Source organism: Micrococcus sp. TA1 (assembly GCF_014199555.1).
GTDB lineage: Bacteria > Actinomycetota > Actinomycetes > Actinomycetales > Micrococcaceae > Citricoccus.
This window is the reverse complement of record NZ_JACHNW010000001.1, coordinates 1,839,791-1,897,461: the sequence shown is the minus strand read 5'-3', so window position 1 is coordinate 1,897,461 and position 57,671 is coordinate 1,839,791. Positions and strand designations below refer to the sequence as shown.

The 57,671-nt window shown below is 73.2% G+C and carries 42 protein-coding genes and 1 tRNA gene (2 of these 43 running past the window's edge); 25 read left to right on the top strand and 18 right to left on the bottom strand.

Annotation, left to right across the window (positions count from 1 at the left end):
* Positions 1-361, bottom strand: the start of a protein-coding gene (locus GGQ69_RS08210; RefSeq protein WP_370577131.1) for a 3'-5' exonuclease. The gene continues 362 nt to the left of window position 1, outside the view; the window shows 361 of its 723 coding nt (coding positions 1-361); it begins with the start codon at positions 359-361; its stop codon lies beyond the left edge, outside the window.
* 71 nt (positions 362-432) lie between these two features.
* Between GGQ69_RS08210 and GGQ69_RS08205 the strand changes: the two genes are divergently transcribed.
* Genes GGQ69_RS08205 through GGQ69_RS08195 form a run of 3 tightly spaced genes read left to right on the top strand, consistent with a single transcriptional unit; the run spans position 433 to position 7,643 of the window.
* A complete protein-coding gene (locus GGQ69_RS08205) occupies positions 433-840 on the top strand; it encodes an MGMT family protein (protein WP_221243367.1) in 408 nt (135 codons plus the stop codon).
* A 30-nt stretch (positions 841-870) separates the two neighbouring features.
* The gene (locus GGQ69_RS08200) at positions 871-4,209 is read left to right on the top strand and encodes an ATP-dependent DNA helicase (protein WP_183526938.1); all 3,339 of its coding nucleotides are present in this window, start codon (positions 871-873) and stop codon (positions 4,207-4,209) included.
* On the top strand, positions 4,206-7,643 hold the full coding sequence (locus GGQ69_RS08195) for an ATP-dependent DNA helicase (RefSeq protein WP_370577130.1): 3,438 nt from the start codon (positions 4,206-4,208) through the stop codon (positions 7,641-7,643). Before GGQ69_RS08200 ends, GGQ69_RS08195 begins: the two co-directional genes overlap by 4 nt.
* A gap of 93 nt (positions 7,644-7,736) precedes the next feature.
* On the opposite strand, the gene GGQ69_RS08190 is transcribed toward GGQ69_RS08195, so the two are convergent.
* Positions 7,737-9,140 carry a phosphotransferase gene (locus GGQ69_RS08190; protein ID WP_255459451.1) on the bottom strand — a complete coding sequence of 468 codons (1,404 nt, stop codon included), beginning with the start codon at positions 9,138-9,140 and terminating at the stop codon, positions 7,737-7,739.
* Positions 9,141-9,334: 194 nt separating this feature from the next.
* Between GGQ69_RS08190 and nudC the strand changes: the two genes are divergently transcribed.
* Positions 9,335-10,345 (top strand): NAD(+) diphosphatase, encoded by a 1,011-nt coding sequence (nudC, locus tag GGQ69_RS08185; protein WP_183526932.1) that lies wholly within the window; start codon positions 9,335-9,337, stop codon positions 10,343-10,345.
* Between the two features lie 23 nt (positions 10,346-10,368).
* Positions 10,369-12,549 carry an ATP-dependent DNA helicase UvrD2 gene (locus tag GGQ69_RS08180; RefSeq protein WP_183526929.1) on the top strand — a complete coding sequence of 727 codons (2,181 nt, stop codon included), beginning with the start codon at positions 10,369-10,371 and terminating at the stop codon, positions 12,547-12,549.
* Here the strand turns inward: GGQ69_RS08180 and GGQ69_RS08175 are convergent, their stop codons facing one another.
* Positions 12,550-13,593: a hypothetical protein gene (locus GGQ69_RS08175; protein ID WP_183526926.1), complete on the bottom strand. Its 1,044-nt coding sequence runs from the start codon at positions 13,591-13,593 to the stop codon at positions 12,550-12,552.
* A 135-nt stretch (positions 13,594-13,728) separates the two neighbouring features.
* Between GGQ69_RS08175 and GGQ69_RS08170 the strand changes: the two genes are divergently transcribed.
* Positions 13,729-14,355 carry a M48 family metallopeptidase gene (locus GGQ69_RS08170; protein WP_183526923.1) on the top strand — a complete coding sequence of 209 codons (627 nt, stop codon included), beginning with the start codon at positions 13,729-13,731 and terminating at the stop codon, positions 14,353-14,355.
* On the opposite strand, the gene GGQ69_RS08165 is transcribed toward GGQ69_RS08170, so the two are convergent.
* Entirely contained in the window at positions 14,352-15,845 is a 1,494-nt protein-coding gene (locus tag GGQ69_RS08165) for a zinc-dependent metalloprotease (protein WP_183526920.1), read from the bottom strand. The two genes, GGQ69_RS08170 and GGQ69_RS08165, sit on opposite strands and share 4 nt — an antisense overlap.
* Positions 15,846-16,046: 201 nt before the next feature.
* Between GGQ69_RS08165 and GGQ69_RS16845 the strand changes: the two genes are divergently transcribed.
* The 3 genes from GGQ69_RS16845 to GGQ69_RS08150 all read left to right on the top strand — a co-directional run bounded on the left by GGQ69_RS16845 (position 16,047) and on the right by GGQ69_RS08150 (position 20,647).
* Positions 16,047-17,183, top strand: a complete 1,137-nt coding sequence (locus tag GGQ69_RS16845; RefSeq protein WP_183526917.1) for a PDZ domain-containing protein — start codon at positions 16,047-16,049, stop codon at positions 17,181-17,183.
* A 288-nt stretch (positions 17,184-17,471) separates the two neighbouring features.
* On the top strand, positions 17,472-20,447 hold the full coding sequence (locus GGQ69_RS08155) for a UPF0182 family protein (RefSeq protein WP_183526914.1): 2,976 nt from the start codon (positions 17,472-17,474) through the stop codon (positions 20,445-20,447).
* Positions 20,448-20,570: 123 nt separating this feature from the next.
* Positions 20,571-20,647 (top strand) — tRNA-Met (locus GGQ69_RS08150).
* A gap of 160 nt (positions 20,648-20,807) precedes the next feature.
* Here GGQ69_RS08150 and GGQ69_RS08145 read toward each other — a convergent pair.
* Positions 20,808-21,599 (bottom strand): PspA/IM30 family protein, encoded by a 792-nt coding sequence (locus GGQ69_RS08145; protein ID WP_183526911.1) that lies wholly within the window; start codon positions 21,597-21,599, stop codon positions 20,808-20,810.
* A gap of 140 nt (positions 21,600-21,739) precedes the next feature.
* Entirely contained in the window at positions 21,740-23,866 is a 2,127-nt protein-coding gene (locus tag GGQ69_RS08140; protein ID WP_183526909.1) for a TPM domain-containing protein, read from the bottom strand.
* Between the two features lie 312 nt (positions 23,867-24,178).
* Here GGQ69_RS08140 and GGQ69_RS08135 point away from each other — a divergent pair, with 312 nt between their 5' ends.
* Both GGQ69_RS08135 and GGQ69_RS08130 read left to right on the top strand, forming a co-directional pair.
* Positions 24,179-25,744 carry a S1C family serine protease gene (locus GGQ69_RS08135; RefSeq protein ID WP_183526906.1) on the top strand — a complete coding sequence of 522 codons (1,566 nt, stop codon included), beginning with the start codon at positions 24,179-24,181 and terminating at the stop codon, positions 25,742-25,744.
* Between the two features lie 11 nt (positions 25,745-25,755).
* Entirely contained in the window at positions 25,756-26,556 is an 801-nt protein-coding gene (locus GGQ69_RS08130) for a PIG-L deacetylase family protein (RefSeq protein ID WP_183526902.1), read from the top strand.
* 9 nt (positions 26,557-26,565) lie between these two features.
* Here the strand turns inward: GGQ69_RS08130 and GGQ69_RS08125 are convergent, their stop codons facing one another.
* The 3 genes from GGQ69_RS08125 to GGQ69_RS16715 form a co-directional block, all read right to left on the bottom strand.
* A complete protein-coding gene (locus tag GGQ69_RS08125) occupies positions 26,566-28,164 on the bottom strand; it encodes an anti-sigma factor domain-containing protein (RefSeq protein ID WP_183526899.1) in 1,599 nt (532 codons plus the stop codon).
* Between the two features lie 79 nt (positions 28,165-28,243).
* A complete protein-coding gene (locus GGQ69_RS08120; protein WP_298045318.1) occupies positions 28,244-28,699 on the bottom strand; it encodes a tRNA (cytidine(34)-2'-O)-methyltransferase in 456 nt (151 codons plus the stop codon).
* A gap of 155 nt (positions 28,700-28,854) precedes the next feature.
* On the bottom strand, positions 28,855-29,850 hold the full coding sequence (locus GGQ69_RS16715; RefSeq protein WP_183526895.1) for a DnaJ domain-containing protein: 996 nt from the start codon (positions 29,848-29,850) through the stop codon (positions 28,855-28,857).
* Positions 29,851-30,117: 267 nt separating this feature from the next.
* On the opposite strand from GGQ69_RS16715, the gene GGQ69_RS08110 reads away from it, so the two are divergent.
* The 4 genes from GGQ69_RS08110 to GGQ69_RS08095 are packed head-to-tail and all read left to right on the top strand — an operon-like array spanning position 30,118 to position 34,169.
* The gene (locus GGQ69_RS08110) at positions 30,118-31,392 is read left to right on the top strand and encodes a cysteine desulfurase family protein (RefSeq protein ID WP_183526893.1); all 1,275 of its coding nucleotides are present in this window, start codon (positions 30,118-30,120) and stop codon (positions 31,390-31,392) included.
* Positions 31,393-31,441: 49 nt separating this feature from the next.
* A complete protein-coding gene (gene mnmA, locus GGQ69_RS08105; RefSeq protein ID WP_183526891.1) occupies positions 31,442-32,563 on the top strand; it encodes a tRNA 2-thiouridine(34) synthase MnmA in 1,122 nt (373 codons plus the stop codon).
* 46 nt (positions 32,564-32,609) lie between these two features.
* Positions 32,610-32,981, top strand: coding sequence for a chorismate mutase (locus GGQ69_RS08100; RefSeq protein ID WP_010144493.1), 372 nt, complete (start codon positions 32,610-32,612; stop codon positions 32,979-32,981).
* A gap of 12 nt (positions 32,982-32,993) precedes the next feature.
* Positions 32,994-34,169, top strand: coding sequence for a hypothetical protein (locus GGQ69_RS08095; protein WP_183526889.1), 1,176 nt, complete (start codon positions 32,994-32,996; stop codon positions 34,167-34,169).
* Position 34,170: 1 nt separating this feature from the next.
* Here GGQ69_RS08095 and GGQ69_RS08090 read toward each other — a convergent pair whose 3' ends face one another.
* Genes GGQ69_RS08090 through GGQ69_RS08065 form a run of 6 tightly spaced genes read right to left on the bottom strand, consistent with a single transcriptional unit; the run spans position 34,171 to position 42,327 of the window.
* A complete protein-coding gene (locus GGQ69_RS08090) occupies positions 34,171-36,555 on the bottom strand; it encodes a glycoside hydrolase family 65 protein (protein ID WP_183526887.1) in 2,385 nt (794 codons plus the stop codon).
* 36 nt (positions 36,556-36,591) lie between these two features.
* Entirely contained in the window at positions 36,592-37,902 is a 1,311-nt protein-coding gene (locus tag GGQ69_RS08085) for a DUF58 domain-containing protein (protein ID WP_183526885.1), read from the bottom strand.
* Positions 37,903-37,914: 12 nt separating this feature from the next.
* On the bottom strand, positions 37,915-38,952 hold the full coding sequence (locus GGQ69_RS08080) for a MoxR family ATPase (protein ID WP_183526883.1): 1,038 nt from the start codon (positions 38,950-38,952) through the stop codon (positions 37,915-37,917).
* Positions 38,949-40,274 carry a DUF4350 domain-containing protein gene (locus GGQ69_RS08075; RefSeq protein WP_183526881.1) on the bottom strand — a complete coding sequence of 442 codons (1,326 nt, stop codon included), beginning with the start codon at positions 40,272-40,274 and terminating at the stop codon, positions 38,949-38,951. The genes GGQ69_RS08080 and GGQ69_RS08075 overlap by 4 nt, the downstream gene beginning before the upstream one ends.
* On the bottom strand, positions 40,271-40,996 hold the full coding sequence (locus tag GGQ69_RS08070; RefSeq protein WP_183526873.1) for a DUF4129 domain-containing protein: 726 nt from the start codon (positions 40,994-40,996) through the stop codon (positions 40,271-40,273). The genes GGQ69_RS08075 and GGQ69_RS08070 overlap by 4 nt, the downstream gene beginning before the upstream one ends.
* A gap of 20 nt (positions 40,997-41,016) precedes the next feature.
* Positions 41,017-42,327 (bottom strand): hypothetical protein, encoded by a 1,311-nt coding sequence (locus GGQ69_RS08065; protein ID WP_183526870.1) that lies wholly within the window; start codon positions 42,325-42,327, stop codon positions 41,017-41,019.
* Between the two features lie 234 nt (positions 42,328-42,561).
* Between GGQ69_RS08065 and mtrA the strand changes: the two genes are divergently transcribed.
* The 7 genes from mtrA (at position 42,562) to secA (ending at position 52,864) form a co-directional block, all read left to right on the top strand.
* The gene (gene mtrA / locus GGQ69_RS08060) at positions 42,562-43,239 is read left to right on the top strand and encodes an MtrAB system response regulator MtrA (protein WP_010144502.1); all 678 of its coding nucleotides are present in this window, start codon (positions 42,562-42,564) and stop codon (positions 43,237-43,239) included.
* A gap of 1 nt (position 43,240) precedes the next feature.
* Positions 43,241-45,013, top strand: coding sequence for an MtrAB system histidine kinase MtrB (mtrB, locus tag GGQ69_RS08055; RefSeq protein ID WP_255459450.1), 1,773 nt, complete (start codon positions 43,241-43,243; stop codon positions 45,011-45,013).
* The gene (locus GGQ69_RS08050) at positions 45,010-46,761 is read left to right on the top strand and encodes an LpqB family beta-propeller domain-containing protein (RefSeq protein WP_183526867.1); all 1,752 of its coding nucleotides are present in this window, start codon (positions 45,010-45,012) and stop codon (positions 46,759-46,761) included. The genes mtrB and GGQ69_RS08050 overlap by 4 nt, the downstream gene beginning before the upstream one ends.
* 109 nt (positions 46,762-46,870) lie before the next feature.
* On the top strand, positions 46,871-47,746 hold the full coding sequence (locus GGQ69_RS08045; protein WP_183526864.1) for a ComF family protein: 876 nt from the start codon (positions 46,871-46,873) through the stop codon (positions 47,744-47,746).
* A gap of 163 nt (positions 47,747-47,909) precedes the next feature.
* Complete coding sequence (hpf, locus tag GGQ69_RS08040) at positions 47,910-48,590, top strand: ribosome hibernation-promoting factor, HPF/YfiA family (RefSeq protein ID WP_183526861.1); 681 nt, start codon at positions 47,910-47,912, stop codon at positions 48,588-48,590.
* Between the two features lie 91 nt (positions 48,591-48,681).
* The gene (locus tag GGQ69_RS08035) at positions 48,682-49,995 is read left to right on the top strand and encodes a winged helix-turn-helix domain-containing protein (protein WP_183526858.1); all 1,314 of its coding nucleotides are present in this window, start codon (positions 48,682-48,684) and stop codon (positions 49,993-49,995) included.
* Between the two features lie 109 nt (positions 49,996-50,104).
* Complete coding sequence (secA, locus tag GGQ69_RS08030; RefSeq protein WP_183526855.1) at positions 50,105-52,864, top strand: preprotein translocase subunit SecA; 2,760 nt, start codon at positions 50,105-50,107, stop codon at positions 52,862-52,864.
* A 40-nt stretch (positions 52,865-52,904) separates the two neighbouring features.
* Here the strand turns inward: secA and GGQ69_RS08025 are convergent, their stop codons facing one another.
* Both GGQ69_RS08025 and GGQ69_RS08020 read right to left on the bottom strand, forming a co-directional pair.
* The gene (locus GGQ69_RS08025; protein WP_183526852.1) at positions 52,905-53,453 is read right to left on the bottom strand and encodes an Rv3235 family protein; all 549 of its coding nucleotides are present in this window, start codon (positions 53,451-53,453) and stop codon (positions 52,905-52,907) included.
* Positions 53,454-53,555: 102 nt separating this feature from the next.
* Complete coding sequence (locus tag GGQ69_RS08020; protein WP_183526849.1) at positions 53,556-54,344, bottom strand: LysM peptidoglycan-binding domain-containing protein; 789 nt, start codon at positions 54,342-54,344, stop codon at positions 53,556-53,558.
* Between the two features lie 259 nt (positions 54,345-54,603).
* On the opposite strand from GGQ69_RS08020, the gene GGQ69_RS08015 reads away from it, so the two are divergent.
* A complete protein-coding gene (locus GGQ69_RS08015; RefSeq protein WP_183526846.1) occupies positions 54,604-55,167 on the top strand; it encodes a hypothetical protein in 564 nt (187 codons plus the stop codon).
* Here the strand turns inward: GGQ69_RS08015 and GGQ69_RS08010 are convergent.
* Positions 55,149-55,379 (bottom strand): helix-turn-helix domain-containing protein, encoded by a 231-nt coding sequence (locus GGQ69_RS08010; RefSeq protein WP_010144513.1) that lies wholly within the window; start codon positions 55,377-55,379, stop codon positions 55,149-55,151. The genes GGQ69_RS08015 and GGQ69_RS08010 overlap by 19 nt on opposite strands.
* Before the next feature lie 207 nt (positions 55,380-55,586).
* Here GGQ69_RS08010 and GGQ69_RS08005 point away from each other — a divergent pair, with 207 nt between their 5' ends.
* The gene (locus GGQ69_RS08005; RefSeq protein ID WP_183526843.1) at positions 55,587-56,225 is read left to right on the top strand and encodes a flagellar biosynthesis protein FlgA; all 639 of its coding nucleotides are present in this window, start codon (positions 55,587-55,589) and stop codon (positions 56,223-56,225) included.
* Positions 56,226-56,234: 9 nt separating this feature from the next.
* Positions 56,235-57,671 carry the 5' portion of an ATPase gene (locus GGQ69_RS08000; RefSeq protein ID WP_183526840.1) on the top strand. 126 nt of this gene lie beyond the right edge of the window, so the window shows 1,437 of its 1,563 coding nt (coding positions 1-1,437); it begins with the start codon at positions 56,235-56,237; its stop codon lies off the right edge, out of view.

Sequence of the window (57,671 nt, the reverse complement as noted above, 5' to 3'; positions counted from 1 at the left end):
TGACGGTGAAGTCATAGCAGGCGTTGAAGGCGATGACCGGGATCCCGGCGTCGAAGAAGTCCCGCAGGGTCTCGGCGATCTCCACGATGCCGACGTCCGCCGGCAGGCCCTCGGCCCGCGCGCGCTCGGTGGTGACACCGTGCACCGCCGCGGCCTCCGGGGGGATCGGTATCCCCGGGTCCACGAGCCATTCGTAGTTCGCGGCCAGGTTGCCGTGCGGGTCCACCACCACCAGCGAAGCGGTGACCACCAGGGCGGTCTCCGGGTCCCGTCCCGTGGTCTCCAGGTCGAAGCCGACCCGGATCTGCTCGTGCCACGGCGTGGGCTGGGCTGCGGGGGCGTTGGCTGGGACGTCGCTCACCCCCTCACCGTACCGTCCGGGGCGGACGCGCAGCACCGCGGGACCGGGCGCCGTGCGGTGCGGATGGCACCATGTCACCTGTGGAGCACACCGCCGGTCCCGGCTGGCCCGAGGGACCCTACGAACTGTCCGAGGCGCTCGTGCTGGCCGCCGGGCTGGTCCCGCCCGGCCGGGCGATCAGCTACGGGGAACTGGCGCGGCTGCTGGGCGCCGGCGGGCCGCGGCAGGCCGGCCGGGCGATGTCGATGGCCCCGGACGGCACCCCCTGGTGGCGGATCGTGCGCGCGGACGGGACGCTGCCGGCGTCGCTGTCCGCCCGGGCCGCCCCGCGGTACCGCACCGAGGGAACCCCGCTGAAGGGCACCGGCGGGCCCGCCGACGGCGCCGGCCCGCGCGTGGACCTCGCGGCCGCGCGGTGGGTCCCGGACACGGCGGCGCTCGCACTGCTGGCCCGGTTGCGGGCCGGGCTGGGTCCCTAACCCGTCCGGAACGGCTGATTGAATACACCCATGCCTGCCGAAACCCCTCCCGCCGCGTCCTCCGGAACACCGACGTCGTCCGGGGCACCGACCCAGGGCCTGCGCCTGACCGGTCCGGCGCAGGTCCGCGCCGAGGCGTTCGTCCCGGACCGGGACCAGCAGCGGGTGCTGGACCTCGCGCCCGGGCACGGTCCAGTCCTGGTCCTCGGCGGACCGGGCACCGGACGCAGCTCCGTGGCCGTGGAGTATGCCGCGCGCCGGATCGAGGGTGGCCTGGACCCCTCGGCGTTGCTGGTGCTCGCCCCCACCCGCCAGTCCGCGGCGAGGCTCCGGGACGCCCTGTCCGTCCGGCTGGACCGGGGCGGGCGGGGGACCCGCTCCGCCACGCCGGTCCGGACCTGGGCGGCCTATGCCTTCGACCTGATCCGGCGGGCCAGGGTCGGCGGATACCTGCCGACCGTCCAGCGCACCCCGCGGCTGCTGTCGGGCGCGGAACAGGACACCGTCATCGCCGAGCTCCTGGAGAGCTACGCCTCCGAGGCCCGCTCCGGCCCGGACTGGCCCGGGGACCTGTCCGAGGCGGTCACCACCCGGGGGTTCCGGCGTGAGGTCCGGGAGCTGATCGACCGCACCAGTGAGTACGGCGTGGAGCCCGGGCGCCTGGAGGAACTGGGGGAGCAGTACCGGCGGCCGGAGTGGAGCGCGGCGGCCGTGCTCTTGCAGGACTACCGGGACCGCCTCGACCTGGGCATGGCCGAGGCCTTCGACCCGGCCGGCCTCCTGACCACGGCGAGCAGGCTGCTCGAGGAGAACCCGGACCTGCTGGACGCCGAGCGGGCCGGACTGCCGGTGCTGGTCATCGACGACCTGCAGGAGGCCACCCCCTCGGTGCACCGGCTCATCCGCCTGCTGGGAGGGGGACAGGACGTGGTGGCGACCGCCAGCCCGGACACGGTGGTCCAGGGCTTCCGCGGCGCCCGGCCCGACCTGGTCCACGACTACCCGGACTGCCTGGTGACCCGCCGGCCACCCGTGGGCCCGACCGGTGCACCCGAGGGCCTGACCCTGACGCTGACCGTGGGCCACCGGATGGGTCCGGAGGCGCTCACCGCCTGGCAGCGGGTGGCCCGGCGCATCCCCGCCCAGCCCGGGATGCTGGAGGTCCGCCAGGACCTGGCGCCCCGGGAAGACGCCGCGGCGGGAGACGTCGCCGTGCACCTGGTGGCCTCCCCGGCCCATGAGCAGCACCTCGTGCTGCAGCAGCTGCTGCACCTGCACCACCGGGAGGGCATCGCCCTGGACCGGTTGGCGGTCATGGCCCGCTCGGGACCCCTGGTGGCGGAACTGGGGCGGTTCCTGGAGTCCGAGGGCATCCCCGTGAACCACTCCCTGTCGGACACGGTGCTCAAGACCGAGCCGGCCGTGACGCCGTTGCTGTACCTGCTCCGGACGGTGTCCGCACCGCCGGGCAGCCCCGAGTCCGCCCCGAACATCGATCGGGCGCTGTGGCTGGCCGGAGGCCGCTACGGCGGGGCCACCGCCCTGCACCTGCGCCAGCTGCGCCAGCGACTGCTCCGGGACGAGCGCGCCCGGGGAGGCACCCGCGCCAGCACCGAGCTGATGCTGGCCGCCCTCGAGGACCCCGGCTCCCTCGACCACTACCGGCTCTCCGGAGCCGGGCTCCAGCGCATCGCCCGCATGGTGGCCGCCGGACGCGCGGCGGCACAGGATCCCGCCGCCACCGCGGAGACCGTCCTGTGGGCCCTGTGGGAGGCCTCCGACCGTCCTGGCCGCTGGGAACGGGAGGCGGTGGCCGGGACCGGAGCGGACGCCCGGCGTGCCGACCGGGACCTGGACGCCGTCGTCGGGCTCTTCCAGGCCGCCGAACGCTACGTGGACCAGTTCCCGGGAGCCTCGGCGCTGTCCTTCGCCGACTACATGGAGGCCCAGGACCTGCCGATGGACTTCCTGGCCTCCACCGCCCGGCACGAGGGGTCCGTCTCCGTGCTGACCCCGGCCACGGCCGCGGGGCAGGAATGGGATGCGGTCATCATCGCGGGGCTGCAGGACGGCATCTGGCCGAACACCCGGTTGCGTGGACAGCTGCTGGGGGCCGGTGACCTCGCGGACATCGCCTCCGGGCGCGGCACGATCGCCGACCGGCGGTCCCGCACCGCCGAGGTCCGCCAGGACGAACTGCGCAGTTTCTCCACCGCGGTGTCGCGGGCCCGCCGGACCGTGATCGGCGTGGCGGTCGCCTCCGAGGACGCCCAGCCCAGCGACTTCCTGGACGTCCTGTCACCGTGGCGTGAGGTGGAGACCACCCGTCCGCTGACCGATGTCCCGCCACCCATCACCGCCACGGCGCTGGTGGCCGGGTTGCGGCGACGGCTGGAGGAGGCCGCCGCCCAGCCGGTCGGGGACGGTACGACGGCGCCGGAGCCGCTCGAGGCCGGGCTCGCCGAGGCGGCCTCTGCCCTGGCCCTGCTGGCGGCGCAGGGCATCCGGGGCGCGGATCCGGCCGACTGGTGGGGACTGCTGCCGCTGTCCACGCGGGAACCCCTCGTGGACGTGGCCACCACCGCGATCCCCGTCTCGCCCTCGAGGGTGGAGACCGCCCTGAAGTCCCCGTTGAACTGGTTCCTGTACCAGGCCGGCGCCCAGCCGGGCAGCACGCAGGCGCAGTCGATCGGCACGCTCATCCACGCCGTCGCCGAGGCCCACCCGGACGGCCCGGCCGAGGCGCTGGCCGCGGAACTGGAGCGGCGCCTGCCGGACCTCGGCCTGGAACCGGGCTGGGAGTCTGAGCGCATCGAGGCCGAGGCCCGCCGGATGCTCGAGTACTTCGTGTCCTACCTGCGCCAGATGGCCAAGGACGGCCGGTCACTGGTCGACGTGGAGCACCGGTTCCACCAGGAACTCGAGCGCGGGGGGCTGAGGGTACGCATCAACGGCAGCATTGACCGGCTGGAGCGGGACGCCCAGGGCCGTCCCGTCGTCATCGACCTCAAGACCGGCCGGCACGAACCCTCCAAGGCCGACTTGCTCCAGCTGCCCCAGCTCGGGGTCTACCAGGCGGCGATCGCCGCCGGGGCGGTGGACGGGCAGGACTTCGACCGGCCCCAGGAACCGGGCGGGGCGGCGCTCGTGCAACTGCGCACCAAGAACAAGTCGGTCAAGGTCCAGGACCAACCGGCACTGGCCCCGGACGACCAGTGGGCACTCGACGAGGTCTTCACGGCAGCAGCCAGCATGGTCGGCCCGGAGTTCCTCGCGGTCCACGGCGGGCCGGACAACCCCGGGTGTGCGCTGCCCGCCGTGTGCCCCATCCACAGCGACGGAAGGCAGGCCACCGAATGGCACCGATGACCCAGGAGACCACCGTGGCGCAGTACACGCCCGAGGACCTCGCCGAGCGGCTGGGCCAGTACGCCCCGACCCCGGAGCAGTCCGTGGTGATCAGCTCCCCGCTCGAACCGCGGCTCGTGGTGGCCGGCGCCGGCTCGGGCAAGACGGCCACCATGTCGGACCGCGTGGTGTGGCTGGTCGCCAACGGCCTCGTGGCCCCGGACCAGGTGCTCGGGGTGACGTTCACGCGCAAGGCCGCCGGCGAGCTGGCCCACCGGATCAACCGCAAGCTCGACCTGCTGGCCGAGACCGGCATCGAGGTCGAGGGGGCCGAGGAGGCGCCCGCCCGGGCCAGCGTCTCCACCTACCACTCCTACGCCCACACCCTGGTGCGCGACCACGGCATGCGGATCGGGCTGGAACCGGACACCGGGATGATCGGCGAGGCCCAGTCCTACCAGATGGTCGCCCGGCTGGTCCGTGCCTACGAGGGGGACCTGGGCTTCGCCGACGCGGCGTCCTCCACCATCGTGCGGGGCGTCATCAAGCTGGCGGCGGACTGCGCCGAGCACCTGGTGGAGCCGGAGGCCGTGGAGGAGTTCCTCACCCGGATCCACGACGCCGGGGCCGCCCTGCCCTACAGCGAGAAGCAGGTCGAGGGCAGCCACGCCAAGGTCACCTCCCTCCTCGGCATGCTGCGCCTGCGCCGGGTGATGTCCCACCTGGTGGCGGACTACCGGGCCGCGAAGGACGAGGCCGGGGTCATGGACTACGGGGACCTGGTGCGGTACGCGGCACGCATCGCGAGCGAGGTCGAGGCCGTGGGGGAGATCGAGCGCTCGCGCTACCGGGTGGTGCTGCTGGACGAGTTCCAGGACACCTCTCACGCCCAGCTGGAGCTGTTCCGTGGGCTGTACGGCCGCACCGGCCACCCGGTCACGGCCGTGGGCGATCCCAACCAGTCCATCTACGGCTTCCGGGGGGCCTCCGCGGGGCAGCTGTTCGCCTTCCCCGGCCAGTTCCCCGTGCCGGATCCCCGGGGTGGCGCCCGGCCCGCCCCGGTCAGCTACCTGACCACGGCGTGGCGCAATTCGCTCAACGTCCTGGCCGCTGCCAACACGGTGGCCGGCCCGCTGCGCAGCGAACCGGTGAACGGGATCGAGGTGAGGCCGCTCGCCCCGTCACCGGTCGCGGGGGACGGTGAGGTCCGGGTGTCCTGGCTGCCGGACTCCGAGCAGGAGGCGGCGGCCGTCGTGGAGGCCCTCAAGGACGCCGCGGACGAGGACCTGCCGGTGGCCGACCGGCGGACGCGCGCCGTGCTGTGCCGCACCCGCCGGCAGTTCGAACCGCTCATGGAGGCCCTGGACACCGCGGGGGTGCCCTACGAGGTGCTGGGTCTGTCCGGGCTGCTGTCGATCCCCGAGGTCGCGGACGTCATCGCCGTTCTGCAGGTGATCTCGGATCCGCGCCGTTCCGACCACCTGATGCGGATCCTCACCGGACCCCGCTGGCGTATCGGCACCGCCGACCTCATGGTCCTGCAGGAACGGGCCTCGGCCCTGGCCCGGAACCGGCGGCGCGCCGAGCCGGACACCGGGGTCGAGGCCGCCGGGGACGAGGACGCGGCGAACCAGGACACCTCGCCGGAGGAGGAGTCCGAGGCCGCCTCCCTCGTGGAGGCACTGGACTGGCTGCCCGAACCGGGCTGGACCTCCGGGTCCGGCCGGGCGTTCAGTGCCGAGGGCCGACGCCGGCTGGAACGGCTGGCGGGCGAGCTGAGGGCGCTGTCGGGACAGACCGGCCTCGAACTGCCGGCCCTGATCCGGCTGGTGGAGAAGACCCTGGGCCTGGACATCGAGGTGCTCGCCCGCCCGGGCGTCACGGGTGTGGCCGCACGCCGGCACCTGGATGCCTTCCTGGATGCGGCGCGGGACTTCTCCCACGGCGCGGAGGAGGGGTCCAGCACGGACCTCACCGCCTTCCTGGCCTGGCTGGAGGCGGCCGAGGAACGGGAGAACGGGCTGGGGATCACCGGGGTCGAACCCCGCCACGATGCCGTCCAGCTGCTGACCGCACACGCGTCAAAGGGACTGGAGTGGGACGTCGTCGCCGTGCCGGGCATGGTGGACGGCCAGTTCCCCGGCACGACGTTCGACACGTGGACCGCGCACGGCAGCGGGCACCTGCCGTGGGACCTGCGCGGTGACCGGGAGAGCCTGCCGCACTGGTCCAGGGACTGGGCCACGCAACAGGACTGGGCCGGCCACGCGGCCGGCTGGTGGCTCAAGCACCAGGAGGCCTACCCGGATTCCTACCGGGACCTGGCCGCCGCCCACCACCTGCAGGAGGAACGCCGGCTGGCCTACGTGGCCTTCACCCGCGCCCGGACCCTGCTGCTGGTCAGCGGCAGTCACTGGCGCGGGTCGAACAAGACCCCGGCGGAACCGTCGGTGTTCCTGGCCGAACTGGCCGAGCGGGCCGGCACGCCGGAGGTCGCACGCGGGACGTGGACGGCACCGGAGGAGGCGGGGGAGATCAACCCGTTCGCCGGACGGAAGCTCACGGCGTGGTGGCCGTTCGACCCGCTGGACGGGCCGGTGGTGCGGGTCATGGACCCGGAGGCACCCGATGACGAGGACCGCGCCAGCCTCCTGCCGCCCCGGGCCCGGCCCCGCCGGGCCGCCCTGGAGACGGCGGCGGACTGGGTTCGGCAGGCGGACCCGCTGGTAGTGGTGGACGGGGGAGCGACCGACCTGACACGCCAGGCCCAGTGGGTCCTGGACCGGGCCACGCCGGTGAACCACCGCGGGGTGACCGTGGAGCTGCCCAGCCACATCAGTGCCTCGACCTTCGTGGAGATGGCCGGCGATCCCGAGGCCCTGGCCCGCCAGCTGCGGCGGCCCATGCCCCGGCCGCCGGCGCACGCCGCACGCCGCGGGACGGCGTTCCACAGCTGGGTGGAGGACCACTTCGGCAGCACCGGGATGCTCGACTTCGAGGATGCGGAGGACTCGGCGGACCATTGGGTGGAGGATGCCCTGGACCTGGAGCCGATGAAGCAGAGCTTCCTGGCCAGCCGCTGGGCGGACCGGGTGCCCGTCGTCGTGGAGCCCCCCGTGGAGACCACGGTCGGGGGCGTGACCCTGCGTGGACGGATCGACGCCGTCTTCCGGGAGGGTGGTACCAGCGATGCCTTCGACGACCCCCAGGCGCGCTGGGAACTCGTGGACTGGAAGACCGGTGCCGTGCCGCGCGGCCGGGACCTCGAGGTCAAGTCCCTCCAGCTGGCCGTCTACCGGCTCGCCTGGTCACGCCTGCACGGCATCCCCCTGCAGAACATCAGCGCGAGCTTCGTCTACGTTGCCCACGGGGTCGAGAAGTCGATGCACGACCTCGCCGGCGAGGAGGACCTCGAGCGGATCCTGGCGGACGCCATCCGGCCGGCCGGGAGCTGAGCCGGCCGGGAGCTGAACCGGCCGGGAGCTGGATCGGCCCGGCCGCGCCGGGCCGGTTCAGGACCGCAAGCCGGTTCAGGAGGGCGAGCCGGTTCAGGAGGGCGAGCCGGTGTCCCGCTCGATCCGCAGCTGCCGGACCTCGTCGAGATCCAGGGTGGTCGTGGGCGGTTCCTCGGCGCGGTGCGATCCCGAGAACCCGGTGTCACCTCCGGGCTGGTCCACGGCCTCGTCGGGCGCGTGCCCGGTGGCGCCGCCCTCGTTCTCGGACCCCACCTCGGATCCCGCCTCGGGCGCGTGCTCGGTTGCGCCGTCCTCGTCCCCGGTTCCTGCCTCGGGGGTGTCCACCGGGTCGTGGTCGGTGATGACGGCGTCGTCCTCATCGTCCTCGCCGTCCACGAGGTCCTCGTCGTCCATGTCACGCGCCTCCGGCGCAGGGGGCCCGGCCGCGTGCGAGCCCGTCCCCTCGGCGACCGGGGACGCCGGCGCGCTCGCGCCCAGGTCGGATGCCGTGTCCGCGGCCGCCACCACGGCGGCGGCGGCCGGCGTCGTCACCGGGCGCGGGCCGGGCCGGGCCAGGCTGATCTCCTGGCCACCGTGGTCCTCCACGTCGTCCCGCAGCTCCAGGAGCATGGCCTCGGCCTCGGCCGCCATGTCCTCGTCGTCGTTGGCGACGCCCCGGACGAGCCACTGGGCGAGCGCGAACTCGGCGGCCAGCGCCGCGCGGCGCATCAGGTGCTCGTCCGCCACGGTCCCGCCCGTGCGGTGCTGCCAGTAGGACCTCACGACGGCGTCGGTGAACTGCTGGTCACCGGAGGAGGCCAGCCAGGAGAAGTCGTCGGCCGGGTCCCCGATGTGCAGGTCGGTCCAGCCGGTCACGGACACCACGCGGCCGCGGTCCACCAGCAGGTTGTCCTCGTGCAGGTCCCCGTGGGCCACGACCGGGGTGAAGTCCCAGAGTTCCATCTCCTCGAGCGCGTTCTCCCAGCGGCGCAGCAGCACGGCGGGGATCCGTCCGGTCGTGGCGGCCTGGTCCAGCTCGTTGAGCCGGCGCTGGCGGAACTGGTCGGCGGTGTACACCGGCAGGTCGGCGTTCTCCACCACCTCGGCCGGCAGGGCGTGCACGGCGGCGATGACCCGGCCGATGTCGTCGATGCCGCGGGGTCCCAGCCCCGCCAGCTCCTCGATCTCCAGCTCGCGGCCGGGCATGTCGTGGTAGACGAAGGTGCGCAGCCCGTCGATCCGGACGGCACCGGCCACGGAGGGGGCGCGGAAGGGCAGCGCGGCGCGGACGGCGGGGGTGAACCCGGAGAGGACCTGGAGCTCGGTCTCCAGCCGCATGGCGGCCTCCTCGTGGCGGGGGGAGCGCACGCGCCACCGGTTCCCCTGCCGGTCGAGCACGACGGCGGCGGAGAAGTCGCGGGGATCGTCCGGCGAGCCGACCACGCCGGTCGGAGCCAGGTCCGGGATCGCGGCGCTGGCCAAGGCAGCAAGTTCCATGGGCGTACGGTTCACGTACCCAACCGTACTTTCCCGCCGCCCGTGCGCGGCTCGTGCGGGGCGGCGAGTCGCCCGAATGACACCTCGAGGTGCGGTGTGCACCGGGCGGGCCCCGTCCGCCGCCGCCGTGTGGGATCGTCCACAACCGGGCGGGCGGCCCCTGGACCGTCCCCGCCGGACGGTACCTTGGAGGCATGCGAATTCCGGATGAGACCCTGCCTGCCCTGGGCCGGCTGCCCCTGGCCCGGGAGGACGTGGACCGCGGTTGCGAGGTGCGCGCCCACGAGGGGTGGCTGCAGGAGGCCTGGACCCGTCCGGAGGCCAGGGTGCTGTGGCTCAGCGGCAGGCGCGCCCCCGTCCTGGGCGGTCAGCTCGTGCTGGCCCGTCCGGAGGGGGACCTGCCGGACGGCGCCGTCTACCTCGGCCGGTCCGCGGCCGCCCTCGTGAGCCCGGACCCGGCCACGGGCGGGACCGGTGCCGTGCGCGCCGAACTGATCCTGCTGACCGCGGACGAGCACCCCCGGCTGGCGGGTCCCGAGGCCGGCGGGGTGCCCGTGGACCGTCCGGAGGACGTGAACTGGGTCGGGCTGCGGGACGTGGCCGCGGCCCTGGCCGACCGGGACGCCGGGGTGTTCGTCGAGGCCCAGGCCATCGCCAACTGGCACGCCACCCACACGCACTGCCCCCGCTGCGGGACGCCGACCACCCCGGCCCAGTCCGGCTGGGTCCGGGTCTGTCCCGCCGACGGCTCCGAGCACTTCCCGCGCACCGACCCGGCGATCATCGTGGCCATCACGGACCGGGACGACCGGATCCTGCTCGGCAACAACACCGCGTGGGGGCCGGGCAGGTTCTCCACGCTGGCCGGCTTCGTGGAACCGGGGGAGTCCCTGGAGGCCGCCGTGGTGCGGGAGATCCACGAGGAGTCCCAGCTCGTCGTGCACTCACCGCAATACCTGGGCTCCCAGCCCTGGCCCTTCCCGCAGTCGCTCATGCTCGGCTTCTCGGCCGTCACGGACGAGCCCGATGCCGCCGCGGCCGACGGCGAGGAGCTCGCCGAGGTGCGCTGGTTCACGCGGGAGCAGCTCCGGGACCAGGTGGCCGCCGGGGACATCACCATCCCGGGGGCCACGTCCATCTCCCGGGCACTGATCGAGCACTGGTTCGGCGGGGACCTGCCCGAACCCCGCACCCTGCAGAACTGACCGAGAGCACCTACCGGAGAACCGTGACCGAACACCCCGAGGAACCCCGCGACATCCTGGCGGGCCTGGACGCCGAGCAGCGCCAGGCCGTCACCACCCTGAACGGACCCCTGTGCATCCTGGCCGGGGCCGGCACCGGCAAGACCCGCGCCGTCACCCACCGGATCGCCTACGGGGTGCAGACCGGCGTGTTCGACCCGCACCGCACCCTGGCGGTCACCTTCACCGCCCGGGCCGCCGCCGAGATGCGCACCCGGCTGCGGGACCTCGGCACGCACGGGGTGCAGGCCCGTACCTTCCACTCCGCGGCGTTGCGCCAGCTGCAGTACTTCTGGCCCCAGGTCGTGGGCGGAACGGTGCCGGAACTGGTCGAGTACAAGGTCAACCTGCTCGCCGAGGCGGCCCGGCGCCTGCGGACCACCACGGACCGTGCCGCCCTGCGGGACCTGGCCGGGGAGATCGAGTGGGCGAAGGTGTCCATGCACACCCCGGACGGCTACGCCGCCGCCGCGGCGGGACGGGAGATGCCCGCCGGGTGGGACGCGAACGGGGTGGCCCGCCTCTACCAGGGCTACGAGGACGTGAAGTCCGACCGCAACCTCATCGACTTCGAGGACGTGCTGCTGCTGATGGTCGGCATCCTGGAGACCGAGCCGAAGATCGCGGCCCAGGTCCGGGACCAGTACCGGGTGTTCATCGTGGACGAGTACCAGGACGTCTCCCCGCTGCAGCACCGGCTGCTGGACCTCTGGCTGGGCGGGAGGCAGGAGCTGTGCGTCGTCGGGGACGCCTCGCAGACCATCTACTCCTTCACCGGGGCGACCTCCCGGTTCCTGCTGGACTTCCGGGCCCAGTACCCGGAGGCCACCGTCGTGAAGCTGGTCCGGGACTACCGCTCCACCCCCCAGATCGTGGACCTGGCCAACCGGTTGCTGGACGAGCGGACCCGGCAGCAGGTGCCGATCCCCGGTCCGGACGGCACCCGCGGGCCGATGCCCCGCTGGGCCGAGCCGCTGGAGCTGGTCTCCCAGCGCCCGCACGGGCCGGCCCCGGTGTTCGCCGAGTGCACCGACGACGAGGCCGAGGCCGGCTGGGTCGCGGCCCAGGTGAAGACGCTGCTGGACGAGGGGATCACCGCCGCGGAGATCGCCGTGCTGTTCCGCACCAACGGGCAGTCCCAGGCCCTCGAACAGGCCCTCGCCGCCGCCGGCATCGGCTACCAGCTGCGCGGTGGAGAGCGGTTCTTCTCTCGCCGCGAGGTGCGCGACGGCATCCTGCAGCTCCGCGCGGCGGCCCGTTCCGCCCAGGACGTGGCGGGGGACCAGGTGCCCGGCCGGGTGAGGGACGTGCTGGCCTCGCTGGGCTTCACGGAGACCGCCCCGCAGGCCTCGGGCGCGGTGCGGGAGAAGTGGGAGTCCCTCAACGCCCTGGTCGCCCTGTCCGAGGAGCTGGCCGCCGCGCGCGGAGACCAGTTCACGCTGACGGACCTGGTCGCCGAGCTGGACGAGCGGGCCGCCAGCCAGCACGCCCCCACCGTCCAGGGTGTCACCCTCGCGTCCCTGCACTCCGCCAAGGGCCTGGAGTGGGACGCCGTGTTCCTGGTCGGGCTGTCCGAGGGCCTGATGCCCATCAGCTTCGCCCAGACCCAGGAGGACATCGACGAGGAACGGCGGCTGCTGTACGTGGGCATCACCCGGGCCCGGTTGCGGTTGTTCCTGACCTGGACCCTGGCCCGCGGCACCGGAGGGCGCTCCACCCGCAAGCCGTCCCGGTTCCTCGAGGCGCTGGACCCGGAGGCCGGATCCCGGCACGGGGCCCAGTCCCGACGCCGGCCCTCCGGTCCGGGCGGGAACGGCACCGGCACGCGGGGCAACGGCCGCAAGCGCTCGCAACCGGCGCTCTGCCGCACGTGCGGGGCCCTGTTGGAGACCGGAGCCGAGCGGAAGACCGGTCGGTGCCTGGACTGCCCGGCCACCTATGACGAGGCCATGTTCGAGGAGCTCAAGGCCTGGCGGCTGTCCACCTCCCAGGCGGCCTCCCTGCCGGCCTTCGTGGTGTTCACGGACGCCACCCTCGTGGCGATCGCCGAGGCCGCCCCGAAGACCCCCGCCGAGCTGCTGCGGATCCCCGGGGTCGGCCGGTCCAAGCTGGAGAAGTACGGCCAGGACGTGCTGGAACTGGTCAACGGGACCACCCCGGCCTGATCACCCGGGGACGGCTGCCCCGGTGACGCACCCGCAGTCCCGGTGCGGGGGCACCGTCAGGGTGTCCACGCGGCCCGAGGCGGCCTGCAGGTGCAGCATCGTGCCGTCCGTGACCGTTCCGGTGTCGATCCACTGCAGCAGCTGCCGGGCCGCCAGGGCGCCGGCGGCCGTGGCCAGGGTAAGCTCCTCCCGGCCGGCCCGTGCCGCCAGCAGCGCGTCGGTCCGCGTGGAACGCAGGGGATCCGTGGCCGCCGCGGCCAGGTCCCAGCACAGCGGGCAGCCCGGCGCCCCGGGCGCGCACCACGGTCCGACCAGCACGTCGTCGTCCCGGACCACGACCGGCAGCAGCGGGTGGTCGGCGGCGCGCGCCAGGGCCACGGCCTCGAGATCGACCGCGCCGAGGGTGACCAGCACGGTGACGTCACCGCCCGGTCCCGGCCTGGCCGGGGACGTGAGCGGCAGGACGACGGGGTCGAGGCCGAGGTCGTCGATGCGCCGGGCCAGGGCCACCGGACGGATCCGTCCCAGGTCGGCGGGCAGGTACCCGGTGCCCAGGTCCCCGGTGGCCACCTCGGTGCAGTCCCACAGGACCAGCCGGCCGACGCCGGCCGCGGCCAGGCTGCGCGCCACGGCCGCGCCGGTCCGGCCCAGTCCGAGGACCTGTGCACCGGCCCGGTGACGCCGGGACACGATCTGGGCGGCACGCTCCCGGGAGTCCACCGGGCCGTGGTCGACGGCCAGGGCCGTGGCGACGTCCTGGGCGAGGACGTCGGCGGCGTGACCGGGGCCGGTGCCGGCCGGGGAGGGATGCCGGTGCAGGAAGCCCTCCAGCGAGGAGACCAGCGCCCGGGCCTCCGCGGGGTCCAGCCCGCAGTCGCGCACCACGTCCGGTTCCCGACCGTCCTCGATCCCGGACTGCATCCGGTCCAGGAACGCGAGGACCTCGGGCGAACAGCCGGACAGCTGGGTGGACCCCGTGCCGGACCCGATCTGGACGGCGTCCGGTGTCAGGCGGACCAGGGACAGGCCGGGGTTCAGGCGCATGGGACTCCTCGGGTGACCAGGCGGGGCTGGGGTCGTCCGACCATCGTGACACCACAGCGGCCGACCGCGGCGGGGTTGTCCACAACCCTCCCCGCGGGTCCCGGGCCGGCCGGTGCGCGACGGCAGAATGGACCCATGACCTCGACGCGCGGACGACGCCCCGCCGGCCCCGCCCGGCCCACCCGCCAGACCCTGGACCTGGAGGTGGACGGCACCCCGGTGCGCCTGGTGCGCTCGGCCCGGCGCACCCGGACCATCTCGGCGTCCTGGCGGGAAGGGCGACTTCAGGTGTCCGTGCCCATGGGGCTGGCCTCCGAGGAGGAGCACGAGTGGGCACGCAGGATGATCCGCAAGGTGGAGGCACGACGGCCGCAGGGCCCGGCCTCGGACGGCGAGCTCCTGTCCCGCGCCCGGGCGCTGGCCGGCCGGTACCTGGAGGGACGGGTGGACCCGCGCGAGGTCGTCTGGTCCACCCGGCAGCAGCGGCGCTGGGGATCGTGCACGCCCAGCACCGGCCGCATCCGGTTGTCCACGGAACTGGCGGACATGCCCGGCTGGGTCCTGGACGGGGTGATCGTCCACGAACTGGCACACCTGGAGCACGCCAACCACACGGCGGCGTTCCACGCCCTGGCGGACCGCTACCCGAGGCAGCGCGAGGCCATGGCCTTCCTGTCCGGGGTCAGCTTCGCGACCGGCCGGGGCCTGTCCGCCCCGGACGGGGAGCCGGACGGCCCGGACGGGGACGAAGCCGGAGGCTAACCCGCCGAGGGGCGGTCCCCGGGCTGGCCGGAACCGTCCGGGCCGCCGGTGTCCTCGCCGCGGTCCTGGTCGCCCCGGCCCTCATGGTCGTCGTACCCGCCCTCGAGCAGCTTGCGCAGGTCGTCGTCGAAACCGGCCGCCGCCTGTTCGCGCTTCTCGCGCCGGGCAACGTACCCGGCCGGGTCGTCAAGGTCCTCGCCGGTGGGCTGCAGTTCGGGGTGTCGCCAGATGTCGTCCCGGTACGCCCGGCCCTTCTCGGCCCCGATGGTCTCCCACAGGGTGGCCGCCTCCCGCAAGCGGCGGGGGCGCAGGTCGAGGCCGACCAGTGCCCCGAAGGCGTGCTCGGCGGGTCCGCCGGTGGCCCTGCGGCGGTTGATCGTCTCCCGCAGCGCGTTCGCCGCGTCCAGCGGGGCGGCCGCCTCGGTGACCACCACGTCCACCCAGCCCTCGATGAGCGCCAGGGTCGTCTCCAGCCGGTCCAGGGCCGCCTTCTGGGGGCCGGTGGGCTCGGGGATGAAGGACGCTCCCGAGAACGCGGCCTGCATGGACTCCGGGTCCGTCGGGTCGATCGACCGCGCGGCCTCCTCGATCCGGGACATGTCGATGTGGACCCCGGCCGCGTACTGCTCGATGGCCGCGTACAGGTCCCGCTCCAGCCACGGGGAGTGGACGAACAGGCGCATCCGGGCGACCTCGCGCAGGGCGAGGTAGATCCGGATCTGGTCGTCCGGGACCTGCAGGCCGTCGCCGAACTCCTCGATGTTCACCGGCACCATGGCCAGCTGGTGGCCCGCCACGGGGAAGCCGGGATCGGTGCCGGAGAGGACCTCCTGGGCCAGCGCCCCGACCGCCTGGCCGAGCTGGAGGCCGAACATGGTGCCCCCGAGGTTCTTGAGCATCGGCTGCAGGCCGCCCAGCATGCCCTGCATCTCCTCCGGCACCTGGCCCGGGAGCTGTTCGTTCATCACGCGGGTCATCGCCTCGGACATGGACACGGCCACGGGCTCGGTCAGCCGGCGCCAGGTGTCCATGGAGGCCTCCACCCACTCGGCACGGGACCAGGCCTTGCCCAGCAGGCCTGTCGACTCGATCTCGGTGGTACCGTCCAGCCAGAGTTCGGCCAGCCGCAACGCCTCGTCGATCTCCCGCCGTGCGAACGTGCCGACGGTGGGGTCCTGGCCGGCGACGGCCTGGCGGGCCGACTGGCGGGCGAGGGTCCAGTTCACCGGGCCGTCCTCGGGGGAGGACTGCATCATGGCCTGGAACTGCTGCATCATCTGGCCCATCATGGCCGGGTCGAGCTGCGAGGGGTCGAACGGCAGCCCGCCGGGCATGCCGCCCGGGCCGGCGCCCGGCCCGCCACCCATCCCGCCGAGGGCGCGGCGCAACTCCTCGGGGTCCGGACCGTCGCCGCCGAACATCCGGCGGAGCATCTCGGACAGCGGGTCGTCTCCGTCAGAGGAACCGGGGCCGTTGGGGGGATTCGTCATGGCCACCAGAGTATCCGCGCCAAAGGCCCGTGTCCGCAGCGCACGCACCGGTTCACTGTGGGCGCACAGCCGGCGTGCCGCACCCCCTAGAATGAAGTGCAGACCAGAGCCTCCCGGACCCGTCCGGGAGGCCCGCCCCTGCCACCCGGACGGTGCACGCCGCCATCCGGTGCAGTAGCCCATGAAGACAGGTGCCCCGCCGTGCGAGAGAACGGACACCCGCCGACGACGCCGTCGGCCGCGCCCGGATCCGGCGCCCCGGTCTCCTTCGCCCAGGCCGCGCGACGCTCCCGGGCCTCGCGCCGCCGTCGCCGGCTGACGATCGCCTCCGGGGGCGTGGCCGGGATCCTGACGCTCACGGCGCTGGCACTGCCCACCCCCTACATCATCGAGTCGCCCGGCCCCACCTTCAACACCATCGGAGAACACGACGGCTCGCCCGTGATCACCGTGGACGGCGCCCGGACCTATCCCACCGACGGTGCCCTGGACCTGACCACCGTCTACGTGTCGGGGCCGCCGACCGGATGGACCACCTTCCTGGACGTGGTCGCCGGCTGGGCCGACCCCACCCAGACGCTGATCCCCAGCGAACTCGTCTACCCCTCCGGCACCACGTCCGAGGAGGTCACCGAGGAGAACGACCTGGCGATGACCACCTCGCAGAACTGGGCCGTGGCCGCCGCGCTCGAGAACCTGGGGATCGACTACCGGCAGCAACTGTTCGTGGCGGACTTCGCCCCGGAGTCCCAGGCGACCGGGGTGCTGCAAGCCGGGGACCAGCTCGTCTCCGCCGGTGGCGTCGAGGTGACCGGGCTCGAGGGACTGAAGGACCAGCTCAACCGGTCGGACGGGCACACCGTCGACCTGGGGATCGTCCGCGACGGGACCGGGAGCACCGTCCAGGTCCCGGTGTACCCCGGACCGGACGGCAGCTGGCTGCTGGGCGTCTACCTGGACTCCGACTTCGAGTTCCCGGTGGACGTGACGATCTCCCTGGAGGACGTGGGCGGCCCCAGCGCCGGGATGATGTTCGCCCTGGGGATCATCGACGAGATGACCCCGGGCGCGATGACCGGGGGCCGGCACATCGCCGGCACGGGCACCATCGACCCCGACGGCACCGTGGGGGAGATCGGCGGCATCGTGCAGAAGGTGGCCGGGGCCCGCGAGGCCGGCGCCGAGCACTTCCTCGCCCCGGCCGGCAACTGCGAGGTGCTGGCAGGACGGGTCCCGGAGGGCATCGACGTGTACGCGGTGGGCACCCTGGACGAGGCCAGGTCCGCCGTGGAGGCCCTCGGCAAGGGGCAGGCACCGCGGGCCCCGGCCTGTGGCTGAGGTGCGGGTGAGGACTTGGACAACTGGAGACGAAGTGCGCCGGTCGGCGCAGAGGGGTAAGGGCACGTGAGTTTCGGACAAGGGTTTGGCGGTCTCTTCGGGGGACCTGACGATGGACGCGGTGGCGACCGCGGCCCGGGCGGTCCGGGTGGACTGTTCGGCGGCGGGGCGTCCGGCCCGGGCAGACCGGGTGGCCCCGGCCGTCCCGGCGAGCCCGGCGGCGGCAATGAGGCCGGCGCCTCCGGTCCCGGCGGGCGGCCCACCGGGCCACGGCGCCCCTCGGCGCTGGTGCTCACGATCGTGGTGGTCGCCGCGCTCGCGGTGCTGTTCATGTTCTTCGCCGGCATCTACGCGGACGTCCTCTGGTACAACCAGATCGGGTACTCCGAGGTCTTCTGGACGGAGATCTGGACGCGGGCGGCCCTGTTCCTGATCGGCGGCGCCATCATGGGCGCCGCCGTGTGGCTGTCCATGTGGCTGGCCTGGCGCAGGCGGCCGCAGAACCTGCACACCCAGACCCGGGACAGCCTGGCCCAGTACCAGAGGCAGCTGGAGCCGATGCGGCGCCTGGTCTTCATCGGCATCCCCGTGGTGATCGGCTTCTTCGCCGGGTCCGCCGCGATGAACGCCTGGCAGGACGTGCTGCTGTTCTTCAACCAGGTGCCCTACGCCGGGGCACCCGGGGAAGCGGTCACGGATCCCGAGTTCGGGCTGAACTACACCTTCTACATGGCCACGCTGCCCTTCCTCGGCCTCGTGGTCGGCTACCTGATCTCGGTGGTGCTGATCGCGGGCATCGCCGGGCTGCTGGTGCACTACCTGTACGGCAGCGTCCGGGTGAAGGAGCAGGGCGGGGTCGTCATCGAGCGCCCGGCCCGCGTGCACATCGCCGTCTTCGCCGCGCTGTTCCTGCTGCTGCAGGCGGCCAACTACTGGCTCAACCGCTACCGGACCCTGCAGTCGCAGGACGGCACCTGGGCCGGGGCCATGTACACGGACGTCAACGCCGTGATCCCCACCTCCACGATCCTGGCCGTGGCCGCCCTGCTGGTGGCCGTCCTGTTCGTCGTCACCGCCTTCTCCGGCCGGTGGCGGATCTCCCTGGTCGGCACCGCGGTCCTGGTGGTCGCGGCCATCGTGGCCGGCGCCGCCTACCCGTTCCTCATCCAGGAGTACCAGGTCAAGCCCTCCGAGGAGACCCTCGAGCAGGACTACATCGCCCGGAACATCGAGCACACGCGTGAGGCCTACGGGCTCTCGGCGGTGGAGGCCACGCAGTACGCCGGCTCCACCGACGCGCAGGCGGGCAGCCTCGAGGGCGAGGCCGAGAACACGGAGAACGTCCGCCTGATGGACCCGAACCTGCTCTCGCGCACGTTCGGCCAGCTCCAGCAGTTCCGGCCGTACTACTACTTCCCGGACACCCTGCACGTGGACCGCTACGACGTCGAGGGCGAGAAGCAGGACACCATCATCTCTGTGCGCGACGTCAACGTGGACCCGACGTCCTCGTGGGTGAACCAGCACATCATCTACACCCACGGGTACGGCGTGGTCGCCGCGGATGCCTCCGAGGTCGCTGCGGGCGGCCGTCCGTCCTTCCTGCTCTCCGGCATCCCCACCAAGGGCGTGCTGGGCGACGACACGAGCTACGAGCCCCGCATCTACTTCGGCACGAACTCCCCGAGCTACTCGATCGTCGGGGCCCCAGAGGACGCCCCGGCGCGTGAGCGTGACCGGCCGCAGGACGCCAGCAGCGAACAGGACACCAGCTACAGCTTCACCGGTGAGGGTGGGCCGTCCGTGGGCGGGTTCTTCAACCAGCTGGTCTACGCCATCAAGTTCGGCTCCACGGAGATCCTGCTGTCCTCGGACGTGAACTCCGAGTCGCAGATCCTCTACGACCGTGACCCGGTCGAGCGGATCGAGAAGGTGGCCCCGTACCTGACCGTCGACTCCAACGCCTACCCGGCGATCGTGGACGGGCGCGTGCAGTGGATCGTGGAGGGATACACCACCTCGGACTCCTTCCCGTACTCCACCGCGCAGCAACTGGACTCCGCGACCCGGGACGCCCTCAACACGGACGCCGCGACCAACCTCACCGGCCGGGTGAACTACATCCGCAACTCGGTGAAGGCCACCGTGGACGCCTACGACGGCTCCGTCACCCTGTACGCCTGGGACGAGGAGGACCCGCTGCTGCAGGCCTGGCAGAAGGTCTACCCGACCTCCCTGCAGCCGTACTCGGAGATGAGCGCTAACCTCATGGACCACGTCCGCTACCCGGAGGACATGTTCAAGGTCCAGCGCGAGCTCCTGGGCCGCTACCACGTGACCAACCCGGTGGACTTCTACCAGAACAACGACGCCTGGTCCGTCCCCGCCGATCCGACCCAGGACGACCCGACGGTCAAGCAGCCGCCCTACTACATGACCCTGCGGATGCCGGGCAAGGACGAGCCGGCGTTCTCCCTGACCAGCAACTTCATCCCGCAGATCACCCAGGGCGCCCAGCAGCGCAACGTGCTGTACGGGTTCCTGTCCGCCAACGGCGACGCCGGCACCGGCAAGGACGGCGAGAAGGCCGAGGGCTACGGGCACCTGCAACTGCTCGAGCTGCCGCGCCAGACGGCCATCCCGGGACCGGGCCAGGCCCAGGCGAACTTCGACTCCAACGCCCAGGTCTCCCAGGAGCTGAACCTGCTGCGCCAGGGTGCCTCCGAGGTCATCAACGGCAACCTGATCACCCTGCCGGTGGCCGAGGGCATCCTGTACGTCCAGCCGGTCTACATCCAGTCGACCGGCCCGACCTCCTATCCCACGCTGCGCAAGGTGCTGGTCGCCTTCGGCGAGGAGGTGGGCTTCGCCAACACCCTGGAGGAGGCCCTGGACCAGGTGTTCGAGGGTGACTCCGGGGCCTCCACGGCCGACGGACAGGACCCCTCCACGGAACCCGGGGAGGGGGAGCCCGGTTCCCAGCCGCAGGCTCCGGAGAACCAGAGCGCCCAGGAGAAGCTCAGCCAGGCCCTGACGGACGCCAACGAGGCGATCCAGGCCTCCGAGGAGGCCCTGGCCTCGGGCGACTGGACAGCGTACGGCGAGGCGCAGAAGCGCCTCAACGACGCGCTGACGCGGGCGACACAGGCGGACGACGAGATCCGCGGTGCCGCCCCGGACAACGCCCAGGGAGGCGAGGCGCCCGCCGAGGGCGCCGAGCAGCCCACGGACGGCGCCACGGAGGGTGCCGGCACCGAGGGCTGACCGCGGCCGCCGGCGCACTCTCCGGCTTCGGGGGCAGGGAGACCTGCCCCCGAAGTGTTTCCCGGGGCCCCGCGCCGACGATTTGAGTTCGTGCCGCATGGTCTGTATAGTCATTGAAGTCGACGCGGGGTGGAGCAGTTCGGTAGCTCGCCGGGCTCATAACCCGGAGGTCGCAAGTTCAAATCTTGCCCCCGCAACCACTAAGGCCCCCTGACCCGGATTCGTCCCGGTCAGGGGGCCTTGCTCGTTAACCCGGAGGCATCAGGTCCGCGTGGCCCCGCACGCCGGCGGTCCCGCCCGCAGAAAGGCTCCGGCCCGGCAGCACGTGCTGCCGGGCCGGAGCCTTCGCGGGGACGGGGCTCAGTTCGTGGTGGAGCCCTGGGTGTAGTCCAGCTCGACCTCGCCTGCGGCGGAGCCGTTGCCGGCGGTGAGGGACTGCGTGCTGCCGGCCTTCAGCGCCGCCAGGCGGGCCTCGACCTCGGTCTGCTCGCCCAGGTCCTCCAGGGACTCGAACTGGGCGTCCAGGGACGAGGCGGCCAGCTCGTTCTGGCCGCGGACCCGGGCCTCCTCGCGGCGGACCTTCTCCTCGAACCGGTTGACCTCCGAGGAGGGATCCAGGATGTCGATCGACTTCACGGCGTCATGCACGGCGGACTGTGCCTGGACCGACTTGGCGCGGGCCACCAGCTCGTCGCGCTTGGACACCAGCTGCTGGCGCTTGGTCTTCATCTGGTCCAGCCCGGTCTTGAGCTTGTCCACGATCTCGGACTGGGAGGCGATGGTCGGCTCGGCGGCCTTCGCCTGGCGCTCGGCGTCCATCTGGCGCTCGATCGCGACCTTGGCCAGGTTGTCGAACTTGTCCGCGGAGGCGGTGTCACCCGAGGTGCGGAACTGGTCGGCCTTCTGGGAGGCGGCCAGGGCCTTCTGCCCCCAGCTCTTGGCGGCGTCCATGTCCTCGTTGTAGTCGTCCTGGATCATGCGCAGGTTGCCGATGGTCTGCGCCACGGCGGCCTCGGCCTCGGAGATGCTGTTGGTGTAGTCGCGGACCATCTGGTCCAGCATCTTCTGCGGATCCTCCGCCTTGTCCAGCATGGCGTTGATGTTGGCCTTCGCCAGGGTTGCGATACGGCCGAAAATGGACTGCTTAACCACGATGTCGCCTTCCGTTCTGCTTCTCTGGAACCCCGGCGTCTCCGGTGCCCCTGCTCCCGTGCCCCGCTACCGGGCGTTGGGTCCCGACGCCGGAGGGCGCCGGACATCTCTCATCCTGCCTTGGTCTCGGGTCATCCTGCCTAGAAACTACCGCCGCTGGCGTCACCGAATCCACCGCCGCCGAAGTCGCCGCCGCCCAGCCCGCCGCCGCCGAAGCCGCCGAAGCCGCCGCCGCCCCAGTCACCACCACCGTCATGGTCACCGCCGAGCAGGCCGCCCATGAGGATGCCCCCGAGGATGGCCCCGCCGAGGCCGCCGGCGAAGCTCCCGCCGGCCCCGCCGCCGTGACCGTAGCCGCCCCGGTGGCCGCCGTGGCCGTACCCCGCCCCGGCGTAGCCGCCGCCCCAGCTGCTGAGGTCCTGCTGGGCGAGCTGGCTGGCGCGGTCGGCCAGGGAGCTGGCCTGGTTCGCGAGGTTCAGCGCGGTCACCGGGTCCTGGCCGGAGATCCGCACGGCCTGCTGCAGGGTGCGCTCGGCCTCGGCCACCTTGGTGCGGGCCTGGGAGCCGACGGCGCCACGACGGGCCGCGATGAAGTCCTGGGTCCCGTCGATCTGGGCCTGCGCCTGCATGATCGCCGACTGGAGCGCCGAGGCGGCCCGCCGCTCCTGTTCCTGCCGGTCCCGGATGCCCGCGAGCGGCGCGTCGAGCTGACGATGGGCCTTCTCCAGCTGCTTCAGCAGGTCCACGGGATCGGGACGGCCCGAGCTGAACCCGGCCTTGACGCGGCCCAGGGTCTGCTCCACGCCGGCGATGGGTCCGGCGAGCTCGCGGTGCTGGCCGGCGTCCACGAGCGCCCGGGCCTGTGCGAGGTCCTGGGTCGTCTGGCTGACACCGACCCGCAGGTTCTCCATCGACTGGTCCAGGTGCTGGCGGGCCTTGGCCACGGCCTCCACCAGCGTGACCGTCTGGGCCACGGCCTCCTCGCCGGCGCGGATGGCCAGGACGGCGGTGGACCGGTCCGAGGCGGCCAGGGACTGCTCGGCCTTGGCCACGGCCGCCTGGACGAACTGGAGCCGCTCGCGGGCCTGGGTGGCGTTGTCGGTGACCTCCACGAGGGCCGAGTCCGCGTACTGGCCGTGCAGGTCGACGAGCTGCTGCTCGGCACCGGAGACGGTGTCGGCGACCTGGTCGGCGCGTGCCCTGAGGTCCTCCAGCGCCGAGTCGGCGCTGTCCTCGAGGTGGCGCAGGTCGTTGAATTCCTTCTGGTGTGCGGACAGGGACGCGCCGACGGCCTCACACCGGGCGATGATGTCCTTGAGCCAGGCCCGCTGCTGCTCCTCGGTGTCCGGGATGTGGTCGTCCAGCTGGTTCTGCAGCTGGAACGACTCCCGCATGTGGTCCTTCGCGATCTCGATGTCCTTGTGGAAGGTCTCCACCGACTCCTCGCCGTAGGAGGCCAGCGCGAAGCCCACCTCCTGCTCCGAGGACCGGATCGCGTCGTCCGCGGCGACCAGCAGGGAGCCCGCCTTGGTGCGCAGCGCCTCCACGCTCATCTCGTCCAGCGGGTCCCTGGGGCCCTGGGCGCCGCGGGCGGGCTGTGCCCCGGCGGCCTTCTTCTTCCGGGTGCGGCTGGCCAGGGCGATGCCGCCGCCGGCCAGGGCCGCCGCCACGAGGCCGCCGGCCAGCCAGCCGCCGGCCCCGCCCCCGCTCTCACCGGACTCGGCGGAACCGGACAGGGAGCCGTCGGTCGCATCGGCGATGCCCTCGACGGTGGACAGGGCGGGAGTGACCCAGTCGTCGTCACCCGGCGCCGGCATGGCCGGCAGGATGTACTCGGCCGAGATCTCCTGCTGCAGCGGCGCGATGCTGTTGGCCTGGTGCGCGTCGAAGCCGACCTGGCGGGACTCGACGGCGATGGCGAGGACGGACTCCTGGTCCCCGATGCCCTTGTCCTGGGCCACCTCGGCGATGAACTCACCGCTGCTCGCGGCGTCCCCGAAGTCGTCCACGTAGAGGACGTAGAGGCCCTGGCCCTCCGAACGGCGCAGGTCATCGATCGCCTGGCTGATCTCGTTCTCCTGGGCGGGGGTCAGGACCTGGGCCTCGTCCACCACGAACACGCCCGGCGGGATGTCCACGGCGGCCCGCGCGGCGTCCGCGAGCGCCAGTCCGGCCACGGCGGACAGTGCGGAGGCCCCGGTGACTCCCAGGGCCAGGACGGCGGGGGAGAGACGGGGCGGTGCGAGCGGGACGGCGTGGGACTTCATCGATCACCCTTCATGGCCCTGACCGGCCGGGACACCCTGAACCGGGGGCACGGTCGGCCGGCCGGTGGCGGCGGCGGCAGGGTCGCGCCGCGCGGACTGTGGCTTCCTCCTGAAGTCTATGGGCCCCGCTGCGCGGATCGCCACGAGCGCGACTGCGCCAACGGCGAACTATGGAGCCGGCTTCCAGCAATCCTCCAGAGAACATGCTCCAATCGAACAGGTGCACCGGGCAGGATGGACTGCGGACCAGGCCCGGCCCAGACCAGGAGCAGGACCGCCTCACCCGGGAGACCGGCAGGAAGGACGACGACCATGAACGACGCGGACCACCACGGACCCCAGTCCGGCGCAGGACGGGAGGCGGGGGGATCCGTCCCACCCCGCCCGGAGTCCCCGCCGTCGGGTCCTCGTGGCGACGACGTGCACGAGGTGTCCGCCAGCCGCGATCCCTACCCCCGCTGGGACGAGACCCAGGCGATGCCCGCCTACGGTGCCGCCCCGGGATCCGGACACCCCGCGGAACCCGGCCCGGCCGCGTACGGGCCGGGACCCCAGGGCGGTCCCGGCGACCAGGGTGCCCGCGGAGACCGGCCCGACAGGCTGGGCGGTGCCCGCCGGACGGTCGGCGTCGGCACGCTCGTCGCCGGGATGCTGCTGGCCGGCCTGGCCGGTGGCGGAGTGGCCGCTGGAGTCAACGCGGCCGCGGACACTGCGGACACTGCCGCCGGCACCACGCAGCAGCAGGACGGCGGCACGGTGCGGGAGCAGGGCCACGGCCTGGACATCAACCGGACCGAGGACGCCACGCTGGTCACGGCGGCCGCGGCCAAGGCCGCACCGTCCGTCGTCACGCTGTCGGTCACGGACGGGCAGTCCGCCGGATCGGGGTCCGGGGTGATCCTCGACGACCAGGGCCACATCCTGACCAACACCCACGTGGTGACCATGGGCGGCGCCTCCGGTGACGCCGACATCACGGTGCAGACCGCGGACGGCACCGTCCACACCGCCGAGGTCGTGGGCACGGATCCGGAGTCGGACCTGGCCGTGGTGAAGATCGACGCCGAGGGCCTGACCCCGATGGAGCTCGGTGAGTCCTCGACCCTGAACGTGGGGGACGCCGCGATCGCCATCGGTGCGCCGCTCGGGTTGTCCGGCACCGTGACCGACGGCATCGTCTCCAAGCTGAACCGGACCATCTCCGTGTCCTCCTCTGCCCCTCAGGACGGCGGTGAGGGCGGAGCCGAGGGGGCCCCGGAGTTCCGCATCCCCGGTCTCCCGGACCAGCAGCAGTCCACGGGGTCCATCTTCATCAACGTCATCCAGACGGACGCGGCCATCAACCCGGGCAACTCGGGTGGAGCGCTCATCGACGCCGAGGGCCGGCTGATCGGGATCAACGTGGCGATCGCCTCCGCGGCCGGGGGTGCCGGCGAGGGGGCCGGGAACATCGGCGTGGGCTTCTCCATCCCCGTGGACTACGCGCAACGGATCGCGCAGGACCTGATCCGGAACGGCGAGGCCACGCACGGGGTCCTGGGCGTCTCGGTGACCCCGCAGCCTGCCACCCCGGCCGGGGCCGACGGCGCCCAGGCCAGTGGCGTGTCCGACGCGGACCAGGCCGCGCTGGCCTCCGGTGGCTTCAGCGCCGGCGCCCGCGTGGTTGATGTCGTCTCGGGCTCCCCGGCCGAGGAGGCCGGGCTGACGAAGGACGACGTCATCACGGGCGTCGGCGACCGTCCCGTGACGGACAGCCAGTCCCTGACCGCGGTGGTGCGCGAGTACCCCGAGGGCGGCACCGCCACCGTGCACTTCATGCGGGACGGCCAGGAGCAGTCGGCCGAGGTCACCTTCGTGTCCGGGGCGGAGCAGCAGTGAGCCCGTCGGTCGTGAGCCGGTCGACGCTGCCCACCCCGGCCGAGGCCGCCGCCGCGCACGGCTGGCACCGCGTGCTGGCGTTCGGCGCCCACCCGGACGACCTGGACTTCGGGGCGGCCGCCACCGTGGCCGGGCTGACGCGGGCCGGCGTGGAGGTCACCTACTGCGTGATGACCGACGGCGACGCCGGCGGCTTCGACCCCCGGGACCGTCACGCCATCGACGGACGCCGGCAGCAGGAACAGCGCGACGCGGCCGCCCTGCTGGGCGTGCGCGACGTGGAGTTCATGGGGGAGCGGGACGGATACCTCGAGCCCAGCCACGAGGTGGTCAAGCAGGTGGTGGCCCTGATGCGCCGGCACCGGCCGGACGCCGTGATCGCCATGCACCCGGAGCGGGACTGGAGCCGGCTCCAGCGGTCGCACCCGGATCACCTGGCCGCCGGCGAGGCCGTGGTGCGCGCCGCCTATCCGGCGGTCGAGAACCCCTTCGCGTACCCCGACCTGGCCGAGCAGGGCCTGGAGGCGTTCAAGCTGCGCTGGCTGGTGCTCTTCGGAGGCCCGGCCTCGCTGACCAACCTGGCCGTGGACGTGACCGGGACGGAGCAGCTGAAGCTGCAGGCCCTGCGCCACCACGTCTCCCAGCACCCGGACGTGCCCCGGATGGAGGCGTTCGTGCTGGACGCCATGGCGGGGCTGCACCGGACCTGGAGCCCGGACACGGAGGACGGGGGACCGGCCGGCGGCGAGCGCTACGCCGAGGCGTTCCACCTGGTGGCCGTCAACGACGAGAGCACCATCAGCGGGTTCTGAGCGGTTCGGTCACTCGCCCCCGGCCTCGTCCTGCTGTTCGGGCGGGGCCGGGGTGTTGTTGGGGTGGCCTCCGTAGATCGGGCCCTGGGTGACCTGGTGGACCAGGTCCACCGCGCCCAGCCGGACCGACGTCGGGGTCTCGGAACCGCCCTCCGGCTCCACCGTGACCGCCAGGTCGGCGTAGCGCTGGATACCGCGGAACGTCACCGGGTCCTGGAGGTCGTCCAGGTCGTAGGTCCCCAGGGTGTTGGGCGCCGCACCGTCGCGGGGGAACAACCACAACTGGTAGACGTTGCCCTCGCCCGGGTCGGGCAGGCCGGCGAAGGTCACGTAGGCCATGTCCCGGTCCCGGGAGATGTGGCCCTGCATGGACCCGCCCTCGGTGAGCGAGACCTGCTGGGTGGTGAAGGAGTCCTCGGCGCCGTCCACGGCGGCCACGACGTTGGGGCCCATGATCAGGCGCACCACCAGCCACAGGCCCAGGGCCACCACGAGCAGTCCGGCCACCACGAGCATCCACTTCTTCACCGGCCGGCTCAGGGACACCATCCTCGCGGCGGTCCCGTTCGAGGGGCCGAGCCCGTCCACCAGCCCCATGCCGACGTCCTGGGCCGGCAGCCGGTGCAGGAGCTCGTCGAGCAGGAACGACGGCGGCTCGTGGGCCAGGCCGCGGAAGGCCCAGGTCACCGTCCTGCGGGCGCTCTCCACGCGCGCGCGCCAGAGCGTGGTGAACTCCGGTCCCTGGCGGGAGACGTACCGGTCCAGTTCCTCGCGCTCCGGATCGTCCAGCGCGTCCAGGGCCACCAGGTCCGCCCATTCCCTGGCCAGGCCGTTCTCCAGGTCCTGACTGAGGTTCAGGGTGAAGTTGCGGGTGGTCCCGGTCCGGGCGGCGATCTCCGGCGTCACGGCGCGCAGCATGACCGGGTCCTCCTCGCCGACCCGGCCGAGGAACTTCTCCTGGTAGCGCTTGGTGATCCGCTGGACGCCGTCGCGCAGCCGTGACTTGACCGTCGGCACGGCCACGCCCAGTTCCTCGGCGACCTGGCGGTAGGTGCGGCCCCCGGCCCAGGCGAGGTCGAGGGCCTCGAACTGGGCCTGCGTCAGCGCCGAGAGCACGGTGGTGGGTTCGCGCCGCCCGCTCTGGGCCGCTCCGGCGTTGTCCGGCAGCAGGCCGGAGCCGTAGTCGGGCAGTGCATCGGTGCGCAGCAGGCGCGTCATCGTCTCGTGCGCCTGGGATTCCAGCCAGCACAGCACCGAACGGTGGCGGGCCTTGGCCGAGTCGTCCTCGAAGCGCTCGTCCGGGGCGGCGTCCCAGACCCGGACGTAGGTCAGGACGGTGGCCTCGGCGGCATCGTTCCGCGAGGCGAAGATCGAGCAGGCCAGGCCGAACACCCAGGGGGCGGTGGAGTCGTAGAACGCCGAGAAGGAGGCCTGGTCGCCCTCACCGGCGAGACGGAGCAGGTGATCGAGCCCGGGCAGGCCCAGGTCCGTCGCGGTCGGGGCGGGACGGGCGGAGGCCTCGGAGGGTGACGTGGTGGACGGGGAGGTCTCGTCGTCGATCGTCGACGGTCGGTCGGGCAGTCCGGGGGCGCGCTTATCCATGGTCATCCCAGCATAGGAAGTCGGGTCGGGACGCCGATACTGCCACGCGGATCGTGACCGTGGCGCAACATGACGGGTGCGCGGTTCAGCCGGCCCCGGCGAAGCCGTGCTGTCGCCAGGCTTCGTAGACCGCGATGGACGCCGAGTTGGCCAGGTTCAGGGAGCGGCGGGCCGGCTGCATCGGCAGCCTGACCCGGGCCGTGACGTGAGGGTCCGCCAGCACCTCGTCCGGCAGTCCGGTGGACTCCCGCCCGAACAGCAGCACGTCCCCGGCGCGGTAGGACACGTCCGTGAACAGGGTGTCCCCACCGGAGGTGAAGGCGAAGACACGGGCCGGGAGCAGGGCATCCCACGCCGCCTGGAGGTCCGGATGCACCGTGAGCACCGCCAGGTCGTGGTAGTCCAGCCCGGCCCGGCGCAGCTTGGCGTCGGAGAAGTCGAAGCCGACCGGCTCCACCAGGTGCAGCTCGGCGCCGGTGATCGCCGCGAGGCGGATCGCGTTGCCCGTGTTGCCGGGGATCTCCGGGGCGTGGAACAGGATCCGGAATCCCGGCGTGCCGGGGGCGGGGCTCCGCGGGGCGCCCCGGTGCGGATTGTCCGGGAAGGGGACCGCGGCGCCGTCGGGCGCGGGGGCGTGATCGGGGTCGGGACCGGGAGCGGAGTCAGTGGGCACCGGACCATGCTAGTCAGTGCGTCTCAGTACATCGCGCCGAGCAGCCGGGCCAGGACCCGGCGGTCCACGCGGCGCGCCGCCGGGCCGGTGCCGAGGAACATCTTCAGGTCGCGGCCGAACTGCAGCGCGTTGGCGGGCGGATCGGTGAGGAAACCGGCGTCGGTGTCCAGGGACCGGGTGCGGTCCAGCTGGATGATGGGGGCGTGCGGGTTGTCCTCCGGCCCGAGCACCAGGATGAAGCCACCCACGGTGCAGTCGGGGAAGGCCCGCTGCAGGGCCACCATGGCCGGGGCCAGCGAGGGCGGGGAGACCCGGCGGTCCCCGAGCAGCAACTCCGCCCCGTCCCACCGGTACACCCCGTCCGGGACCTGGAGGGACCCGATCACGGCCAGCCGGTCCCCGCACAGCACGACGTGGTCGATGGCGCCGGAACTGATCCGGCCGAACTTCAGGTTCAGCCCGGTGACGAGCCGGGCCGCCGGCAGCGAGCCGAGCACCTGGGCCTGCAGGGTGCGGATGGTGCGGGCCTCGCGCACCAGCCGGTTCCCGGCGGGCAGGATGCCGCGCTTGCGGGGCGCGCCGTGCACCTGCTGGGAGCTGCGGATCATGTCCAGCACGGTGTCCTCGCCCAGCGGCGGGTCGTAGTCCACGGTGCCGCGGGCGCTGCCGGGACCGTCGCCGGCGTGGGCCCGCCCGCCACGGGCACGGCCCGCGGAGGCGGTGAAGGAGGGGCCCGGCGTCGTCCGGCGCCCGCTCGTCGACCCCGGCCCGGCGGTCCCGGCCGCGCCCGCCCGGCCGGGAGCACTGAAGGCGCGGTCGTAGTCACGCCGGGAGTCCGGGTCGCCGATGAGCTGCCAGGCCAGGCTGACCCGGCGGAACTCGGCGGCGTCCCCGCCGTAGTCGGGATGGGTGCGGCGGGCGGCGCGGCGCCAGGCCGCCTTGAGGGTGGCCGTGTCCGCGTCGAAGGCCACGCCCAGGACCTCGTAGGCCGACCTGCCGGAGAGGTCCTCCGGCCTCATCCGCCGACCCCGCGCCGGGACTGTGGCTCGACCTGGGACATGGCGGCGGGCTCCTCGGGGGATCGGGGCGGTGGGACGGGATGGCCTCCGCCCATTCTGGCAGGTCGCCAGGGGGATCGGGGGAGCACGGCGTCGTGACCGGACCTCGCGCGGGCAGCGGGGGGACGTGGTCCCGTCAGCCGGTCCGGACGAGGCCGGCCGGCTGGTCCGGCCGCGGGCCGCGGCGGCCCCCTGAGCACCGTCACCGGCCGCTCGTACACTGGAGGGATGACCCCCACCACCGGCCGGACGTACCTGGACCATGCCGCCACCACGGCGGTCCGTCCCGTCGCCCTGGAGGCGTTCACGGCCAGTTCGCTGTCCCTGGGCAACCAGTCCTCCCTGCATTCCTCCGGCCGCGGGGCCAAGCTGCGGGTCGAGACCGCCCGGGACGCGCTCGCGAGCGCGCTGGGTGCCCACCCCAGCGAGGTCGTCTTCACGTCCGGGGGCACTGAGTCGGACAACCTCGCCCTCAAGGGCCTGTACTGGGCCCGGCGGGACGCCGCCCGCCGGGCCGGGCGGCCGGCCTGCCACCGCATCGTGCTGACCGGCATCGAGCACTCCGCCATCCTGGACACGGCCGAGTGGCTCCAGTCCCATGAGGGGGCGCACCTGGACGTCGTCCCGGTCGGCCCGGACGGGACGGTCGAGATGGACGCCTGGCGGGCCACGATCGCCCGGGACCCGGAGACCATCGCGGTGGCCACCCTGATGTGGGCCAACAACGAGATCGGCACCATCCAGCCGATCGCCGAGGCCGCCGCCTGCGCCGCGGAACACGGCGTGCCCTTCCACACGGACGCGGTGCAGGCCTTCGGGGCCGTCCCGCTCGACTTCCCGTCCTCGGGGGCCACGACCATGGCCGTCACGGGGCACAAGATCGGCGCCCCCGTGGGGATCGGAGCCCTGCTGGTGCGCCGGGACGCCACGCTCACCCCCGTCCAGCACGGCGGCGGCCAGGAACGGGACATCCGTTCCGGCACCATCCCCGTGGCCCTCATCGAGGCCTTCGCCGCCGCCGCCACCGAGGCCACCCAGAACCTGCCGGTCGAACGCGAGCGCGTCGGTGCGCTGCGGGACCGGCTGATCGACGGCGTCCGCGAGCGTCTTCCCGAGGCCCGGCTCACCGGTGCCGAGGACCGGGATCCGGCCACGGGGGAGCGGCTGCCGGCCGGCACCCGCCGGCTGCCGGGCAACGCGCACTTCACCTTCCCGGGCTGCGAGGGGGACTCGATCCTGTTCGGCCTGGACATGGCCGGCGTCGAGGCCTCCACCGGTTCGGCCTGCTCGGCCGGGGTGCCCCGGCCCTCCCACGTGCTGATCGCCCTGGGCGTGGACGAGGACCTGGCGCGGGCCGTCCAGCGGTTCAGCCTCGGGCATACATCGACCGCCGGGGACGTTGAGAGGGTGCTGGACGTCCTGCCGGGCGTCCATGCCGCCGCGCTCAAGGCCGGGATGGCCGGGCACGGTTCCGGCATCCGCACCGCCAACAGCCACCGCTGAGAGCCGGGGGTCTCGCCCCCGCCGCCACGTACCGAAGGGAACCCACCGTATGAAGGTCCTCGCCGCCATGAGCGGAGGAGTCGACTCCGCCGTCGCCGCCGCCCGCGCCGTGGACGCCGGGCACGAGGTCGTCGGGGTGCACCTGGCACTGTCCCGGATGCCCGGGACCCTGCGCACCGGCTCCCGGGGCTGCTGCACGATCGAGGACTCCCGGGACGCCTGGCGCGCCTGCGAGAGGCTGGGCATCCCGTTCTACACCTGGGACTTCTCCGAGAGGTTCAAGGAGGACGTGGTGGACGACTTCGTGGCCGAGTACGCCGCCGGCCGCACGCCCAATCCCTGCATGCGCTGCAACGAGCGGATCAAGTTCGCCGCCCTGCTGGAGAAGGCCCTCGCCCTGGGCTTCGACGCGGTGTGCACCGGGCACTACGCCAAGGTCGTCCGGACGGAGACCGGCACCCTGGAACTGCACCGCGCCGCGGACTGGGCCAAGGACCAGTCCTACGTGCTGGGCGTGCTGACCGCCGAGCAGCTGGAGCACTCGATGTTCCCGCTGGCCGACACCCCCTCCAAGGACCTCGTCCGGGCCGAGGCGGCCGAACGGGGTCTCTCCGTGGCCGCCAAGCCGGACTCCCACGACATCTGCTTCATCCCGGACGGGGACACCCGCGGCTGGCTGGCCGAGCGGATCGAGATGACCGAGGGCGACATCCTGGACACCGAGGGCAACCGCCTGGGCTCCCACCCCGGCGCGCACGCCTTCACGGTGGGCCAGCGCAAGGGCCTGAACATCGGCCGGCCGGCCCCCGACGGCCGGCCCCGGTTCGTGCTCGAGGTCCGGCCCAGGGACAACACCGTGGTGGTCGGCTCGAAGGAGATGCTGGCCGTGGACCGCGTCACCGGGATCCGCCCGTCCTGGGCCGGCGCACCGCTGCCCGAGGACGCCACGGGGGACTGGTTCGGCTGTCACCTGCAGGTCCGCGCCCACGGCGATCCCGTCCCGGCCCGGGCGCGCGTGCACCGCCAGGACGACGCCGTCCGCTGGGTCCTGGAGCTCGACGAGCCGCTGCGGGGCGTGGCACCGGGCCAGACCGCGGTGCTCTACCAGGGCACCCGGGTGCTGGGCCAGGCGACGATCGACACCGCCGTGAACGCGGCGCGGGCCGCGTGACGCAACGATCCCGGGGCCACGGGACCGTCACCGTAGGCTGGAACCCATGACCACCGAGCCCGCCACCGGACCCCGCCCGGACACCGACTTCGACCCCCATGCCACCTCGTTGGAGGGGACGGCCGACCCGGCGGTGCTGCAGGAGCTGTTCGAGATCCGCGGCAGCATCGACAACTTCGACGCGACGCTGGTCTACCTGCTGGCCGAGCGGTTCAAGTGCACCCAGCGGGTGGGCCGGCTGAAGGCCGAGCACCGGCTGCCGCCCTCGGACCCCGGACGCGAGGCCGCCCAGATCGACCGCCTGCGCCGGCTGGCCGAGGACGCGGACCTGGACCCCGCCTTCGCGGAGAAGTTCCTGAACTTCATCGTCTCCGAGGTGATCCAGCATCACCGGGCCATCGCCGACCAGCAGGACTGAGAGAGCCCGCGCATGACCCGTGCCTCCCTGACCGGTGCCTGGCCCGGAGCAGATCCCGTGGCCGCTGCCCGGGACATCCTCAACGCCCTGGGCCACCCGCACCGGCCCGTGCTGCCGGAACTGCCCGGCCGGGGACCCGGTTCGGACCCGGTGGGCCGCGCCGCCGTCCTGCTGGACGGCCTGGCGGTCGACCTGCAGCCGCACGGCTGGCGACTGGTCCCCGAGCCCGGGATGGACCACCGGAGGGCCGCCTCCGCGCTCCGCTCCGACGTCAACGCCTTCACGGACGTGGCCGGCGATGCCGGGCTCACGGTGGAGGATCTCGTGCTGCGCGTGACCGGGCCCCTGTCGCTGGCCGCCAGCCTGTGGCTGCCCGGGGGCGAGCGCTCCCTGTCCGACTCCGGGGCCCGGCGCGACGTGGCCCAGTCCCTGGCCTCGGGCCTGGCGGACTGGGTCCGCTCCGTGCGCGCCGCGACCGGGGCGGCCCGGCTGACGGTACTCGTGGACGAGCCCCACGCCGCGGCCGTGCTCTCCGGGGCGCTGCCCACCGCGAGCGGGTACCGGACCGTGCGCTCCATTCCCCGCTCCGAGGTCCGGCAGGGCTGGACGCTGGTGGCCGAGGCGGCGCTCGACGGCGGTGCGACGGGTATCGTGCACGCGCCGGGCCGCTCGGGTGCCGGTGAGCAGTGGGACTGGCCCGACCTGGCCCTGCTGGCCTCCGAGGCGCTGCCCGTGGTCCCGCCGCCGGCCGGTCCGGACGTGCCGGAGGACCCGCCCGGACCGTCGGGGGCGCAGGACCGTGAGGGCTCCGGGGACGACGCCGGCAGGGGGCTGGTCCTGCCGCTGGCACCCCTGGAGGGTGCCGGGGCGGACCCGGCCCGCTGGGAGGTCATCGCCGGCTGGGTCGAGGCCGGCCGGACCGTGACGCTCCGGCTGCCGCCGCCGGGTGACCCGTCGCCGGCCCCCGCACCCGGCCCGGCCGGGGCCGACCGCCCCTACCGGGACACCGCCGTGGGCATCGCCCGGACGTGGGCACGGATGGGGCTGGACCCGGAGCACCTGTCGCTCGTGGTGCTCGGCGCCCCCGACCTGTCCGCCGGCACCCGGCACGCCGCGAACCGGGCCCTGGCGGCCACCGTGGCCGCCGCGGAGCAACTGGACCGCATCCGCCAGGACGGCGGTCTCTGACTCAGGCCCTCGGCCCCCGGCCCGGCGGCTGGACCGGCACGGGAAGCAGGGGCTCGTCCACCGTCAGGGGTACGGTGACCGGGCGGCCCGGTGCCACGGTGACCTCGGCCCCGTCGACGATCACCGGCAGCGGGCCGGCGTCGGCGGAGGGGCCGGCGTCATCATGACCAGCGCCCTGCAGGGTGAGGGTGGTGCCCTCCGGGGTGACCTCGACCCGCAGCCGCCGGCCCCGGAAACGGAACCGGAAGCACAACCGGCCCAGTCGCGCCGGCAGGCGCGGGGCGAGCCGCAACTCGTCGCCGTCCACGTGCAGGCCCCCGAGCCCGGACACCAGCGCCAGCCACGCCCCGGCCAGGGAGGCCAGGTGCAGCCCCTGGTGGGTGTCGTCCTGCAGGTCGCGCAGGTCCACGAGCGCGGCCTCACGCAGGTACGCCACCGCCAGGTCCAGGTGGCCCACCCGGGCACAGGCCACGGACTGCACCGCCGCGGACAGGGAGGAGTCCCGCACGGTCCGCCGCTCGTAGTAGTCCACGTTGCGGGCGGCCTGCTCGGCGGTGAACTCCTCGGGGCACCACCACAGGGCCTGGACGAGGTCCGCCTGCTTGACCACCTGGTGCCGGTAGAGGGTCAGGTAGTGGGTGTGCTCCTGGAGCGGTTCCGTTCCGGGGTCCTCCTCGAAGTCCCACTCCCGGTAGGTCGTGAACCCCTCGTTGGCCGGGTGCACGCCGAGCGCGGCGTCGTAGGGCACGTGCAGGGCCGCGGCCAGCGCGAGCCAGCGTCGCGGCTCGTCATCGGTCACGCCGAGCCGCCGGGCGTCCTGCGCGTGCGCGGCGCAGGCACCGGCCGCGGCGCACAGGTTCCACCGGGCCATCAGGACGGTGAACACGTTGTCGTCCACCACGCCGGTGTACTCGTCCGGACCGGTCAGTCCCAGCAGGTGGGCCGCACCGCCGTGGTCGTGGTGGGCCAGGCCCGTCCACAACCGGGCGGTCTCGACCAGCACGTCCACGCCCCCGATCTCCGTCAGGGGCCTGCCGGTGGAATCGGCCCAGAACCGGAAGGAGCGGGAGATGTCCGCGTTGAGGTGCATGGCCGCTGTGGACGCCGGCCAGTAGGCCGAGGTCTCCCGGCCGCTGATGGTGCGCCAGGGGAACGCGGCACCGGGAAGGTCCAGCACGCGGGCGCGCTCGCGGGCCCGGTCCAGTCCGGACGCGCGCCACCGCAGCAACCGGGCCGCGTCCCGGGGCCGCAGCAGCGTCAGGACCGGCATCAGGAATCCGTCGATGTCCCAGAACGTGTGCCCGCTGTACCCGGAACCGGTCAGCCCCTTGGCCCCGATCGGCGCGTCGTGGACGCCGGCCGCGGCCTGGAGCACCTGGAACAGGGCGAACCGCAGGGCGTCCTGCAACTCGGGATCGCCGTCGACCTCGATGTCGGCGTCCGCCCAGTACGCGTCCAGCACCTCGCGCTGGTCCGAGACCAGCCCCGGCCACCCTCGGTCCACCGCCTCGGCGAGCGCGGCCCGGGCCAGGTCGAGCTGGTCCGCGCCGGGATCCCGGCCGGACCAGGCGTGCGCGGTGACCTTGACCAGCTCCAGGGTCTCCCCGGCCGCCAGCTCGGCCACGATCGTGGTGGTCACCCGGTCCTCGTCGCCGTCCGTGGACACCGCGCTCTCCGGCACGGCAGCCGTGCCGGGCAGCCGCACGGCATGGTCCACGGCCGCGGCGACCCTGATCCGGCTGCTGCGGGTGCGGTGCACGAGGTGGCCCCCCGTCCGGTGCCGGCCGTCGGCCAGCGCCTCGAAGGGCCGTGCGAGCACCTCACCCACCCTGGGATCGGGGTTGTCGACCTGCGGCGGGATCCCGTTGACCACCAGGTCGGAGGTCACGATCACCCGGGCGGGGCCGTCGACCGCCTCGAGCCGCCAGCGCGTGGCCGTCACGCAGCGGTGGGCCAGCGAGACCAGCCGGGTGGAGCGCAACCGCATCCGCCGCCCGCCGGGGGTGGTCCACTCCGTCCGGCGCTCCAGGGTGCCGGCCCGCAGGTCCAGGACCCGTTCGTGGTCCTCCGGCGGGGTCTCGCGCACGTCGAGGGCCGCCCCGTCCACCTGGACGCGGATCGCGGCACCGTCGGCCACCCCGATGATGGCCTCCCCGCGCTCGGGGGCCCCATAGCCGCCCTCCGGATAGGCCAGCGGATGGTGCTCGTGGACCCCGGACAGGAAGGTGCCGCGGGAGACGCTCGGCTGTGTCTCCTCCAGCGCGCCGCGCAGGCCGATGTGGCCGTTGCCCAGGGCGAAGACGGATTCGGCCACGCCCAGGGCCTCCAGGTCCAGGCCGGTCTCAAGGACCCGCCAGGGGCCGATCGTGAAGGAGGGACTCGCCATGGACTCACCGTACGGGATGACCGCAGGCCGGACGGCTCAGAGCCTCCCCGCGGCCTTGAGCCGCAGGTAGGCGTCGGCCAGGGCGGGAGGGAGCCGGTGGGGTGGCTCGTCCACCACCTCGACGCCGAGCAGGTTCAGTTCCCGGGCCGCGGCCCGTCGCTCCAGCACCGCGCGCTCGGCGGCCGCCGCGCGGAACGCCGTCTCGACGTCATGCCGGTCCCGGGCCAGCGCGGACAGTCCCGGATCGGCGACGGAGGCGATGACCACCTGGTGGCGTGCGGTCAGGGCCGGCAGCACGGGCAGCAGTCCTTCCTGCAGGGTGGCGGTGTCCAGGTCCGTCAGTAGCACCACGAGTGAGCGCTGCCGGGCGACGGCGGCCACCTCCACCGGCACCCGCGACCAGTCGGCGGCGAGCAGCGTGGGCTGCACCGGGGCCAGGGCGGTGACCATGCGGTGCAGCAGGCTGCCCTTCTCGGTCGAGGACACGCGCGCACGCACCCGGCGGTCCACGGCCACCAGCTCGACCCGGTCACCGCCGGCCGAGGCCAGGGCCGCCAGCAGCAGGGAGGCCTCGATGCCGGTGTCCAGCTTGGGCTCGTCATCCACGCGCGCGGCCGAGGTGCGTGAGGTGTCCAGCACGATCACCACCCGCCGGTCCCGCTCCGGCCGCCACGTCCGGACCACCACGTCCCGCCGGCGGGCGGTGGCCCGCCAGTCGATCGAGCGGACGTCGTCCCCGCGGACGTAGTCCCGCAGGGAGTCGAACTCCGTGCCCCCGCCCCGGGTCTGGACGGCGGCACGGCCGTCCATCTCGCGCAGGCGGGCCAGCCGGGAGGGCAGGTGGCGCCGGGACCGGAACGGGGGCAGGACGGAGATCTGCCCGGGCACCGGGTGGGTCACCTGACGGGCCGCCACGCCCAGCGGCCCCCAGGACCGGACCGTCACCGAGGCGCTGCGCAGCGTGCCCCGGCGCCGCGGGGCCAGGGTGGTGACCACCCGGCGTCGTTCCCCGGCGGGCACGTCCAGGTCCACCGCCGCGTCCGCGCGACCGGACGCCGCGAGCTGGCCCGCGGAGGGCTGCCAGGCATCGCGCACGGAGCCGCGCAGCCTGCGCCCGCCGGTCTGGGTGATGAGCAGGGCGTTCTGCACCGGTGCGTCCAGGCGGGTGGAGGCGGGCAGGTCACGGGTGATCAGCACCCCCCGCGGGGAGGCGGCGAGCACCAGGTCCGTCCCGGCCACCAGCACCAGGGCGAGCAGGCACCAGCCCACGGTGTCCATCCCGGGCCGCAGCACCACGGGGAGGAGCAGCGCGAGGGCCAGCGCGAGGAGACGGCCGGAGAGCACCATGGCAGCGGTGCCTCAGCGGGGCACGGGGACGGTGGCCAGCAGGCCGGAGAGCACCTGGTCGGCCGAGACGCCGTCCAGCTCCGCCTCCGGGCGCAGGGAGACGCGGTGCCGCAGGCATGGCAGGGTCATCGCCTGGACGTCGTCCGGGGTGGTGAAGTCCCGGCCGTTGAGCCACGCCCACGCCGTCGCGGCGTGCAGCAGGGCGGTGGACCCGCGCGGTGAGACGCCCAGCTGGAACGACGGCGAGACGCGGGTGGCCCGGGCCAGGTCCGTGACGTAGCCGATCACCCCGGGGCCGGACTGGACCCGGGCCACGGCGCGGCGGGCTGCCCGGACGGTGCCGGCGCCGGCCACGGCGCGGATCCCGGCGCCGGCGAGGTCGGAGGCGTCGAAGCCCTCGGCATGGCGGCGCAGGATCTCCACCTCGTCCTCGCGCCCGGGCAGCTCCATGGTCACCTTGAGCAGGAACCGGTCCAACTGGGCCTCCGGCAGCGGATACGTGCCCTCGTACTCCACCGGGTTCTGGGTCGCGGCCACCATGAACGGGTCCGGGAGCACGCGGGAGACGCCGTCCACGGAGACCTGCCGCTCCGCCATCGCCTCCAGCAGGGCGGCCTGTGTCTTGGGCGGGGTGCGGTTGATCTCGTCCGCCAGCAGCAGGTTCGTGAACACCGGCCCGCGGCGGAACTCGAACTCCCCGGACCGGGTGTCATAGACCAGGGAGCCGGTCACGTCACCCGGCATGAGGTCAGGGGTGAACTGCACGCGATGGGTCTCCAGGGACAGGGCGGCGGACAGCGCCCGCACCAGCAGGGTCTTGGCCACCCCGGGCACTCCCTCCAGCAGCACGTGACCGTGGCAGAGCAACCCGATCAGCAGTCCGGTGACGGCCGGCTGCTGCCCGACGACGGCGCGCGAGACCTCCTGCCGGACCCGGTCGAGGCTCTCGCGCAGCTCGGCGTCGTCCGGCCGGTCCGGCGAGTCCCGGTGGTCCGGGCGGAACGGGTCGGCCGGCGGGGCCGGCTGCGGATCGGGGTGGGGGATGCTCATGGTGTCCTCGGGTCGGCGTCGGATGGTGTGTCGGCGGCGGTGTCTGTGGCGGTGTCTGTGGCGGGGGAGGTCCTGCCCCGCGCCGTGCCCGTGGCCTGCAGGCTCCGGTGGACCTGGTCCTCGAGGTCCTGCAGGGCGGCGGCCGCGGCCACCAGGTCCCGGCCGGAGCCGACGTCGTCCACGTCCAGGGCGGAGCCGACCCGGCCGGCGTCCAGGCCGCTCGCCCGGGACGCCGCCGCCACCACCGCCTCGACCGGGGCCGCGGGGCCGAGGCGCAGGGCCGAGGCCAGCCGCACGAGCGTGGCCGAGCGCAGGGCACGGGCCGCCGCCGCGTACTGGCCGGACCGCTCGTACAGGCGGGCCCGGCCCACGGCCGTCTCCGAGGCCGGCACGATCACCGGCAGCGGCTCCACCGCCAGCGGGCCGTGCCGCCGTCCCTGCCACAACAGCAGCACGAACAGGCAGAGGACCAGCCACAGCCCCGCGGGGCGGACCCAGTCGGGAAGCAACCGGTCCAGGGTGGGAGGTCCGCCGTCCACCGGGACGTCCGCCAGGGAGGGCAGGTACCAGATGACGTCCGTGTCCCGGCCCAGGGTCCACAGGGACAGCACGGCGTGGCCCTCGTCCGCGGCGCCGGCGTTGGCCACCATGTCCCGGTGCCCCAGGACCACGGTGCCCTCGGCGGTGGTCACCACGGCGTGCGCGGCCCCGGACGGCCCCGCACCGGTGCCGGGGACCGGGAAGCACCGCTGGCCGGACGGGCCGGTGCGGTAGGACCGTCCCCCCGCGGACACGGACCGGGCCTCGCGGGCCGCGGGCCAGCGGCACTGCGGGCCGGCAGGCAGCGGGGTGCCCTCGGGGACGACACCACCCTGGCTGACCTCGGGAGCCAGGCCCTGCAGGACGGTCAGCCCCGGTTCGACCAGCACCCGCCGCTCGGGGCCGACCGCCTCGGCGAACTGTTCCAGCCCCTCGGCGGGCAGGTGTCCGGCGGGGTCGTGGAACAGCACGGGGGCACCGGGGTGGTCTGCGGCCAGGGCCAGGGCCTCCGGCAGTGAGGCGGCCGGGTGGACCGCGATCCCGTGCTGGTCCAGGACGCGCGTGACGGCCCTGCCGCCCTCCTGCCGTGCGGAGTCCGTGCCGAGGGGACGGCTACCGGGATCCTGGCGCAGGATCGAGGGCAGCGCGACGAGCACGAGCAGGGCGGCCAGGACGAACCAGATCCAGGCGGCACGCCACCAGCGGCGGACCGCCTGCCCGGTGTCCGGGACGGCGGGAGCGGTGTGGAGCGCTGCCGCCGGACGGGCGGGGGGAATCCTCATCGCGGTCCCCCCGGGGCGGGCGAGCCCCGTCCGGTGAGGGACGGCACGGTGCGGGTGGTGGGGGCGGCGTGGGTGGTGGGGGCGGACTCCAGTCGTGCGTCGAGCCGGCGGACGGACTCGGCCTGGGCGGCGGTGGCGGAGCGCTCACCGTAGACCACGGTGTCGAACACGGCGGCGGCACCGTGCAGGGCGTCGCGCTCGGCGGGGAAGGCCGCGGCAAGTGCGTGGGCGGCCTCGGTGGCCGTCCGGCCCGGACGGGCGTCCAGCACGGTGCGCACCTCGGCCTGGCGGACCAGGGCCCGGAACCAGGAGACGAGCGCCGCGTCCTGGTCCCCGGCGGCCAGCGCGGCGGCCGCGGCACGCCGGTGGTCCGCGGGGGTCGAGGAGTGCTCGGCCAGCACCACGGCGGCCCGTCGGGCCCGTGAGGAGGCGTTGGCCCGGGGCCGCACCAGGACCAGGACGAGCACGGCGACCCCGACGACGATCACCAGCAGCCCCCAGCCGGGCAGCGCCGGGACGCCACCGCCGAGGGAGTCGAGCCACTCCAGGACGCCGGCGGACACCTCTGCCAGCCAGTCCAGGACCGGGTTGGGCGCGGCCTCGGCGTACTCGCGGCCGGCCAGTTCCTCCTGCAGGAGCCGTCGGGCCGCGTCCCGGTCCGGCGGCCAGCCGTCCCGAACGGCGGGGGAGGACACGGCCAGCACCGTCGGGACCGGCGGCATGGTGAGCGGGGCCAGCGGGATCAGGCCGGCCCGGGGGTCCCGGTCGGACGGTGGCGGCCGGGGACCAGGTCCTCGGTGCCGGCCGCCGCCTGGACGTCGCGCACGGTGCTGAACCGCTCATCGTCGGCCGCGCCGGCCCGGTCGGCCGCCGCGGCCAGGTCCAGGTCGAAGCTCTCGTGCCGGATCCGGTAGTCCACGTACAGCAGGGCGGTGACGCAGGAGAGGAACGCGCGGGTGACGGCGTTGACCAGCGCGGTGACGACGAGGGTCACCAGCATCCAGACCCGGGCGGACTCAAGGGCCTGCTGGACGGAGCCGGGCTCCAGGAAGGGATCGCCCAGGCCGCCGATCAGGGACAGCGGCGTGGTGATCACGGAGGAGATGACGCCGACGATGACCGACACCAGCAGCACGATGCCGAAGGTCCGCCACCAGTGCCCGCGGGTCAGGGACCAGGAGCGGCCGACGGCGCGGAACGGCGCGTGCTGCTCCACCGCGACGGCCGCCGGTGCCAGCAGGACCTTGACGTAGAGCCACACCCAGACGACCGCCAGCCCGAGCGAGAGGACGACCAGCAGGATGCCCATCACGGCGGTCGTCGTCGTGTCCCCGGCGGCGGCGCCGGCCACGAGGACGAAGAGGAGTCCCAGGAAGACGACCATGGTCACGGCACCGGCCAGCAGGTACAACCCGCCCAGCCCCGCCAGCGACCAGGCCTGCCGGCCGGTCAGGCGCCACGCCTGGCCCAGGGAGGTCCTCAGTCCGGCGGCGGCGCGCAGGACGACGACCGACAGCACGCCCTGCGCGATGATCCCCGTGAACAGGGTCACCAGGGCGGCGAGCAGGAGGACGCCCAGGGAACCGAGGAGCTGGCCGAGGTACGGACTCGCGAGGGGATCGCCCGCGAACGGGTCCTGACCGGACTCCTCCAGCATGACCAGCTCGAACGCGGCGTCGAGGAAGGACATGGCGGCCAGGGCGGACAGGATGATCTCGAGCAGCGCCACGATTAGGGCGGTCCCGAGGACGGCCGCGGCGTTGCGCCGGATCGTGGAGAAGGCGCCGCCGAGGATGTCGCCCAGGGCCAGCGGGATCAGCGGGATGGTCCCGGGCCGGCGGGACGGGACGCCGTAGCCCGACTGCTGGGGGTAGCCGTAGGGGGAGTGGTCCACGGGCCGGCCGTAGGGATCGTGGGCGGGCGGTTGGGGCCGTCCGTAGGGGTCGTACCCGGGGCCCGGCGCCGGAGCACCCCAGCCGGACGGCTGGTCCGGGCCGTACGGGCCGGGCCGGCCCCGGTGGTCGTCGTCGCGTGGCTGGTGCTGGTGGTCCACCGGAAGGTCCCCTCGTGAATGGTCCTGGGCCGTGCCCTGGCACGGCCGGCGGGGCAACGCGGAGAACCACGGCACGCCCCGGTCAGCACCGACTATATCGGCCGTCGACCCACTGGTCGGATAGGGTGGGACAGATGGCCGACCGGGCCGGTCCTGTGGGCCACCGTGAGGCTCCGGCGGTCGCGCAGAGCGGCCCGTCCGGGTGAGGACGTGAGGCAGGGGAGGAAGTATCCGGTGAAGGCCAGAATCCTGGTGGTCGACGACGACGAGGCGCTGTCGGAGATGATCGGCATCGTGCTGCGCAATGACGGGTTCGAGCCGACCTTCTGTGCGGACGGCGCCCAGGCGCTGGACATGTTCCGCTCCACCCGGCCGGACCTGGTCCTGCTGGACCTGATGCTGCCCGGCATGGACGGGATCGAGGTGTGCAAGGCGATCCGCGGCGAGTCGGACACCCCCATCGTGATGCTCACCGCCAAGTCCGACACCTCGGACGTGGTGCGCGGCCTCGAGGCCGGTGCGGACGACTACGTGCCCAAGCCCTTCAAGCCCGCCGAGCTCGTGGCCCGGGTCCGGGCGCGGTTGCGCGAGGGCGAGCAGCGCGCGCCGGAGACGCTGAAGATCGCGGACCTGAGCATCGACGTGGCGGGCCACCAGGTGACCCGCGGGGACTCCTCGATCCCGCTGACCCCGCTGGAGTTCGACCTGCTGGTCGCGCTGGCCCGCAAGCCCTGGCAGGTCTTCACCCGCGAGATGCTGCTGGAAGAGGTCTGGGGCTACCGGCACCAGGCGGACACCCGCCTGGTGAACGTGCACGTCCAGCGGTTGCGCTCCAAGGTGGAGAAGGACCCGGAGAACCCCCAGGTCGTCCTGACCGTCCGCGGCGTGGGGTACAAGGCAGGCCAGGCCTGAGTTGACCGAGGGCCCGGCGTCCGTCCCTGAGCAGGCGGAAGCAGACAGTTCTGGCCTCGGGTCTCGGGCCCGCGACGCGGCCGGCACGGTCCGGCGCGCCGTCCACCGCCGGTGGGCCGCCTCGCTGCAGCTGCGCACGGTGGTCATCACCGCGGTGCTGACCATGGTCTCGGCCGCCGTGCTGGCGCTGTTCCTGACCCAGCAGATCACCTCGGGCCTGTTCCAGTCCCGTTTCGACCAGGTGGAGGCGGAGTCGAATCGCGGCCTGAGCACGGCGCGCTCGATCTTCGGCAACAGCGTCTCCTCGGACCCGGACGACACCGTCCAGCTGGTCGAGGACACCCTGAACTCCCTCGCCGGACAGACCGGCGCCACGGTGGGCCGGGACCTGCTGCTGATCCCGATCGAGCAGTCGCAGAACCTGTACGTGGGGACCCGGACCACGAACAACCTGGACGCCGGCGTCATCCCGGAGGCGCTCGCCCAGGCCGTCCAGGACGGGACGGGGACGTACTGGCAGTCGATCTCGTTGCCGGACTCCGGTGGCGGCACCAATCCCGGCCTGGCGTTCGGCACCCGGGTGACCCTTCCCCCTGGGAACGTCTATGCCCTGTACATGGTCTACGACCTCTCCAGCGTGCAGCAGACCCTGGACTACCTGATGCGCGTGCTGGTCGTGGCCGGCGCGATGCTGGTGATGATGAACTCGCTGATCGCGGTCTACGTCACCCGGTCCGTGGTGCGCCCCGTGAGCCAGGCGGCACTGACCGCCGAGTCGCTGTCCTCCGGGGACCTCAGCGTCCGCATGCCGGTCCACGGCGAGGACGAGATGGCGCGGCTGGGGACGTCCTTCAACCGGATGGCGGACAACATCCAGGACCAGATCACGCAGCTGGCGGAACTGTCCCAGATCCAGCAGCGCTTCGTCTCGGACGTCTCGCACGAGCTGCGCACCCCGCTGACCACGGTGCGCATGGCCGCCGAGGTCCTGTACGACTCGCGCGAGGACTTCGACCCCGTCAACCGGCGCTCCACGGAACTGCTCTACCACCAGGTGGAGCGCTTCCAGGCGCTGCTGGCGGACCTGCTGGAGATCACCCGCTTCGACGCCGGGGCCGCCACCGTGGCCGCGGAGAGGACCGACCTGCTGCACCTCGCCGCGGACGTGGTCCTGACGGCCCAGCCGCTGGCCAGCAAGGCGGACACCGAGGTGTTCCTGGTGCCCAGCGGCACCGACGTGACCGCCGAGGTGGACCCCCGGCGCATCGAGCGGATCGTGCGGAACCTCATCAACAACGCGATCGAGCACGGGGAGGGACGACCGGTGGACGTCATCCTCGGATCGGACGAGGACTCGGTGGCCATCATCGTGCGGGACCACGGCATCGGGATGTCCGCCGAACAGGCCTCGCGCGTCTTCGACCGGTTCTGGCGGGCGGACCCGGCCCGGGCCCGGACCACCGGCGGATCCGGGCTGGGCCTGTCCATCGCCACCGAGGACACCCGGCTGCACCACGGCCGGCTCGACGCCTGGGGAGAACCGGGCGAGGGATCCGCCTTCCGGCTGACCATCCCGCGGCGCAGCGGTGATGCGGTGGGCGAGGGCTCGCCCCTGCAGTTGCCGCCGGTGTACACCGAGGACCAGCGGCGCCGGCCCACGGACATCGAGAGCACGGAACCGGCGGGCACGGCCGGCCTGGTCCTGCCGGACCGTGTCCACGAACAGGCACTGGTCCGGCGCCCGCCCGAGACGCCGACCGAGGAGGTGCGGTGAACGTGACGCGGATGACCCGGCGGGTGGCGCCCCGGAACCCCGGCCACCCGGTGCGGTGGCGGTGGCTGGTCCTGGTCGTGGCCGGGCTGCTCGTCCTCAGTGGCTGCGCCCGGTTGCCGCAGGGCGGTCCCGTGGGCACCTCGGAGCCCCTGGCCGGGAACGACAACCAGGTCAACTACACCTTCACTCCCGCGGGGCCGTCCGACGGGGACAGCCCGGAGGAGATCATCCGCGGTTTCCTCACCGCCGGCACCGGGGTCCAGGACGACTACGCCACGGCCCGCGAGTTCCTCACCGAGGACGCGGCCGCCGCGTGGCAGCCGAATGCCCGGACGCTGGTCTACACCTCCGAACCGACGCTCGTCCCCTCGGCCACGGACAACGTGTTCACCGTGCAGATGGAGGTCGAGTCGGTGGTGGACGATCGGGGCATCATGAGCCGCATGCCCGCGAACACCACCGAGGCGGCGGAGTTCGAGGTGACCGAGGAGGACGGACAGTGGCGGATCACCCGGGCGCCGGCCGGCGTCGTGCTGGAGACCACCCAGTTCCGGGCCCTGTTCGGCTCGCACGAGCTCTACTTCTACGACCAGTCGTACCAGTACGCCGTGCCGGACGTGCGCTGGTTCCTGAACCGTCCCGGCACCGCCGCGGACATCGTCGACGCCCTGCTCGACGGGCCGGCACCGTACCTGGAGGGAGCGGTGCGCACCGCGTTCCAGTCCGGGTCCGAGCTCGCCCGCCCCTCCGTGCCGATCAGCGGCGGTGCGGCCAAGGTCGACTTCACCCAGCAGACCTTCGAGGGCACCGACGCACTGACCCGTCACCGGATGCAGCAGCAGCTCGAGCTCACCCTCGGCGGTCTCAACAACGTCTCCACCGTGGAGCTGTCCGTCGACCTCGACCCCATCGACCTCGGTCCGACCCCGGACGGTTTCGTCACCGCGCGCGTCAACCCCAGCGTGGGGTCCACCCAGGTGGCCGTGGCCGACGGGCAGCTGGTCTACTACGAGGGTGATGCCGCCGTCCCGGTCGGTGGCCTCCGGACCGACGCCGGCGAGCCGCCCGCACTGCCGGCCATGAGCCTGGACGGCACCCGGTTCGCGTTCCTCAACCCCGACCGCGACCAGATGCGCACCGCGGACACGGACGGCTCCCAACGACTGGTCCTGCAGGGGAGCGACCTCACCCGGCCCAGCTTCGACCTCTCCGGCTGGGTCTGGACCGTCGACCACGCCCAGGGCACCCGCGTGATGGCCATCGACGCCGGCACGGGGGGCGCCGGGGACGAGGCCACGCGGGAGATCAGCGCTGAGTGGATCGGAGACCGGGAGGTCTCGGCGCTGAGGATCTCGCGGGACGGCACGCGTGCGGCCATCGTGGCGGGTGAGGGGGGATCCAACCACCTCTACCTCGCCGGGGTCATCCGCGACTCCGAGGGCGTGCCGCGCAGACTGGGTGCCCCGGTGCGGCTCGAGCCGACCGTCCCGATCACCGAGGTCACCTGGCTCTCCGACCAGGAACTCGTGGTGGCCTCCACCAGTCCCAACGAGCCGGTGGAGGCACAGGTGGTCGGTTTCGACGGGTCCCTGCGGACCCTCAAGCCCCTGCTCGGCATGACCGGCCTCTCGACCGGGCCGGCGGACAACCCGATCTACGCCGAGACCGCAGAGGCCGTCCACGCCCTCGCGGGGTCCACGTGGCGGTCCCAGGCGGGAGTGGCCGAGGACCTGGCCTTCCCGGGCTGATCCTCCGGGGCGGTCCGCCTCACTCCACACGTGCCCGGTCGGCGGGGCGTCGTCCACCACCGGCGTCCGCGCCTGCCTGCTGGGCGGACGGGGGCGGCAGGATGGCGCCATGAACCCGTGGTCCCGTTCCCTCGCTCACGGACTGGACCGGCTGGTCCGGACGCCGGCCGTCCGGACGGTCGGGTACGCCGCGAGGGAACTGGCCGGACTGCTGCTGCCGGTGGAGTGCACCGTGTGCGGTGTCCGGGACGGTGCCGTCTGCCCCGTGTGCTCCGAGCAGCTGGCCGGCTCGGTACTGCACCCGTTCCGGGCCGAACGGGACGCCGCCGCGTTGCCGCTGGTGTCCGTGGATCCCGACGCCGGAACGGTTCCGCTGGCGGTGGTGGCCGCGGGCCGGTACGGCGGCCCCCTGGCGCGGGCGTTGCTGGGGTTCAAGGACCACGGCCGCACGCCGGTCGGCCGGCACCTGCGCCCGGCGGTGCACCGGGCGCTGACCGCCGTCCCCTCGCTGCTGGGTGATCAGGCACCGTGCGGGCCCGGGGTACCGTGGACGGCACCGGCCCTGCTGGTCCCGGTCCCGGGGAGCGCGGCCGGTTTCCGGCGGCGGGGATACGACCCGGTGGCCGAGCTGCTGACCGGTCCCCTCCCCGCAGGCTGGGAACTGGCGCCCGGCCTGCTGCGCCCGGCCCGTGGACGCGCCGGCGCGCGGGCGCGCGGACGACCGGGGCGGACCGCCAGCCATGCCGGGACGGCCTCCACCCTGCGCCGCCACCGCAACGCCGGGCGGTTCCGCGCGACCGGCCGGGCCCCTCGGGTCCAGGGGCGCACCGTGGTGCTGTTCGACGACGTGATGACCACCGGCTCCACCCTCGCCGCCGCCTGGCACGCCCTGGACGGGCTGGGCGTGAGACCCGCCGCGGCGGTGGTCCTGGCCGCCGTCACGGCACCCGGATCCGGGCCCGCTGAGGGACTTAACTCCGAGTGAAGAACCGACTAGGCTGAGTGTGCGGGACCCGGGAGGGAACCGCCAGAGGCGGCAGGAAGGAGGAGTTCTTCCCGCCGCCGATGTGCATTAAGGGGCCGGTCGGTACCCCGGCCCCCGGTGCCACACCACTGTTCGGATGGCCGCGAGGCCCTAGGAGGACATCATGACCATGGACGTCAGCTACGTTGCCCGCAACGTGTCGATCCCGGACCGGTTCCGGGACTACGCCCAGGAGAAGTTCAGCAAGATCGAGCAGCTCGCGCAGCGTGCTCAACGGCTGGAGATCAAGGTCACCAAGCAGTCCAACCACCGCCATTCGGGCCATAACCTGACCGTTGAACTGACGGTGCAGGGCAAGGGCAAGGTCATCCGGGCCGAGGCCCAGTCCGATGACAAGTTCGCGGCCTTCGACCTGGCGTTCGGCAAGCTCCTGGAGCGCCTGCGGAGGCTCCGCGACCGGCAGAAGGACCGGCAGCACCAGCGAGTGTCCGTCGCCGACGCGACGGCGGCCCTGCCCGTGATCGATGCGGAGCGGTCGCTCGTGGACCAGGTCAGGGCGGAGCAGGCAGCGCAGGAGGACGTCCAGGGCGAGAAGAACGGCGAGGCCCCCGTGACGATCCGCAAGAAGGTCTTCCCCGCCCAGCCGATGACCGTCCACGACGCCGTGGACGCCATGGAGATGGTCGGCCACGACTTCTACCTGTTCGTCGACGAGGAGTCCGGACGGCCCTCGGCGATCTACCGGCGCAAGGGCTGGTCGTACGGCGTCATCGCCCTGGACGCGGAGCATCCGGACGCCGAACCCCGCGAGGAGGAGATCGGCTACCGGGCGGCCGCCGTCTGAGACCCCGCGAACCCCTGAGGGCAGTGCCCGCCCCGGCCGGGGCGGGCACTGCCCCTGTCCGGATCAGTCCGACCACGAGGCCCGACCGCCCATGACGTCCACCCCGCCCGCCCTGAGCGCCTCCGAGGCCCGGCGCACCGTCCTGGCCGCTCAGCTGCTGGACCGCCCGCGCCGCCCGGGGCCGGTGACCGGCCGCCGGATCAGGGCGGTGCTGGACCGGCTGAACGTGGTGCAGATCGACTCCGTGAACGTGCTGGCCCGGGCGCACTACGTGCCCCTCTACAGCAGGCTCGGACCGTACGAGACGGCGGGGCTGGACCGCGTCTGGCACCGGGCCCCGCGTGACTGGACCGAGTACTGGGCCCACGAGGCCTCCCTCGTGCCGACCCGGTTGCGGCCCGCGCTCATGGCCGTCCAACGCCGCACGTGGATGTCCGCCACGGAGCTGGACGCCGCACTGCGGGAGGACCTGTCCGACCGGATCCTGGCGCTGCTGGAGACCTCCCGGCCCCTGACTGCCCGGCAGGTCCAGGACCGACTGGGAGACCACGGTCGGCACGAGGGGCACTGGGGCTGGAACTGGACCGTGGTCAAGCGCGTCCTCGAGGATCTCTTCGCCTCCGGGCGCATCGCCAGTGCAGGACGGAACGCGCAGTTCGAGCGCCGGTTCTTCCCTGCCTCACGGCTCACCCCGGACGTCGGGGATCCGGACGCCCACGCGGCCGCCGTCGAGCTCGTCCGGGCCGCCTCGCGGGCCCTGGGCGTGGCCACCGACGCCTCACTGGCCGACTACTACCGCATCCATGTCACGGCCGCCCGCGCCGCCGCCCGCGAGCTGCACCGCGAGGGCGTCCTGGAACCGGTCGGCCTGCCGGGCACCGGCGGGCGGACCGTGCCGGCCTGGCGCCACGTGGCGGCGGTCACGCCCCGGCAGGCCACCGGCCGTGCCCTGGTGAACCCCTTCGACCCCCTGGTGTTCCATCGTCCGCGGGTTCAGGACCTGTTCGGGGTCCGGTACCGCCTGGGAATCTACACTCCCGCGGCCAGGCGCACCCGCGGTTACTACTCCCTGCTGTTCCTGCTGGGGGAGCGGCTGGCCGCCCAGGTCGACCTCAAGGCCGACCGCCTGTCAGGGGTGCTGCTGGTGCGCGGCGCCTGGTGGGAGGACCCCGCCGGGCTGCCCCGCGGGACCGCATCCGGGGCCGCGTCCCCGGGCCGTGCCCGGGGCGGGACCGTTGCGCTCGACCGGACGGCCGACGTCGGGCACGTGGCCGGGGAGCTGGCCGCCGAACTGAACGAGCTTGCCGCGTGGCTGGCCCTGGGAGACGTGGTCGTCGAACCGGACGCGGACGGGGACCTGACCCGGGACGTGGCGTGGGCGTTGAGGAAGCTCCAAGGGTTTTGATCGTAGACTGTGCTGGTATCCCGGACCGGTGCGCCGGACCACCCGGGGTACCCAGAGCGCAACCCATATCGACGCACCCGGGACACCGGGGAACAGGGAGTCCAGGCACGTGGCATCTTTCATCGAACGGATCCTCAAGACCGGGGACAAGAAGGTCCTCAAGCGCCTGAGGGGATTCGCGGACGCCATCAACGTCCTCGAGGACGAGTTCCGTGAGATGACCGACGCCGACCTGCGCGCCGAGACCGAGACGTTCCGGGAGCGGCTCGCCGCGGGAGAGACGCTCGACTCCCTGCTGCCCGAGGCCTTCGCCGCCGTGCGGGAGGCCGCCAGCCGGACCCTGGGCCAGCGGCACTACGACGTGCAGCTGATGGGTGGGGCAGCCCTGCACCTGGGCAACATCGCCGAGATGAAGACCGGTGAGGGCAAGACCCTCGTCGCCACGCTGCCGGCCTACCTGAACGCGCTGACCGGCAAGGGCGTCCATGTCATCACCGTCAACGACTACCTGGCCTCCTACCAGTCCGAGCTGATGGGGCGCGTGTTCCGTTTCCTGGGCATGGAGACCGGCTGCATCGTGGCCAACCAGGACCCGGCGACCCGGCGCGCACAGTACGCCGCGGACATCACCTACGGCACGAACAACGAGTTCGGCTTCGACTACCTGCGCGACAACATGGCCTGGTCCAAGGACGAACTGGTCCAGCGCGGCCACCACTTCGCGATCGTCGACGAGGTCGACTCCATCCTCATCGACGAGGCCCGCACCCCGCTGATCATCTCCGGCCCGGCCCAGGGGGACGCCAGCCGCTGGTACACCGAGTTCGCCAAGCTGGTGAAGAGGCTGACCCTGGACGAGGACTACGAGGTCGACGAGAAGAAGAAGACCGTCGGCGTGCTCGAGCCCGGTATCGAGAAGGTCGAGGACTGGCTGGGGATCACCAACCTGTACGAGTCCGCGAACACCCCGCTGATCCAGTACCTGAACAACGCCATCAAGGCCAAGGAACTGTTCAAGAAGGACAAGGACTACGTCGTCATGGGCGGCGAGGTCAACATCGTGGACGAGCACACCGGTCGTGTCCTGTCCGGGCGCCGGTACAACGAGGGCATGCACCAGGCCATCGAGGCCAAGGAGGGTGTGCAGATCAAGGCGGAGAACCAGACCCTGGCCACCGTCACCCTGCAGAACTACTTCCGGCTCTACGAGAAGCTCTCCGGCATGACCGGCACGGCCGAGACCGAGGCCGGCGAGTTCATGTCCACCTACAAGCTGGGCGTGGTGCCGATCCCGTCGAACCGGCCGATCCAGCGCCAGGACAAGACGGACCTGATCTACAAGAACGAGGTCGCGAAGTTCGACGCGGTGGTCCAGGACATCGCCGAGCGCCACGAGGCCGGCCAGCCCGTGCTGGTGGGCACCACCTCGGTGGAGAAGTCCGAGTACCTGTCCAAGCTGCTTGCCAAGGCGGGTATCCGGCACGAGGTGCTCAACGCCAAGAACCACGCCCGTGAGGCCGCGATCGTCGCCCAGGCCGGCCGCAAGGGGGCGGTGACCGTGGCCACCAACATGGCCGGGCGCGGAACGGACATCATGCTCGGTGGCAACGCCGAGTTCAACGCTGTGGCGGAGATGCAGAGGCGCGGGCTGGATCCGGAGGAGAACGCGGAGGAGTACGAGCGCCTCTGGGACGAGGTCCTCGCGGCCGCCAAGGAGGGCGTGCAGAAGGAGCACGAGGAGGTGCTCGCACTCGGTGGGCTCTACGTGCTGGGCACGGAGCGCCACGAGTCGCGGCGCATCGACAACCAGCTGCGCGGGCGCTCCGGACGGCAGGGCGACCCCGGCGAGTCCAGGTTCTACCTGTCCCTGACCGATGACCTGATGCGCCTGTTCAACCCTGCCGCCGCCTCCCGGATCATGAACTCCTCCTCGGTGCCGGACGACATGGCCCTGGAGTCCAAGATGGTCTCCTCCGCGATCGCCAACGCGCAGCAGCAGGTGGAGTCCCGCAACACCGAGCAGCGCAAGAACGTGCTGAAGTACGACGACGTGATGAACCGCCAGCGCGAGGCCATCTACACCGACCGGCGGCAGATCCTCGAGGGTGAGGACCTGCACGAGAAGGTCCAGCACTTCCTCGAGGACGCGGTCTCGACCATGGTGGACGAGAGCACCGCCGTGGGCCACGCAGGGGAATGGGACCTGGAGCAGCTGTGGACCGACCTGCGGCAGATGTACCCGGTGGGGGTCACCATCGAGGAGGTCCTCGAGGAGGTCGGCGGGCTGACCAAGCTCAAGGCGGCCGACCTCAAGCGGGAGCTGACCTCGGATGCCAAGCTGGCCTACGAGGACCGGGAGAAAGCGATCGGCGCGGAGACCATGCGCGAACTGGAGCGCCGGGTGGTGCTCTCCGTGATCGGCCGGAAGTGGCAGGACCACCTGTACGAGATGGACTACCTCAAGGAGGGCATCGGGTTGCGCTCGATGGCCCAGCGTGACCCCCTGGTCGAGTACCAGCGCGAGGGGTACATCATGTTCCAGTCCATGATGGAGGCCATCCGTGAGGAGTCCGTGGGCTACCTGTTCAACCTCGAGGTGCAGACGGCGCCGGCCCCGACCTCCCTGCCCGGCGTGAAGGACGCGCGCGGTGCGACGATGACCCCGGTACTGAACGTCAAGGGCCTCGAGGCGCCGCAGCAGCCGGCAACCCTGCGGTTCTCTGCTCCCTCCGACTCCGGCGAGGTCACCACCGAGGTACGCCGCACCGGGACCACCGACGCGGATGGCCGGCGCGGTGAGGCCGAGACGGCCGGCGCCGGAGGACGGGGCGCGGCGTCCTCGAAGAAGGGCCGCAAGCGCCGGCGCTGACCTGGCACCGACCCGAGGTGGACCCGGCGTACGAGCATGCTCAGCCGAGTTCGAGCGCGGTGACCTTCCACCGGTCGCGGTGGCGCTCGATCCGCAGGGCCATGGCCCGGACGCGATCCGGCAACTGGATGGTGGCGCTGGCCTCGTAGACCCCGTCCCCTGCGGGACAGCAGCGGGATCCCAGGGCCTGTGGTGCGCCCGCAGCGCCGCGATCAGGCCGGATCCGGCGGGCCAGTTCCGCCCGTCGGGTCATCTTGCCGTAGGTCGGCAGGTCCAGCCATGCCGAGAGCTGGCGCGCCGGCCGGAGACCGAGCTCGGCCTCGACGCAGGCCAGGGCGACGATCCGGGCCAGGGACCTGATGTGCCGTTCCTCTTCACGACGCCGTTCGGCGAGGGCCCGTTCCGAAGGCGTCGAGGCCGGGGCGGTCTGGGGCCCGGGAGACCACGCTGGACGTGAGGTTCCGGACCCGGGGCGTCCGACGGCGGGGGCTCCTCCGTGGGCGGACCGGGGCGGCAGGGCCGGTGGCACCGTGGACACGGTCAGCGGACCGGGGGTGCGGTGGGTCGCGGTCAGGTGGGTGGTGGACATCGTTCCTCCGATGGGTCGGTCGAACCGTGCTGGGGGTCAGGTGTGGGGGATCGAGGGCGCGCACGCGGGGCGTGCCCACCGCGCGCGGCCAAACCGGCCGGCTCAGGACACCGGGGGCGCCTGGAGGACCGTTCCGGGGGCCAGGACGTCCGCCTCGGCTCCGATGACCGGCCGATTGAGCTGATACCACTGCCGCCACCTGCGGTCGATCTCCAGGTCGGTGGCGTACGGACCGAGTTCCTCGGCGGCGATGTCCCAGAGGCAGTCACCGGCGCGCACGGTGACCGACCTGGGCGCCGTGCTGCGGCCCTGCTGCCCGGCCCCGGGGACCGCCGGGGCCGGAGCGGCCGGTCGCCACGTCGGCGACGGGACGTCGGCGGAGGGAGGCGGCGTCCCGGACGGTGTCTCGCGCGACGCGGCCATCCAGCCGGGCCGGGGGGCGGGTACGGTCAGGACGGCGGCCTGCTGCCGGGCCACGGAGACGTGCTGCCCCGGGGTTGTGCCGACCCCGAAGGGGTCGTCGGTCGCCGCCCATGAGCCGGGGGCGACCAGCAGGTTGAGGCCCAGGACGGAGGCGGCCACCCGGCGCAGGAACCGCGGTGACAGGGCCTGTCCGTACCGGACCAACCGGACCGAGCGCGACCGTTGACCGAGGGCCGTCAGGGCCGTGCCGATCAGCGCCACGAACCACCAGGCGGCCAGGAGTGCGCCTGTCCCCGCGCAGGCCGAGGCCACCAGGACCTCGACCGCATGCAGTCCCGAGACGGCCTCGGCGGAGAGTCCGGTGGACCCGAACCACCACAACAGCGGGCCGGTCGCCGTGGCCAGTACGGTCAGGGCGACGTCGTCGCCCCGCGGGGCGCTTCGATGGTGCGGTGATGGGGCGTCCACGGGGCTTCCCTTCGGTGGTGTGGCCTGCGCCGACTCGTTCGACGGCCGATGAGCCTTCTCGATGCCCTCAGCCAACCGTGGCCGCCCGGTGATGTCAATAGGTTCTCTTCAAGTGTCTATGGCTCGTTCTGATGATGTTTGATACTATTTGGTGTCATCTGATGCTTTGTGGTGTTTTTCGGAGGGCTCGTCTCCTCGGGCCGCGGACTCTCAACGCGGTGGCGCTTCTGCCGATGGGTCGCCCCCCTAGGCTGGGGCCATGAGATGGGAACGGCTCTTCGCCGACCTCGAGGCGCAGCTCGCCCAGGGCCAGTGGCAGGACACGGAGGCCGAGGCCGCGGAGATGACGCGCGGTGAGCATGCGGGCATCACGCTGGCGGACCGGATCCGCGGGGCGCTCGGTGCGACCCTCCAGATCCAGCTGACCCAGGGGGAGCGCCTGCAGATGACCGTGTCCACCGTGGGTGAGGAGTGGCTCGGGGGCAGTGACCGGGGCGGGAGCCTGCTCGTCCACCTGGAGGGGGTCCTCTCGGTGGACGCTCCACTGGCCCTGGCGACGCCGGAGGACTCTCCCGGCCGCCGGAGACTGGGGATCTCCGCGGCCTACCGCACGCTCTCCCGCGCGCGGGCCGGCGTCGTGGTCTACGGACGAGACGGTCGCTCCCTCGGGGAGGGGACCATCGACAGGGTAGGGCGGGACCACTTCGACCTGGCTGTCCATCCGCGGGACGAGCACCGCCGTGGACGTAACGTCCGCGGGCTGCGGGTGATCCCGTTCAGCGCAGTGCAGGTGGTCCGGTCAGCTCACGCGTCCTCGGTCTGAGGTGCGCCGGCGCGACGGGCCTCGGTCTTGGCGGCCTGCTGTGCGTACAGGTCCTCGATGTACTGGTCGAGCTTGACCTGCTCCACCCGCCACTGGCCCCGTCCCCCGATCTGGATGGCCGGGAGCTCACCGCTGCGCACGATCGCCCGGGCCTGGGCCATCGAGATCTGCAGCTCCTCGGCGACGTCGGTCAGGGTGAGGAATCGGGGCATCGGTCCTCCGGGTGGTCGGGACGGGCGTACTGCCGCCCATTCTCCCACGTCCGCGGATCCCGGCCGCGGTTGTCCCCAGTGCCGGTGTCCAGGAACCGATGTCCACAGTGACGGACCGTCCCCTGGGCGGTCTTTTCCGGATGTGACTAGGCTGATTGGCGCATCCGGTGGTGGACGGGACCGCCGGGCCGAACAGGGAGGGCGCTCGTGGAGGGGACGAACAGCGCGGAGGCCCCGCGCCTCAGGCGACCGGGATGGAAGGATCCCCGACTGCTGGTGGGGGTCCTGCTGGTCCTGCTGTCCGTGGCGGGGACCGTTGCCCTGGTCCAGTCGCTGGACCGGTCGGAGGGGTACTGGGCTGCAGGGCAGGACCTGGTGCCCGGAGCGGTCGTGGAGCCCGATCAGCTGACCGTGGTGCAGGCACGTCTGGGCGAGGCGGCAGACGACTACCTGCCGGCGGAGCGGCCGCTGCCGGCGGACGCCTCGGTGGTGGGGACGGTCCGTCAGGGGGAGCTGATCCCGGTGGGCGCAGTGGCTGGCGTGGACCCGGAGTCCCGCCAGGCCGTCGCCCTCACGCTGGAGGATCCCCTTCCGGAGGGCACCGGTCCGGGGGCCCGCGTGGACGTCTGGATCGCCGCCGCCGACGGCCGGCAGGGGTTCGGCGAACCCGAGCTGGTGGCCCCACGCGCCGAACTCGCCGGGATCTCCGAGGCCTCGGGATCCTTCGGCACCACGGGTGAGATCTCGCTGCAGGTCCTGCTCGGCCCCGAGGAACTGCCGCGTGTCCTGGACGCCAAGGGCAACGGCGCGCGCATCAGCGTCGTTCCCTCCCTCGGCGGGCGGTAGGGGCACCGGATGCGCAAGGTCTCGGTCGCCACCACCATCATGCCGGGGCACGACCACGTCTCCGGGCTGGAACGGCTGCGCGGGCCGGTCACGGTCATCCGGCGCTGCGAGAGCCTGGCGGAACTGATCTCCGTGGCACGATCCGGACTCGCGGACGTCCTGCTCGTGGCCGGGGACACGGGACAGCTCACGCTGACCTTCCTGGACTCCGTCGCCGCCGACGCCCGCGGACGCCGAGTGGCGGTGGTGGCACTCAGCGACGTCGCCGCTGAACGCGAACGCCTCGGACACCTCGGCGTCGTCGCCGTGCCCCCGGAGACACCGCCCTCCGACCTTGCCGCACTGCTGCAGGAGGCGGTGGCGGCGGCGCGTCACCCACTGCCCGTCGGTTCCTCCGACCATGACGACCGACCGCCCGGCGCGACGGAGCGACCCGGCCGCCGGGCGGCTGGGGCCATCGTGCGGACCGGTTCGTCCGGGTCCGCCGCACCGGGTACCCGGCCCGCGGAGGCCCGCGCCGGGGCCGTCGACCCCGGCGCGGGCCAGGACAGCGCTGCGGCCCCGGTGTCACCGGGGGAGTGGATCCCGGCCAGCGGCGAGGACGATGACGACGGTGACCGGTCTGGGGCCCGATCGGCCGCACCGGTCGCAGTCCCGGTCCCACCGGCGGATGTCCTGACGGATTCCGAGGCCGGAGCCCGCCCCACCCGGACGACGGCCGTCTGGGGGCCTGCGGGCAGCCCGGGCCGCACGACCGTGGCCGTGAACCTCTCCGTCGAACTGGCGCTGGCCGGACGCCGTACCCTGCTGGTCGACCTGGACACCTACGCCGCGTCCGCCGGGGTGCTTCTGGGACTGCTGGACGAATCGGCCGGTATCGCCCAGGCCTGCCGACTGGCGGACCAGGGTGAAATCAGCGCGGAGGGGGTCGGCCGCTGCGCCCTCCGTGCGCGCGTGGCCGGGGCCACGCTCCAGGTCCTGACGGGACTGACCCGCTCCGACCGGTGGCCCGAACTGCGCCGGTCCGCCCTCGACGCCGTCCTGACCGCGGCCGCCGAGGGGTGGGAGGAGGTCGTGATCGACTGTGGCTTCAGCCTGGAGCAGGACGAGGAACTCAGCTTCGACATCCCCGCGCCGCAGCGTAATGCCGCCACCCTCGCGGGGCTCGCCGCCGCCGACCGGATCCTGGCCGTGGGCGCCGGTGACCCGGTGGGACTGCCGCGCCTGGTCCGGGCCCTCGACGAGCTCGACCAGGCCGAGACGGCGGCCGGCGCCGTCGTGGAGATCGTGGTCAACCAGGTGCGGGCCGAGGCGTCCGGCGTGGCGCCGAGGTCCCAGGTCCGCAGCGTCCTCGAACACTTCGCCGGGGACAGGACGGTGTCCGCCTTCCTCCCGTGGGACCGCAAGGCCCTGGACCGGGCACTGCTGGGCGGCCAGGTGCTCGCG

What these genes read in the sequence shown, in the direction of transcription:
- GGQ69_RS08205 (WP_221243367.1), top strand. Translation starts at nt 433, where the DNA reads ATGTCACCTGTGGAGCACACCGCCGGTCCCGGCTGGCCCGAGGGACCC.
- GGQ69_RS08200 (WP_183526938.1), top strand. Translation starts at nt 871, where the DNA reads ATGCCTGCCGAAACCCCTCCCGCCGCGTCCTCCGGAACACCGACGTCG.
- GGQ69_RS08195 (WP_370577130.1), top strand. Translation starts at nt 4,206, where the DNA reads ATGACCCAGGAGACCACCGTGGCGCAGTACACGCCCGAGGACCTCGCC.
- GGQ69_RS08190 (WP_255459451.1), bottom strand. Translation starts at nt 9,140, where the DNA reads ATGGAACTTGCTGCCTTGGCCAGCGCCGCGATCCCGGACCTGGCTCCG.
- nudC (WP_183526932.1), top strand. Translation starts at nt 9,335, where the DNA reads ATGCGAATTCCGGATGAGACCCTGCCTGCCCTGGGCCGGCTGCCCCTG.
- GGQ69_RS08175 (WP_183526926.1), bottom strand. Translation starts at nt 13,593, where the DNA reads ATGCGCCTGAACCCCGGCCTGTCCCTGGTCCGCCTGACACCGGACGCC.
- GGQ69_RS08170 (WP_183526923.1), top strand. Translation starts at nt 13,729, where the DNA reads ATGACCTCGACGCGCGGACGACGCCCCGCCGGCCCCGCCCGGCCCACC.
- GGQ69_RS08165 (WP_183526920.1), bottom strand. Translation starts at nt 15,845, where the DNA reads ATGACGAATCCCCCCAACGGCCCCGGTTCCTCTGACGGAGACGACCCG.
- GGQ69_RS08140 (WP_183526909.1), bottom strand. Translation starts at nt 23,866, where the DNA reads ATGAAGTCCCACGCCGTCCCGCTCGCACCGCCCCGTCTCTCCCCCGCC.
- GGQ69_RS08135 (WP_183526906.1), top strand. Translation starts at nt 24,179, where the DNA reads ATGAACGACGCGGACCACCACGGACCCCAGTCCGGCGCAGGACGGGAG.
- GGQ69_RS08125 (WP_183526899.1), bottom strand. Translation starts at nt 28,164, where the DNA reads ATGACCATGGATAAGCGCGCCCCCGGACTGCCCGACCGACCGTCGACG.
- GGQ69_RS16715 (WP_183526895.1), bottom strand. Translation starts at nt 29,850, where the DNA reads ATGAGGCCGGAGGACCTCTCCGGCAGGTCGGCCTACGAGGTCCTGGGC.
- GGQ69_RS08110 (WP_183526893.1), top strand. Translation starts at nt 30,118, where the DNA reads ATGACCCCCACCACCGGCCGGACGTACCTGGACCATGCCGCCACCACG.
- mnmA (WP_183526891.1), top strand. Translation starts at nt 31,442, where the DNA reads ATGAAGGTCCTCGCCGCCATGAGCGGAGGAGTCGACTCCGCCGTCGCC.
- GGQ69_RS08100 (WP_010144493.1), top strand. Translation starts at nt 32,610, where the DNA reads ATGACCACCGAGCCCGCCACCGGACCCCGCCCGGACACCGACTTCGAC.
- GGQ69_RS08095 (WP_183526889.1), top strand. Translation starts at nt 32,994, where the DNA reads ATGACCCGTGCCTCCCTGACCGGTGCCTGGCCCGGAGCAGATCCCGTG.
- GGQ69_RS08090 (WP_183526887.1), bottom strand. Translation starts at nt 36,555, where the DNA reads ATGGCGAGTCCCTCCTTCACGATCGGCCCCTGGCGGGTCCTTGAGACC.
- GGQ69_RS08085 (WP_183526885.1), bottom strand. Translation starts at nt 37,902, where the DNA reads ATGGTGCTCTCCGGCCGTCTCCTCGCGCTGGCCCTCGCGCTGCTCCTC.
- GGQ69_RS08080 (WP_183526883.1), bottom strand. Translation starts at nt 38,952, where the DNA reads ATGAGCATCCCCCACCCCGATCCGCAGCCGGCCCCGCCGGCCGACCCG.
- GGQ69_RS08075 (WP_183526881.1), bottom strand. Translation starts at nt 40,274, where the DNA reads ATGAGGATTCCCCCCGCCCGTCCGGCGGCAGCGCTCCACACCGCTCCC.
- GGQ69_RS08070 (WP_183526873.1), bottom strand. Translation starts at nt 40,996, where the DNA reads ATGCCGCCGGTCCCGACGGTGCTGGCCGTGTCCTCCCCCGCCGTTCGG.
- GGQ69_RS08045 (WP_183526864.1), top strand. Translation starts at nt 46,871, where the DNA reads ATGAACCCGTGGTCCCGTTCCCTCGCTCACGGACTGGACCGGCTGGTC.
- hpf (WP_183526861.1), top strand. Translation starts at nt 47,910, where the DNA reads ATGACCATGGACGTCAGCTACGTTGCCCGCAACGTGTCGATCCCGGAC.
- GGQ69_RS08035 (WP_183526858.1), top strand. Translation starts at nt 48,682, where the DNA reads ATGACGTCCACCCCGCCCGCCCTGAGCGCCTCCGAGGCCCGGCGCACC.
- GGQ69_RS08025 (WP_183526852.1), bottom strand. Translation starts at nt 53,453, where the DNA reads ATGTCCACCACCCACCTGACCGCGACCCACCGCACCCCCGGTCCGCTG.
- GGQ69_RS08015 (WP_183526846.1), top strand. Translation starts at nt 54,604, where the DNA reads ATGAGATGGGAACGGCTCTTCGCCGACCTCGAGGCGCAGCTCGCCCAG.
- GGQ69_RS08010 (WP_010144513.1), bottom strand. Translation starts at nt 55,379, where the DNA reads ATGCCCCGATTCCTCACCCTGACCGACGTCGCCGAGGAGCTGCAGATC.